Source organism: Virgibacillus sp. JSM 102003 (assembly GCF_041949995.1).
Classification (GTDB): Bacteria; Bacillota; Bacilli; order Bacillales; family Amphibacillaceae; genus Lentibacillus.
This window is the reverse complement of the sequence record NZ_JBHFQH010000013.1, coordinates 1-57,671: the sequence shown is the minus strand read 5'-3', so window position 1 is coordinate 57,671 and position 57,671 is coordinate 1. Positions and strand designations below refer to the sequence as shown.

At 36.6% G+C, this 57,671-nt stretch carries 58 protein-coding genes (1 of these 58 running past the window's edge); 20 read left to right on the top strand and 38 right to left on the bottom strand.

Features of this window, described 5'->3' with window-relative positions; all coding sequences use genetic code 11:
* From msrA to ACE1TG_RS14420, 3 genes are all read left to right on the top strand, one after another.
* A protein-coding gene (gene msrA, locus ACE1TG_RS14430) for a peptide-methionine (S)-S-oxide reductase MsrA (RefSeq protein WP_375053107.1) crosses the window boundary here: on the top strand, nucleotides 1-91 show its end. Its footprint begins 869 nt before the window's first position; 91 of the gene's 960 nt are visible here — the last part of the coding sequence; its start codon lies off the left edge, out of view; it ends in the stop codon at nucleotides 89-91.
* A gap of 49 nt (nucleotides 92-140) precedes the next feature.
* A complete protein-coding gene (locus tag ACE1TG_RS14425; protein WP_375053106.1) occupies nucleotides 141-347 on the top strand; it encodes a DUF6501 family protein in 207 nt (68 codons plus the stop codon).
* Between the two features lie 123 nt (nucleotides 348-470).
* On the top strand, nucleotides 471-1,022 hold the full coding sequence (locus tag ACE1TG_RS14420; protein WP_375053105.1) for a histidine phosphatase family protein: 552 nt from the start codon (nucleotides 471-473) through the stop codon (nucleotides 1,020-1,022).
* A gap of 8 nt (nucleotides 1,023-1,030) precedes the next feature.
* On the opposite strand, the gene ACE1TG_RS14415 is transcribed toward ACE1TG_RS14420, so the two are convergent.
* Entirely contained in the window at nucleotides 1,031-2,221 is a 1,191-nt protein-coding gene (locus ACE1TG_RS14415) for a M14 family metallopeptidase (RefSeq protein WP_375053104.1), read from the bottom strand.
* A 147-nt stretch (nucleotides 2,222-2,368) separates the two neighbouring features.
* On the opposite strand from ACE1TG_RS14415, the gene ACE1TG_RS14410 reads away from it, so the two are divergent.
* Nucleotides 2,369-2,611, top strand: a complete 243-nt coding sequence (locus ACE1TG_RS14410; RefSeq protein ID WP_375053103.1) for a DUF362 domain-containing protein — start codon at nucleotides 2,369-2,371, stop codon at nucleotides 2,609-2,611.
* 31 nt (nucleotides 2,612-2,642) lie between these two features.
* On the opposite strand, the gene ACE1TG_RS14405 is transcribed toward ACE1TG_RS14410, so the two are convergent.
* Entirely contained in the window at nucleotides 2,643-2,912 is a 270-nt protein-coding gene (locus tag ACE1TG_RS14405; protein WP_375053102.1) for an acylphosphatase, read from the bottom strand.
* A gap of 378 nt (nucleotides 2,913-3,290) precedes the next feature.
* Here ACE1TG_RS14405 and ACE1TG_RS14400 point away from each other — a divergent pair, with 378 nt between their 5' ends.
* From ACE1TG_RS14400 to ACE1TG_RS14365, 8 genes are all read left to right on the top strand, one after another.
* Complete coding sequence (locus ACE1TG_RS14400; RefSeq protein WP_375053101.1) at nucleotides 3,291-3,707, top strand: hemerythrin domain-containing protein; 417 nt, start codon at nucleotides 3,291-3,293, stop codon at nucleotides 3,705-3,707.
* A gap of 36 nt (nucleotides 3,708-3,743) precedes the next feature.
* On the top strand, nucleotides 3,744-4,064 hold the full coding sequence (locus tag ACE1TG_RS14395; protein ID WP_375053100.1) for a hypothetical protein: 321 nt from the start codon (nucleotides 3,744-3,746) through the stop codon (nucleotides 4,062-4,064).
* Nucleotides 4,065-4,092: 28 nt separating this feature from the next.
* Complete coding sequence (locus tag ACE1TG_RS14390; RefSeq protein WP_375053099.1) at nucleotides 4,093-4,368, top strand: hypothetical protein; 276 nt, start codon at nucleotides 4,093-4,095, stop codon at nucleotides 4,366-4,368.
* Nucleotides 4,365-8,045, top strand: a complete 3,681-nt coding sequence (locus tag ACE1TG_RS14385; protein ID WP_375053098.1) for a nitrate reductase subunit alpha — start codon at nucleotides 4,365-4,367, stop codon at nucleotides 8,043-8,045. Before ACE1TG_RS14390 ends, ACE1TG_RS14385 begins: the two co-directional genes overlap by 4 nt.
* A complete protein-coding gene (gene narH, locus ACE1TG_RS14380) occupies nucleotides 8,035-9,537 on the top strand; it encodes a nitrate reductase subunit beta (protein WP_375053097.1) in 1,503 nt (500 codons plus the stop codon). Before ACE1TG_RS14385 ends, narH begins: the two co-directional genes overlap by 11 nt.
* A 4-nt stretch (nucleotides 9,538-9,541) precedes the next feature.
* Complete coding sequence (narJ, locus tag ACE1TG_RS14375) at nucleotides 9,542-10,144, top strand: nitrate reductase molybdenum cofactor assembly chaperone (RefSeq protein ID WP_375053096.1); 603 nt, start codon at nucleotides 9,542-9,544, stop codon at nucleotides 10,142-10,144.
* A gap of 29 nt (nucleotides 10,145-10,173) precedes the next feature.
* A complete protein-coding gene (gene narI, locus ACE1TG_RS14370) occupies nucleotides 10,174-10,869 on the top strand; it encodes a respiratory nitrate reductase subunit gamma (RefSeq protein WP_375053095.1) in 696 nt (231 codons plus the stop codon).
* 178 nt (nucleotides 10,870-11,047) lie between these two features.
* Nucleotides 11,048-12,571, top strand: coding sequence for an FAD-dependent oxidoreductase (locus tag ACE1TG_RS14365; protein WP_375053094.1), 1,524 nt, complete (start codon nucleotides 11,048-11,050; stop codon nucleotides 12,569-12,571).
* Nucleotides 12,572-12,608: 37 nt separating this feature from the next.
* Here ACE1TG_RS14365 and ACE1TG_RS14360 read toward each other — a convergent pair whose 3' ends face one another.
* Nucleotides 12,609-13,496 carry a LysR family transcriptional regulator gene (locus ACE1TG_RS14360; RefSeq protein ID WP_375053093.1) on the bottom strand — a complete coding sequence of 296 codons (888 nt, stop codon included), beginning with the start codon at nucleotides 13,494-13,496 and terminating at the stop codon, nucleotides 12,609-12,611.
* A 106-nt stretch (nucleotides 13,497-13,602) separates the two neighbouring features.
* On the opposite strand from ACE1TG_RS14360, the gene ACE1TG_RS14355 reads away from it, so the two are divergent.
* Nucleotides 13,603-14,658 (top strand): citrate/2-methylcitrate synthase, encoded by a 1,056-nt coding sequence (locus tag ACE1TG_RS14355; RefSeq protein ID WP_375053092.1) that lies wholly within the window; start codon nucleotides 13,603-13,605, stop codon nucleotides 14,656-14,658.
* A 187-nt stretch (nucleotides 14,659-14,845) separates the two neighbouring features.
* On the opposite strand, the gene ACE1TG_RS14350 is transcribed toward ACE1TG_RS14355, so the two are convergent.
* The 4 genes from ACE1TG_RS14350 to ACE1TG_RS14335 all read right to left on the bottom strand — a co-directional run bounded on the left by ACE1TG_RS14350 (nucleotide 14,846) and on the right by ACE1TG_RS14335 (nucleotide 18,685).
* Nucleotides 14,846-15,697 (bottom strand): LAGLIDADG family homing endonuclease, encoded by an 852-nt coding sequence (locus ACE1TG_RS14350; protein WP_375053091.1) that lies wholly within the window; start codon nucleotides 15,695-15,697, stop codon nucleotides 14,846-14,848.
* 138 nt (nucleotides 15,698-15,835) lie between these two features.
* On the bottom strand, nucleotides 15,836-17,083 hold the full coding sequence (locus ACE1TG_RS14345) for a glutamate-5-semialdehyde dehydrogenase (protein ID WP_375053090.1): 1,248 nt from the start codon (nucleotides 17,081-17,083) through the stop codon (nucleotides 15,836-15,838).
* On the bottom strand, nucleotides 17,080-18,204 hold the full coding sequence (gene proB / locus ACE1TG_RS14340) for a glutamate 5-kinase (RefSeq protein ID WP_375053089.1): 1,125 nt from the start codon (nucleotides 18,202-18,204) through the stop codon (nucleotides 17,080-17,082). Before proB ends, ACE1TG_RS14345 begins: the two co-directional genes overlap by 4 nt.
* Before the next feature lie 268 nt (nucleotides 18,205-18,472).
* Nucleotides 18,473-18,685, bottom strand: coding sequence for a hypothetical protein (locus ACE1TG_RS14335; protein WP_375053088.1), 213 nt, complete (start codon nucleotides 18,683-18,685; stop codon nucleotides 18,473-18,475).
* Between the two features lie 145 nt (nucleotides 18,686-18,830).
* Here ACE1TG_RS14335 and ACE1TG_RS14330 point away from each other — a divergent pair, with 145 nt between their 5' ends.
* A complete protein-coding gene (locus ACE1TG_RS14330) occupies nucleotides 18,831-19,022 on the top strand; it encodes a hypothetical protein (protein ID WP_375053087.1) in 192 nt (63 codons plus the stop codon).
* Between the two features lie 116 nt (nucleotides 19,023-19,138).
* Here ACE1TG_RS14330 and ACE1TG_RS14325 read toward each other — a convergent pair whose 3' ends face one another.
* Nucleotides 19,139-19,792, bottom strand: a complete 654-nt coding sequence (locus ACE1TG_RS14325; RefSeq protein ID WP_375053086.1) for a DUF3889 domain-containing protein — start codon at nucleotides 19,790-19,792, stop codon at nucleotides 19,139-19,141.
* Between the two features lie 143 nt (nucleotides 19,793-19,935).
* Here ACE1TG_RS14325 and ACE1TG_RS14320 point away from each other — a divergent pair, with 143 nt between their 5' ends.
* Complete coding sequence (locus ACE1TG_RS14320) at nucleotides 19,936-20,091, top strand: hypothetical protein (protein WP_375053085.1); 156 nt, start codon at nucleotides 19,936-19,938, stop codon at nucleotides 20,089-20,091.
* Here the strand turns inward: ACE1TG_RS14320 and ACE1TG_RS14315 are convergent.
* The 5 genes from ACE1TG_RS14315 to ACE1TG_RS14295 all read right to left on the bottom strand — a co-directional run bounded on the left by ACE1TG_RS14315 (nucleotide 20,088) and on the right by ACE1TG_RS14295 (nucleotide 23,882).
* Complete coding sequence (locus tag ACE1TG_RS14315; protein ID WP_375053084.1) at nucleotides 20,088-20,240, bottom strand: DNA alkylation repair protein; 153 nt, start codon at nucleotides 20,238-20,240, stop codon at nucleotides 20,088-20,090. The genes ACE1TG_RS14320 and ACE1TG_RS14315 overlap by 4 nt on opposite strands.
* An 18-nt stretch (nucleotides 20,241-20,258) precedes the next feature.
* Nucleotides 20,259-20,393 (bottom strand): hypothetical protein, encoded by a 135-nt coding sequence (locus ACE1TG_RS14310; RefSeq protein ID WP_375053083.1) that lies wholly within the window; start codon nucleotides 20,391-20,393, stop codon nucleotides 20,259-20,261.
* A 330-nt stretch (nucleotides 20,394-20,723) separates the two neighbouring features.
* A complete protein-coding gene (cysK, locus tag ACE1TG_RS14305; protein ID WP_375053082.1) occupies nucleotides 20,724-21,647 on the bottom strand; it encodes a cysteine synthase A in 924 nt (307 codons plus the stop codon).
* Between the two features lie 20 nt (nucleotides 21,648-21,667).
* Nucleotides 21,668-22,975, bottom strand: coding sequence for a D-serine ammonia-lyase (locus ACE1TG_RS14300; protein WP_375053180.1), 1,308 nt, complete (start codon nucleotides 22,973-22,975; stop codon nucleotides 21,668-21,670).
* A gap of 64 nt (nucleotides 22,976-23,039) precedes the next feature.
* Complete coding sequence (locus tag ACE1TG_RS14295) at nucleotides 23,040-23,882, bottom strand: gamma-glutamylcyclotransferase family protein (RefSeq protein WP_375053081.1); 843 nt, start codon at nucleotides 23,880-23,882, stop codon at nucleotides 23,040-23,042.
* 209 nt (nucleotides 23,883-24,091) lie between these two features.
* Here ACE1TG_RS14295 and ACE1TG_RS14290 point away from each other — a divergent pair, with 209 nt between their 5' ends.
* The gene (locus ACE1TG_RS14290; protein WP_375053080.1) at nucleotides 24,092-24,931 is read left to right on the top strand and encodes a COX15/CtaA family protein; all 840 of its coding nucleotides are present in this window, start codon (nucleotides 24,092-24,094) and stop codon (nucleotides 24,929-24,931) included.
* Between the two features lie 47 nt (nucleotides 24,932-24,978).
* Here ACE1TG_RS14290 and ACE1TG_RS14285 read toward each other — a convergent pair whose 3' ends face one another.
* From ACE1TG_RS14285 to ACE1TG_RS14200, 18 genes are all read right to left on the bottom strand, one after another.
* Nucleotides 24,979-25,362 (bottom strand): DUF302 domain-containing protein, encoded by a 384-nt coding sequence (locus ACE1TG_RS14285; protein ID WP_375053079.1) that lies wholly within the window; start codon nucleotides 25,360-25,362, stop codon nucleotides 24,979-24,981.
* Nucleotides 25,363-25,684: 322 nt separating this feature from the next.
* On the bottom strand, nucleotides 25,685-26,554 hold the full coding sequence (locus ACE1TG_RS14280) for a 5'-3' exonuclease (RefSeq protein ID WP_375053077.1): 870 nt from the start codon (nucleotides 26,552-26,554) through the stop codon (nucleotides 25,685-25,687).
* Nucleotides 26,555-26,558: 4 nt separating this feature from the next.
* Nucleotides 26,559-30,194, bottom strand: coding sequence for a dynamin family protein (locus ACE1TG_RS14275; protein WP_375053076.1), 3,636 nt, complete (start codon nucleotides 30,192-30,194; stop codon nucleotides 26,559-26,561).
* Nucleotides 30,195-30,328: 134 nt separating this feature from the next.
* Complete coding sequence (locus tag ACE1TG_RS14270) at nucleotides 30,329-30,808, bottom strand: CBS domain-containing protein (RefSeq protein WP_375053075.1); 480 nt, start codon at nucleotides 30,806-30,808, stop codon at nucleotides 30,329-30,331.
* A gap of 17 nt (nucleotides 30,809-30,825) precedes the next feature.
* Nucleotides 30,826-31,284, bottom strand: coding sequence for a flavin reductase family protein (locus tag ACE1TG_RS14265; RefSeq protein ID WP_375053074.1), 459 nt, complete (start codon nucleotides 31,282-31,284; stop codon nucleotides 30,826-30,828).
* A gap of 365 nt (nucleotides 31,285-31,649) precedes the next feature.
* A complete protein-coding gene (locus ACE1TG_RS14260; RefSeq protein ID WP_375053073.1) occupies nucleotides 31,650-33,179 on the bottom strand; it encodes an acyl-CoA carboxylase subunit beta in 1,530 nt (509 codons plus the stop codon).
* Nucleotides 33,180-33,197: 18 nt separating this feature from the next.
* Nucleotides 33,198-33,980 carry an enoyl-CoA hydratase gene (locus tag ACE1TG_RS14255; protein WP_375053072.1) on the bottom strand — a complete coding sequence of 261 codons (783 nt, stop codon included), beginning with the start codon at nucleotides 33,978-33,980 and terminating at the stop codon, nucleotides 33,198-33,200.
* 19 nt (nucleotides 33,981-33,999) lie between these two features.
* A complete protein-coding gene (locus ACE1TG_RS14250; RefSeq protein WP_375053071.1) occupies nucleotides 34,000-34,899 on the bottom strand; it encodes a hydroxymethylglutaryl-CoA lyase in 900 nt (299 codons plus the stop codon).
* Between the two features lie 36 nt (nucleotides 34,900-34,935).
* Nucleotides 34,936-35,148, bottom strand: coding sequence for an acetyl-CoA carboxylase biotin carboxyl carrier protein subunit (locus tag ACE1TG_RS14245; protein WP_375053070.1), 213 nt, complete (start codon nucleotides 35,146-35,148; stop codon nucleotides 34,936-34,938).
* A 13-nt stretch (nucleotides 35,149-35,161) separates the two neighbouring features.
* Nucleotides 35,162-36,517 carry an acetyl-CoA carboxylase biotin carboxylase subunit gene (locus tag ACE1TG_RS14240; protein WP_375053069.1) on the bottom strand — a complete coding sequence of 452 codons (1,356 nt, stop codon included), beginning with the start codon at nucleotides 36,515-36,517 and terminating at the stop codon, nucleotides 35,162-35,164.
* Between the two features lie 9 nt (nucleotides 36,518-36,526).
* Nucleotides 36,527-38,161, bottom strand: a complete 1,635-nt coding sequence (locus ACE1TG_RS14235) for an AMP-binding protein (protein ID WP_375053068.1) — start codon at nucleotides 38,159-38,161, stop codon at nucleotides 36,527-36,529.
* Between the two features lie 25 nt (nucleotides 38,162-38,186).
* Nucleotides 38,187-39,329, bottom strand: a complete 1,143-nt coding sequence (locus tag ACE1TG_RS14230) for an acyl-CoA dehydrogenase family protein (RefSeq protein ID WP_375053066.1) — start codon at nucleotides 39,327-39,329, stop codon at nucleotides 38,187-38,189.
* Between the two features lie 78 nt (nucleotides 39,330-39,407).
* Nucleotides 39,408-40,055: a TetR/AcrR family transcriptional regulator gene (locus ACE1TG_RS14225; protein WP_375053065.1), complete on the bottom strand. Its 648-nt coding sequence runs from the start codon at nucleotides 40,053-40,055 to the stop codon at nucleotides 39,408-39,410.
* 997 nt (nucleotides 40,056-41,052) lie between these two features.
* Complete coding sequence (gene parC, locus ACE1TG_RS14220; protein ID WP_375053064.1) at nucleotides 41,053-43,503, bottom strand: DNA topoisomerase IV subunit A; 2,451 nt, start codon at nucleotides 43,501-43,503, stop codon at nucleotides 41,053-41,055.
* Between the two features lie 60 nt (nucleotides 43,504-43,563).
* Nucleotides 43,564-45,516, bottom strand: a complete 1,953-nt coding sequence (parE, locus tag ACE1TG_RS14215; protein WP_375053063.1) for a DNA topoisomerase IV subunit B — start codon at nucleotides 45,514-45,516, stop codon at nucleotides 43,564-43,566.
* A gap of 199 nt (nucleotides 45,517-45,715) precedes the next feature.
* Nucleotides 45,716-46,129 (bottom strand): CoA-binding protein, encoded by a 414-nt coding sequence (locus ACE1TG_RS14210; protein WP_375053062.1) that lies wholly within the window; start codon nucleotides 46,127-46,129, stop codon nucleotides 45,716-45,718.
* Between the two features lie 14 nt (nucleotides 46,130-46,143).
* Nucleotides 46,144-47,670: an ABC transporter permease/substrate-binding protein gene (locus ACE1TG_RS14205; RefSeq protein ID WP_375053061.1), complete on the bottom strand. Its 1,527-nt coding sequence runs from the start codon at nucleotides 47,668-47,670 to the stop codon at nucleotides 46,144-46,146.
* The gene (locus ACE1TG_RS14200; protein ID WP_375053060.1) at nucleotides 47,670-48,734 is read right to left on the bottom strand and encodes an ABC transporter ATP-binding protein; all 1,065 of its coding nucleotides are present in this window, start codon (nucleotides 48,732-48,734) and stop codon (nucleotides 47,670-47,672) included. The genes ACE1TG_RS14205 and ACE1TG_RS14200 overlap by 1 nt, the downstream gene beginning before the upstream one ends.
* Nucleotides 48,735-48,910: 176 nt before the next feature.
* Between ACE1TG_RS14200 and plsY the strand changes: the two genes are divergently transcribed.
* The 4 genes from plsY (at nucleotide 48,911) to ACE1TG_RS14180 (ending at nucleotide 51,058) form a co-directional block, all read left to right on the top strand.
* Nucleotides 48,911-49,492, top strand: coding sequence for a glycerol-3-phosphate 1-O-acyltransferase PlsY (gene plsY / locus ACE1TG_RS14195; protein WP_375053059.1), 582 nt, complete (start codon nucleotides 48,911-48,913; stop codon nucleotides 49,490-49,492).
* Nucleotides 49,493-49,575: 83 nt separating this feature from the next.
* On the top strand, nucleotides 49,576-50,517 hold the full coding sequence (gene folE2, locus ACE1TG_RS14190) for a GTP cyclohydrolase FolE2 (RefSeq protein ID WP_375053058.1): 942 nt from the start codon (nucleotides 49,576-49,578) through the stop codon (nucleotides 50,515-50,517).
* A 3-nt stretch (nucleotides 50,518-50,520) separates the two neighbouring features.
* Entirely contained in the window at nucleotides 50,521-50,745 is a 225-nt protein-coding gene (yidD, locus tag ACE1TG_RS14185) for a membrane protein insertion efficiency factor YidD (protein ID WP_375053057.1), read from the top strand.
* Between the two features lie 28 nt (nucleotides 50,746-50,773).
* Nucleotides 50,774-51,058, top strand: a complete 285-nt coding sequence (locus ACE1TG_RS14180; RefSeq protein WP_375053056.1) for a HesB/YadR/YfhF family protein — start codon at nucleotides 50,774-50,776, stop codon at nucleotides 51,056-51,058.
* 30 nt (nucleotides 51,059-51,088) lie between these two features.
* On the opposite strand, the gene ACE1TG_RS14175 is transcribed toward ACE1TG_RS14180, so the two are convergent.
* The 7 genes from ACE1TG_RS14175 to ACE1TG_RS14145 all read right to left on the bottom strand — a co-directional run bounded on the left by ACE1TG_RS14175 (nucleotide 51,089) and on the right by ACE1TG_RS14145 (nucleotide 57,534).
* Nucleotides 51,089-51,388, bottom strand: coding sequence for a hypothetical protein (locus ACE1TG_RS14175; protein WP_375053055.1), 300 nt, complete (start codon nucleotides 51,386-51,388; stop codon nucleotides 51,089-51,091).
* Nucleotides 51,388-51,813, bottom strand: coding sequence for an acyl-CoA thioesterase (locus ACE1TG_RS14170; RefSeq protein WP_375053054.1), 426 nt, complete (start codon nucleotides 51,811-51,813; stop codon nucleotides 51,388-51,390). Before ACE1TG_RS14170 ends, ACE1TG_RS14175 begins: the two co-directional genes overlap by 1 nt.
* Nucleotides 51,814-51,963: 150 nt before the next feature.
* Nucleotides 51,964-52,188, bottom strand: a complete 225-nt coding sequence (tlp, locus tag ACE1TG_RS14165) for a small acid-soluble spore protein Tlp (protein ID WP_375053053.1) — start codon at nucleotides 52,186-52,188, stop codon at nucleotides 51,964-51,966.
* A gap of 343 nt (nucleotides 52,189-52,531) precedes the next feature.
* The gene (locus ACE1TG_RS14160) at nucleotides 52,532-52,660 is read right to left on the bottom strand and encodes an FbpB family small basic protein (protein ID WP_375053179.1); all 129 of its coding nucleotides are present in this window, start codon (nucleotides 52,658-52,660) and stop codon (nucleotides 52,532-52,534) included.
* A gap of 72 nt (nucleotides 52,661-52,732) precedes the next feature.
* Nucleotides 52,733-53,314, bottom strand: coding sequence for a TlpA family protein disulfide reductase (locus ACE1TG_RS14155; RefSeq protein WP_375053052.1), 582 nt, complete (start codon nucleotides 53,312-53,314; stop codon nucleotides 52,733-52,735).
* Nucleotides 53,315-53,486: 172 nt separating this feature from the next.
* Nucleotides 53,487-56,183, bottom strand: coding sequence for an aconitate hydratase AcnA (gene acnA / locus ACE1TG_RS14150; RefSeq protein ID WP_375053051.1), 2,697 nt, complete (start codon nucleotides 56,181-56,183; stop codon nucleotides 53,487-53,489).
* 208 nt (nucleotides 56,184-56,391) lie between these two features.
* Entirely contained in the window at nucleotides 56,392-57,534 is a 1,143-nt protein-coding gene (locus ACE1TG_RS14145; RefSeq protein WP_375053050.1) for an ATP-binding protein, read from the bottom strand.
* Between the last annotated feature and the right edge of the window lie 137 nt (nucleotides 57,535-57,671).

Here is a 57,671-nt window from a genome sequence, read left to right as displayed (position 1 = left end):
CTATTGCATGAATTCGGCAGCTATGCGGTTTATTCCAAAAGAAGAAATGGATGAAAAAGGCTACAGTAATTATCTGTATCTATTTAAATAAGTCAACGGTAATTTGATTATGTAAACTAACTGGATAAGGAGAAATAACTATGATTCACTTAAATTGGGAAGAACGCGATACAGAGAAAACAATTGAATGCGTGCACGCAGATGCCCAAAAATTTATTGTTAATAATAAATTAACTCCCGGGAAACAGTATGAGGTAAAGAATGAAACAGAAGCGTTTTATTTTATTATGGATAACAGCAATCGTATCGGCGGATTTTATAAAAACTACTTTAAAGAACTAAAATAACAGGTTTCGACCTGTTATTTTTATATTATATTTTCTATTTTAATCTATTAATGCTATAATTGATGTACTATTTAGAAATATTTTGAACTTGCATTAATTCTTGCAAAGAAGGGGTTGAGTTATTTGAGAAATTTATATTTAATTCGTCATTGTGCGGCCGATGGGCAACACTCAGATTCACCACTAACAAATGAAGGCATACGACAGGCGCATTTGCTTTCAGCTTTTTTTACAGAACAGAATATAAATATAGACAAAATCATCTCAAGCCCTTACTTAAGAGCAGTTGAAAGCATTAAACCTTATGCTGAACAAAATAATATAGAGGTTAAGGTGGATGGTCGTTTAAAAGAACGGATATTAAGCGAGGACCCGATAGATGACTGGATTGATGTATTAGAACAGTCATTTACTGATTTAGACTTCAGTTTGCCAGGTGGTGAATCAAGTAATGATGCTGTGAAACGAGTGACATCAGTAATTGAAAATATCCATTCAGAAGACAATGCAACAAACGTAATTCTTGTAAGCCACGGAAATCTGATAGCTTTGTTATTAAATCAATATGAACCCAATTTTGGCTTTGAGGCGTGGAAAAACCTTCGAAATCCAGATGTTTATCTAATTAAAATTGATGACAATAACCATTCAATAGAATGCTTGTGGGATGGTTAGACTCTAGGCTATAAATATAAATTCGCTAACAGAATACCCAGACTTTCCTGGTATATTTCCTCAAACAGAGCGAACGGTAACGGGTTAACTCCGCTTCCTAATTCTATTGTAAATCCTGGACGTCTAAAGTCCTGAATAAACCAATCTTTATAACCTGCATAGTTATCTATATATCGTACTGGCTGATAACCGCTGACTCGAGCGTACTCATTAACGATGTCCTCAGAAACAGCTGGTTCAAGCCCTTCGAATCCCCAATAAATCACTTCCCCTTGCGTATGAAAAGCATTAAGACGTAAAAAATTTCTTTCCCTTACTAGATTGGCCATTGCAATAGCCTCTGGATCTGAAAGTGGGTAAGGTCCTGGATAATCACGCGGTTGTGGTGAAACTGGCTTACGTTCTGCTTCTAGTTCCCACAGAGCTGAATATTGATTATTCAAATCAACCCCCGATATATTTGCCTTCCAATTTGAAAAATCCTCATTCTGTTTGTTAATGTCCAATACCTCCTGCTGATGCTCACCTGCAGCAGACGATCCGTTCAATACAAGGTTAACACCATCTGGGTTCACCATTGGAACAATTGACAGTAATGAATCATTGTATAATGGAAGCATATTAATCCCACGGATAGGTCTTTCATTTGTCAGGGACAGAACATATTCATTTACAAAACGCATAATTGTAGAAGTTGTTATCCATTCATTAGCGTGAAAAGATCCATTTATATGAACTTGTTTACCACCATTTCCTATTTGCAGCTCCACTAAAACTTTACCCATCACGGAGTTTCCAATATTTTGTCTCGAAATAAAAGGATAAATTGTCAGTAAATTATTAATATCACCTATCATTTTGTCGAACGTATAATTATCGAAATCAGATATAATCAAACTGTTAACTCGCTGTGGAATTACAATAGTTTGACCAATTTGAAGATTGGCTGGATCGATTGACTGATTCATTAAGAATAGCAAATCTATCGGAATATTATTTTCCATTGCAATTTTCCATATCAAATCATTTTTCTTTATTTGATGCTTGATTGGTGTGTATCCTGGCATTTTAATACTTTGTCCCACCAATAATTGATTTGCATTGACCTGTGGATTCGATTGTTTAATTAATATGAGTGGAATATCGAATAATTGGCTATAATACCATAACGAATCATTTGGTCGGATGAATACTTCCATATACATTCGCTCCTCGATTTATTGAATAATAAATAATATGTATAAAAGCCTAACTATGTGTTTAATTAGCTTGAAAGAATAGATAAGTTTCTGTAATATTATTGTATGAATAAATATTTTTGCCTTTAATTTAAGGAGGAGTTTTACTTGGCATTTATTATTACATCACCTTGTAAGGATGAAAAATCAGGCGAATGTGTCGAAGTTTGCCCTGTTGATTGTATAGAAGAAGGAAAAGATATGTTCTTCATCGACCCGGATATATGTATTGATTGTGGAGCTTGTGAAGCGGTTTGTCCGGTTGAAGCTATATATATGGAAGATGAAGTTCCAGAAGAGGAAAATGAATACATCGCTTTAAATCGTAAATTCTTTGAAGATCAACAATAAATTATTAGCCGCTACTCATAAGAGAGCGGCTTTATTTTATAATGAAGCTTTTATAATCCTTATTATCCTTTAATGTTTCTACATTCATATCATCAATACGAATGAATTGATTATTACTATCTTCCAACGCTTTCAAGAATGTATCTACACTACTCTTATTACCCTCAACCTCCAATTCAACAGTACCATCAGGCTGATTTTGAACCCATCCAGTTAAATTATATTTTATCGCTATTTGCTGTGTAGTATATCTGAAACCAACTCCCTGAACTCGTCCACTCACAGTCACATGTACAAGCATTATAGTCCCTCCTTTACATTAAATTCCCTTTTTGCATATTTTTTACATAACTGTAACAACATAATGGAATATATTCATTCGCAACTATCTATTCACAACTTATTACTAACAACTAGACGAATTTTGGAAAAATTGATTCATCGCCATACCCTAATGGTGGAATTCTTAGTTGCGCTCATGCAGTCAGAAAGTATTATATTATTATTATCTGCAAAAACAATATTTATGTGACAATTATCACATAAATCCAAATTTTCGACACAATTTATTGTCCAGCTAATTGATACATGATATGCTGATTTTAATAGATGGAATAAGTTTCTATCTGAAATTATAAACGATAAAATAATAAATTTCACGCAAAGAGGTGATTATTTTATGTCTGGTCCAGCATTAAAACATGTCGATAGTCATAAAGCCATTCATGAAGCAGCATTAAACGAAGCAATTGAAATGACGAATTTCCTTGATAAGCTGGTTAACGATAATCATACAAAAAAGGCGTTGGAACTTGCTTATGTGATTGTCGAACAATGGGAAACAAGAACACTTCGACATGCTGAAGCTGAAGAAGAAGGATTGTATAAGGAATTAGTAGAAGAGAAGCCTGAACTAAATGAGGATATTGTTGCATTAACCAGGGATCATAATTTGTTAAGGATCATAATCAATGATATTAAGTCCATCCTCAAAAATGATGGAATAAACGATGAGGTGGTCCAAAAATTTCAATCATTAATTATCGTTGATGAACTTCATAACCAAAAGGAAATGGAAGTACTTCCAGAACATTAATCATAGATCATATAAAATCTTTAGAGGTGAGTTGATATGGAATCAGAACAGATCCAGAACGAACACGAACAATTCTTAAGAGTTGCTTTACCGGATGTATACAGTTTTTTAATGGAAGAAGTGGAAAAGCATTATAATATACACCCTTATGATATCCAGGCACACGTCATCAAAGATACAGAACAATACCAACTCATTTTTTATTATGGAGAAGGCTTCGCTCACCAAAAATCGAAATCTTTTTCACATGATGCTGTTGAAAAAATGGATGAAGAAATAACAGACTTTTCAAAAGAACTTGGAGAAGCCTGCAAAGAAGTTATGATAGCAGATTATTTTAAAATGATGAAGATGTAATAACTTCAGCGAGAAAAGGGGAATTTAGATGTTGTTTGAAGACGGTGCTAGTTATGTTCAGGATCGAGAAGACTTAATTGCAATACTTAAGATGCGATTTGGCGAAATACCACCAAAAGTTATCGAAGAGATTTATGCAATTGAGAAATATGACACCTTAGAACGTTTAATAGTTGTTTCCTCAAATGTTCCAAGTTTAAAAATCTTCCTTGAAGAATTAAAAGAAGGTGCAGGCAGTTTTAAAATTCTTGGTGAACGATTTAACCCTATCCAATCATTAAATGAAGAAGGTGAAAATAAATGAGGAGAAGTAATAAACTATTTGAAACACTCAAACATATTCGTCACGGTGAACGGATTAATGAGGGCTTTACAGAAGAAAGTCCCCGTCCGCGTGATTCAGAAGATATATATCGGAGACGCTGGCAGCATGACAAAATAGTTCGATCAACCCATGGGGTAAACTGTACCGGTTCATGTAGCTGGAAAATTTATGTTAAAGATGGAATTATCACTTCCGAAACCCAGCAGACGGACTACCCAAGCACCGGAGATGATTTTCCAGAGTATGAACCTAGAGGCTGTCCAAGAGGTGCAAGTTTTTCCTGGTATACATACAGCCCTATTCGCGTTAAATATCCATACATCCGCAGTGACTTGTATGAATTGTGGAAACAAGAACGAGAACAAGCAGGTGATCCTGTAAAGGCTTGGGAGAATATTACAGAAAATCCTGATAAGCGTTCCAAGTATGTCAGTGCTCGAGGTAAGGGTGGTTTTGTTCGAGCATCATGGAGAGATATGTGCGAAATCATTGCCAGTTCAAGCATCCATACAATTAAAAAGTATGGTCCTGATCGTATCGCAGGCTTCAGCCCTATTCCAGCTATGTCTATGATCAGTTATTCTGCTGGAACACGTTTCTTATCATTAATCGGGGGTACCATTTTAAGTTTTTACGATTGGTATGCTGATTTACCACCAGCATCACCTCAAGTGTGGGGGGAACAGACTGACGTACCCGAAAGTGCTGACTGGTATAATTCAAAGTATTTCATTATTTGGGGTACCAATTTACCACAAACCCGTACACCTGATGCTCACTTTATGGTGGAAGCAAGATATAACGGCACTAAAGTTGTTGGTGTAAGTCCTGATTATGCTGAATATGAAAAGTTTGCTGACATTTGGCTCCCCGCTCGGGCAGGAACCGATGGTGCTTTAGCAATGGCAATGACACATGTTATCTTAAAGGAATTCTATGTTAACAAAGAAACACCATACTTTACTTCGTATGCAAAGAAATTTACCGACTTGCCATTTTTAGTAACTTTGAGTGAAGAGAATGGATCATACCGCAGTAACCGTTTTCTTCGCGCATCAGACCTAGATGATCAGCAAAAGTTAAGTGAGTGGAAAACAACCGTTTGGGATGAAGTAACAGGTAATTTGGAAACACCAAATGGTAGCATGGGATTTCGTTGGGATGACGACAATAAATGGAACCTGGAACTGGAAAAAGAAGACGGAAGTTCTATTAATCCATTATTAAGCTTCATTGATAATCCGGATGAAACTCCGTTAGTACAGTTTCCTTATTTTGCAGAAAAAAACGGAAATATTGTAGAACGAGGTGTGCCAGTTAAACATATTCAAAATAACAAAGGTGAAACACTTAAAGTAACCACTGTTTATGATCTGATGATGGCTCATACAGGGGTTAGCCGTAATCTTCCGGGTGATTATCCGGCTGATTATGACGATCCAAAACCTTATACTCCTGCATGGCAGGAAAGCATCACTGGAGTTAACAAAACACATGTTATTAAAGTAGCAAAGGAATTTGCAGATAACGCTGAACGCACAAAGGGAAAATCTATGATTGCAATGGGCGGCGGAACAAATCACTGGTACCATAGTGATCAAATATACAGAAGCATCCTTAATCTTGTGCTGCTAACAGGTTCACAGGGCGTAAACGGCGGAGGCTGGGCACATTATGTTGGCCAGGAAAAAGTACGACCTCAAGAAGGGTGGCAGCAAGTTGCTTTTGCAAATGATTGGGAAAAAGCACCACGACTGCAGAACGGAACATCTTATTTTTATTTTCATACAGATCAATTCAGATATGAAACTGTTCCGGTTGAGGAAGAAGAAACCGACTGGGGTAACAAATATGATTCAATCCACCCTGCGGACATAAACGCTCTGTCAGCCAGACTAGGCTGGTTACCGTCATATCCGCAATTTACAAAGAATTCAATTGATATTGTTAAGGAAAGCCGGGAAAGAGGAGCACAGTCTGAACAAGAGATAATTGACGATGTTGTAAGTCAACTGAAGGATGACAAGCTTGAGTGGGCAATTGAAAACCCGGATGATCCGAGAAACTTCCCCAGAGTATTCTTTAATTGGCGATCAAACCTGCTGGGCGATAGTGGAAAAGGTCACGAATTCTTTGTGAAGCACTTAGTAGGGGGAGATAATCAGGTACTTGCAGAACCTGAAAATTCATGGCAGCCTTCAGCTGTTAAAACCGAGGGTGAAGCACCTACAGGTAAAGCTGATCTATTAGTCAGTGTCGATTTCCGTATGACAAGTCCAGGTCTCTTTTCAGATATTGTGTTACCGGCTGCAACCTGGTATGAGAAATTTGATATTAGCAGTACCGACATGCATCCGTTTGTACACCCTTTTAATGCGGCTATTTCACCGCCTTGGGAAGCTAAGAGTGATTGGAATACATTCCGGGAAATCAGTAAAGTATTCTCAGAACTTGCAGAAAAACACCTTCCAGCTACTGAGGAACTGCATACTTCACCTCTTGCGCACGACTCCAAGAGTGAAATTTCGCAGCCATTTGGTAAGGTGAAAGATTGGCGCAAAGGTGAAGTAGAAGCGATTCCTGGAAAAACAATGCCGAACATGAAGGTTGTTACACGTGACTATCCCAATGTTTTTCGAAAAATGACTTCCATCGGTCCGTTGGTAAAAAATGGTTATGGTGGCAAAGGTGTGACAATACCAGGGGAAGAAGTATATGAGGAACTTGGTTCACGACTTGGCAAATCAAGACGAGAAGGTGTCGGAAAAGGAAATCCAGACTTGTATACTGACAAACAAGCAATTAATGCAATTCTGCTTATGTCTGGCGCAACAAATGGGAAACGGGCAGTTGCAGGATGGAAATCACTCGAGGCAAAAACAGGACAGAAGCTTGGTGATATTTCCCGTGCACGGGAAGAAGAAGATCATACATTATATGATTTAAGTATTCAGCCACGTACCGCTATCTCAACACCTGTTTGGAGTGGACTTGAAAAAGACCATCGACGTTATTCGCCATTTACTGTTAATACGGAATATAATATTCCATGGCGAACACTGACAGGACGGCAAAGCTTTTATATGGATCATGAAATGATGCTCGACTTTGGTGAAGGGCTACCACTATATTTACCACCATTGAACTACGGTCCTTTTCTGAAGAGCGAACAAGGCGTTGAAGAAAACGGGAAATCAATTACTGTCAGATATCTGACACCACACCAAAAATGGGGAATTCATACAATGTTTACAGATACCACACATATGTCAACATTGTTCAGAGGCTGGCAGACGATTTGGATGAACGAAGAAGATGGCGCGTCGATTGATCTAAATGATAATGATTTTGTTGAGGTTTATAACCGAAATGGAGCGATTGCTGCGAGGGTTGTTCTTACGTATCGTATACCTAGAGGTATGGCCTATATGTATCATGCGCAGGACCGTACAATGGGTGTACCAGCAACTTCAATCAGCAAAAAACGCGGCGGAACTCATAACAGTGTAACTCGTATAACACTGAAACCAACACATATGATTGGCGGTTATTCACAATTAAGTTATGGGTTTAATTATTATGGTCCAACAGGACATCAAAGAGATACAATTGCTGTTATTAGAGCACTTAAGGAGGTTGATTGGCTTGAGAATTAAGGCACAGGTAGCAATGGTTATGCACTTGGATAAATGTATTGGTTGCCATACTTGTTCAGTGACATGTAAAAATACATGGACAAACCGTCCCGGAACAGAATATATGTGGTTTAACAATGTGGAAACTCGTCCAGGCCCTGGTTATCCAAAAAAATGGGAGGATTCTGATCACTATAAAGGGGGTTGGGTTCTAAAAAACGGTAAGCTGCAGCTTAAAGCAGGTGGACCTATTTCCAAACTAATGAATATTTTTTACAATCCCGATATGGCTACTATGGATGACTATTACGAGCCATGGACTTATGATTATCAAAACTTGATAAATAGTCCTAAAGGTGAAAATCTGCCTGTCGCTAGACCACAATCTCAGATTACTGGCGAATTCATTGACAAGCCTGAATGGGGACCAAACTGGGACGACGATCTTGCAGGTGGAACAGAAATTGTATCGACGGATCCAACAGTTGAAAAATTACAAGAGCATATTTCAATGCAGTATGAGAAAACCTTTATGATGTATTTACCAAGAATTTGTGAACATTGCTTGAATCCATCATGTGTCGCTTCATGTCCTTCAGGCGCACTATATAAACGTGATGAAGATGGAATCGTTTTGGTCGATCAGGAGGCATGTCGTGGATGGCGCTTTTGTATGAGTGGATGTCCATATCACAAAGTTTATTATAACTGGAATACACATAAAGCTGAGAAATGTAACTTCTGCTATCCAAGAACTGAAGCTGGAATGCCAACCATTTGTTCTGAAACATGTGTGGGAAGAATCCGCTATATTGGTGTAGTTTTGTATGATGCGGATAAAGTGAAAGATGCTGCATCTGTTGAAGACCCACAAGACCTTTATGAAGCACAGCTTTCTGTATTTTTAGATCCATTTGATCCAGAAGTAATCGAGGAAGCTAGAAAAGCTGGTATTAATGATGAGTGGATTGATGGGGCACAAAATTCTCCAGTATACAAGATGGCAATAAAGTGGAAAATTGCATTACCACTACATCCGGAGTACCGTACATTACCAATGGTTTGGTATGTACCACCACTTAGCCCAATAATGAACCATATTACAAATGAAGACGAATTGGACACTGATGGGTATATTCCTGCTGTTGATCAGATGCGTATTCCCGTTCAATACCTAGCTTCCATACTTGCTGCCGATGACACAAAGGTAATACGTAAAGTACTTCTTAAATTAATAGCTATGCGAGTTCATATGCGAGGTAAAACAGTGGGTGGAATCGATGAATTTAGAGAAAGTGAGCTTTTAAATGAGGCTGACACAGATCCGGAAGAGATAGAGGATATGGCAAGGTTACTAGGTATTGCAAAGTATAATGAAAGATTTGTTATTCCGACTGGCCGGAGAGAAATGGATGGCGAGGACGAACTTTACTATGAGCAGGGTGCTTGCAGTCTGGAAGATTTAGCACCACCAGAGGGTGTAGTAACAACAGCTTTTGGAAAGGGTAGATAAACATATGGAAGAGCAGGAGCGTACTATACTCATTATTGGTTCCCGTCTGTTAGCCTATCCTGACGATAATTTCATTAATGAACAAATTGATATAAGCAATTGTATCAACGATAATATAAAATCACCAGAATTACAGAAAGAATTAGACAAGGCATTAAAATCGTTTCATCGATTATCACCAGAGGAACTAAAAAAGTTGTATGTATCAACATTTGACTTAAAAGCTAAACATGGCTTATATTTAACTGCGCATGAATTAGGTGATAGCAGTAAAAGAGGTGCTGCATTCATCCGGCTGCAAAAAATTATCAGTGATGCAGGATTTGAAAGGGTAGATGATGAATTAGCTGATTACATTCCAATGTTGTTTGAGTTCCTGGCAGTCGCTCCAGACAGTCAGGACAATGATCGATTGATAAGACGTCTCGCAGTTGCATTAAAGCGAATTATCAGCAGTCTTCCGCTTGATAATCCTTATTACAATATATTGTACATTTTAAGAAAAAATGTGTTCCCTGAACCAACAAAAGAAGAAATTGCCAAATTGGAATTTGAAAGAGAAGACGCGGATCTGGAAGAATTACCATATCCTATCATGTACAAGTAATTAATATCACCACAAAGGAGGGATAATGTGTGAGTGAAATTTTCTGGTGGGTTATTTTCCCATATATAACCTTAGTTATTATGATAGTTGGTTTATTAAATCGCTTTGCATTTCGACAATTGACATGGGCAGCACCATCAACGGAATTTTTTGAAAAAAAATGGCTTCGAATTGGTTCACCCTTGTTTCACTTTGGGATTATTTTTGCGTTTATTGGACATGTCATGGGAGTTGTTATCCCAATGGAGTTTTATCATGCAATAGGGGTATCAGACCATTTGTACCATATTGGAGCAGTTTATGGGGGTTCTCTTGCAGGTATAATGGTAGTTGCAGGATTGATCATCTTACTGATTCGAAAAATGACTATTGATCCAGTCAGGATACATGCAACGTTTGCAGACTTCTATTCGGTCATAGCTCTTCTGATTGTTTCGGTTATTGGAACATATATGACCGTTTTTCAAAATGCAACACCTCAGGAATTTGATTATCGAACATCTATTGGTCCATGGTTTAGAAGTTTATTTTACTTGGATCCGCAATATCACTTAATGGGAAATATCCCGTTCATCTTTAAATTACACACACTGACAGCTTTCGGGTTATTCGCATCAATTCCGTTTACACGTTTAGTTCATTTTTATACTATTCCTGTAACATATCCAGCGAGGTCACCCCAGCAATATCGCTCAAGATCTCAATATAAAAACAAAGTAAAATAATATCAATGATGCAGTAAAGATGTAGTTATACTTTTTTAACTGCCAAAAAAGAACTGAGTAACTTCAGTTCTTTTTTGTTATGTAGAAGCGTTATTCCTTAACATTAATGTATAATTATCGAATTACTGATAAAAATAAAAAAGAGATTACAGTCACACCATAAAGGAGTTCGGTATCGATGTCACATAACATGAAATCACCAGAGAATCCTGAGCCGTATTGGCGGGATTCTGTAGAATTACCTTCATATCCGTCACTGGATAAATCCATAAAAACTGATGTTGGTATTGTAGGTGGTGGTATAACAGGAATCACAGCTGCTTATTTACTGGCAAGTGAAGGTGTGAAGGTTACTTTAATTGACGCCAACAAAATACTGAATGGAACAACTGGTCATACCACAGCAAAAATCACTGCACAACATGGACTGATCTATAATGAACTCATCGAGCATTTTGGTTCCAAAAAAGCTTCCTTATATTACAAAGGTGCATCAGAAGCTAAAAAACTAATTAGGGACATCGTTAAAGAGCATAAGATAGACTGTAATTTTAAAGAGGAGGATGCCTATGTTTTCACGAATGATGACTCTTACATATCCCAATTAGAGAACGAAAAGAAAGCATATGACCAATTGGAAATACCCAGTGAACTAGTTAAAAACATGCCACTTGATATACCGATGAAATCAGCATTATTAATGAAGCGACAGGCACAATTCCATCCATTAAAATACCTTAAGGCATTGTTGAAAGAAGGCGTCAGAAACGGGCTTGAAATTTATGAAAATACTATTGCAGCAGATATTGAATATAACAAACATCCTTCAATTATATTGAAAGATGGAAATCGTATAACATGCCGTTATGTAATTGAGGCTTCTCATTATCCATTTTACGATGGACAAGGATTCTATCCAACTCGAATGTATGCTGATCGATCTTATGTAGTAGCCGGTAAATCCAGCAAAAAATATCCCGGAGGAATGTATATCAATGCAGAAAATCCAACCAGATCAATCCGTATTGCAGAGGATGATTTATGGCTGATAGGGGGAGAAAGCCATAAAACAGGTCAGGGCAAATCGACAATGGATCATTATAACGCACTACAGGAGTATGCCGGAGAGCATTTTGGGATATCAGAGTTTGTTAATCGTTGGTCAGCACAGGACTTAATAACATTGGACAAGGTCCCATATATTGGTCCCATTACTAAGGCACAACAATCCGTTTTTATTGCAACAGGATTCCGAAAATGGGGCATGACAAATGGTACGTTGGCAGCAAAAATGATTAGCGATATGATTCTTCAAGAAGATACACTTTACAAAGATTTATTTACACCTTCTCGTTTTCAGGGGGATCCTGCGCTGCGCCAGTTCACAGGCATTAATGCAGATGTAGCAAAACATATGGTAAAAGGAAAAATGGATAGAAGAGATGAAAATTTAGACGATTTATCCCCTGATGATGCTACGGTTACACGAATTAATGGACAAAGGACCGGAGTTTACAAAGATAAGGAAGAGAATCTTTATGCAATAGATACTACGTGTACCCATTTAAGATGCGAAGTCGAATGGAATTCAGGAGACCGAACCTGGGATTGTCCCTGCCATGGATCAAGATTTTCCTATACTGGCGAAGTTATCGAGGGACCCGCTAAAAAACCATTACCGAAAATTGAAATCGACAAGTAATGAGTTTTGAGAAGCAGCCAAATTGGCTGCTTCTGCTTTAACTAAAATGAAAATCAGATATAAATTTTACAAACTCACTTTCAATTTCATGTTCATATTTATAAATTATATACATACTAGCTGTTGGCAATTCCATGAAGAAAACAGGTATTTCCATCAACCTGCCCTCGATTATTTCACGGTTTACTATTGATTTTGGCAGAAAACTTACACCAATGCCTTCCAGCACAAAACGTTTCGCTATGTGAGATTGTGTAACGCTCATAAACTGGTATGAAGATAATGTGTATTTCAGTTGCTCCTTAAGATTGTTCCAATACGAGGGATGATTATCTGTTAAAACAATATTACTCTCCAATACCTCTTTTGCGTCAACTATAGGGCCAGATTCTTCATCATAGCCGTCATGATTACATACAAGACCAACAGACTCCTCGTGAAGTTTTATCCAGCTCACGTTTGATTCACCAGGTAAACAGGATAATCCTACGTCCACAATTCCTTCTTCTACCACAGAAGCTATCTCCATTGACTCCAACACTTTTATTGATAATTCAACATGAGGAAATTCCTTTGTATACTCTCTTAAGATACTTGGCAGGATCGTATCTGCTAGCAAAGGTGAAATAGCAATACGCAGTGTCTTATTAAAGCCTTGTTGGAATTTGCTGATTTGACTTAAACTTCTTTCGCTTTGTGCAACAATTTCTTTTGCTTCAGTATGAAATAATCGACCTAATTCAGTCAATTTTATATGCCTGCCACATTTATTGAATAGCTTGCCACCAATTTCCTTTTCCAATTGCCTTATCTGAGAACTTACAGCTGGCTGAGTAATAAACAGTTTCTCAGAAACAATCCTAAAATTCTCCTGTTCTGCAGCTAAAATAAAGGTTTTTAATGTTCGTGTATCGATAACTAACACCTCATTAATAAAATATATTTATTATTATACTAAAAATAATTAAATTTTAATAATGACTGAATTGATATACACTTGAATTACCAATAAGAGGGAGGGGGAGTGTATAATGTACCACCCAGGATTAAAAGGAATAATTGTTACGGAAACAAAGTTAAGTCACATCGATGGCAAAAATGGAACATTGATTTATCGAGGTACATCCATTCAACACCTTGTAAAAAATAACACATTTGAAGAGGTCGCGTACTTTTTGCTGTATGGTAAATTACCAACTAATAAAGAACTCGCTGTTTTTAATTCAACGTTAAAGGATTATCGCAAATTGCCTAACCACGTTAAAACGATAATTGATAGCTTACCAAAACATTTATCTATGATGGATGTTCTGAGAACTGCAATATCGTCATTAGCTAGTGATACTGATGCTATCCAGCTTATAGCAATCATGCCAACAATAATCGCTTACCGTTATCGCAGTTTAAGTTCTATGAGAGTAATTGAACCTGACTCATACCTAAATCATGTTGAAAACTTTCTTACTATGCTTGTTGGCAGTGTAAATAAATCGGACGTTAAGATGCTTGAATCCTATATGATTATGACTATGGAACATGGTATGAATGCATCGACATTTTCCGCGAGAGTAACTATATCTACACAAAGTGATCTGATTGCTGCGGTAACAAGTGCTTTAGGAACGATGAAGGGACCATTACATGGCGGTGCACCATCTGGAGTTATCGAATTACTCGAGGAAATAGGTACTGAAAATAATATAAGTGAAGTTATTACCAAGAAGCTAGAAAATAATAAAAGAATTATGGGATTTGGCCATAGAGTGTATAAAACGTTTGATCCACGTGCTGAAGCTCTAAAAGATAAAATAATCGAGTTAGCAGATATTCCGGATTGGATTGATTTAGCATTCAAAACGGAACAAGAAACAATCAGAATATTGAAGGCATATAAACCAGATCAGAAACTTTACACAAACGTAGAATATTATGCTGCTGCAATTATGAAGTCGTTAGAGTTAGATTCATCATTATTTACAGCAATATTCAGTTCCAGCAGAATTGTTGGCTGGTGTGCGCACGCAACAGAACAAATAAACAATAATACGATTTTCAGACCAGCTGCTAAGTATATTGGCGAAAAATAAGATCAAGAAATCACGTTATAAATATATAGCGTGATTTTTAATTTTATCTCACTATCAAAAGTATACTTAGTTATTGAGATGTATTTTATTAAATTTGATACAACTTCCTATAAGATATGTTATGTCTACTCGAGAATTTTTAAAAAGAAATAAGATGTTTTCACATCTTAATGGTTACTATTCCCTTTTAATTCTTTTGTTTAAGTCTTCTTTCCCTTATTGCATTTTTATGTACCTTAATACCTCTATCTTTTAATTTTTCTATTGGTAATGTCTCTAACAGTGACTCGTTATATTTTCTTTTTAAAAATAAGCCTTTATCCTTGTACATCCAATCAGTGAAGAGCTTAATTGTTTTTCTGCCACTCACATATACTCGAAAATAAGTATCGTGCATTGTTAAATTAGTTTCAAATCCTAAGTTGTTAATTTCGTTTCTGAGTGAAACCATGAAGGTTTCTGATCCTCCAACAAAACTAATAAAATACTTATGATAATTTATATATCCATCTCCATCAAAATAACCTCTAATAAAATGACTCATATACTCCTTTGGAACTTTTGGAAATATAATTTGACTGGATTTATTCGGCATAACCCCGTGGATTGTCATCATGTCTTCTTTCATTATTTTACTGTTTAATGTAAGAAAATGAACACCTGTCTTCACATTTTTATAAATAGGCTGTTCAGATCCAATTTCCTTCCTTATATCCTCTAGAATATACTTTTCCTTTTGTGCAAAACTAATAGACTGCATATCACGGGCAACTGTGCCGTCCGCAACGAAAAAACCCAATATATAAGCCATATTATTAGACCACGTCTTAAAATAATCTTCGTTCATGGAATACTTTCGCTTCCAACTGCCAAATGAACGCATTTCTACATTATGCTTATGCAGCACCATTCTTACATACCTGGAAGATACATTAGCGCATTTTCCAATTTCAGTTGTACTTTTACCTTTTTTATATAACTTAATTACTTCCTGGTCCGTTAGTGTCCTTTTTCGTAACTTCTTAGTCCTCTCACCCATTAATTACGCCTCCCCCTATATACAATCACAAGAACATGTGTTCTGTTTAATTATATACCGGAGATAGAATAAACACAAATTTCACCCATTAAAACTTGGATTATTGTGCAAATTTATGAGTAAAGGCCATAGTAGCTCTTAACCTTTTATTTGACCTGATCCCCGAACAATATATTTCGTTGATGTAAGGGCGGGTAATCCCATTGGACCACGGGCATGTAATTTCTGCGTACTAATACCAATCTCTGCACCAAAACCGAACTCAAAACCATCTGTAAACCGTGTAGAAGCGTTATGATAGAGTGCAGCGGCATCTATTTTGTTAAAAAAAGTTTCCACACTATATTTGTTTTCTGTAATAATTGCTTCTGAATGTTTTGACCCGAAGGTTTGAATATGTCCAATCGCCTCATCCAAACTATCCACAATACGTAGCGCGACTGTCAAGTTAAGGTATTCAGTTTCAAAATCTTCTTGAGTAGCGGGGAGCAAACTACTATCTAGTTGTCTAGCTTTTTCATCAGCCCGAATTTCCACATTCTTTTCATTTAATGCTTGAGTCAGCTTCCCAAAGTGCTGGTCAGCCCAATTCTGATGAACAAGAATTGTCTCTGCTGCATTACAAACCGATGGACGCTGTGTTTTGGCATTTACTGCAATTTCTACGGCCATATTTTTGTCGGCACTTTCATCAATAAAGACGTGGCAGTTTCCTACACCAGTTTCAAGCACTGGTACTGAAGCATTATTAACCACTGTTTGAATTAAGTTTGCACCACCCCGAGGTATGAGTACATCTAAGTATTCTGTGAGCTTGAACATTTTTGCAGCTGTTTCTCTACTCGTATCTTCTAACAGTTGAACAGATTCAGTTGGTAATTCACTTTTCTCAAGCGCCCTGTGAATAACACTTACAATAGCTTTATTTGAAGTAATCGCCGATGAACTGCCACGTAATAAGACTGCGTTACCAGTTTTTAAACAAAGGCTTGACGCATCTACAGTTACATTAGGTCTCGCTTCAAAAATCATCCCGACAACGCCAAGCGGGACACGTACTTTTTCAAAGTGAAGCCCATTTGGATTATCCCATCCTTCTAGTACCTCTCCAATTGGATCAGATAAGGCTGCTACTTGCTGGACTCCTTCCGCCATATCCTGAATGCGTTCTTCGGTCAGTTTTAGGCGATCAAGTAAATTATCATTCATATCATTATTTTTTCCTGCTTCTAAATCCTTGCTATTCTCTGATAAAATAAACGCTGTCTCATCCAGCAGTTGTTTGGCTATCAGTTTAAGCGCATCGTTTTTTTGCTTTGTGGTGCACTGTGCAATAGTTGTTGCGAGATTACTAGCTTTCTGTCCTTTATCAATAAGCTCACTCATTTTATCCCACTCTCCTTTGTAAATGATACCCAATTATTTCGATGAATTACTTCCGGACGGTTCTGCATTGTTATTTCTTTAGCCTCCTTACTAGAAAGACCCTTTATTTGGATAAGCTCATCAACCGAATAATTTGTTTGCCCTTTTCCGATAAGTTCTCCATTTTCATTTAATACCTCAACTACATCACCTGATTTAAATGATCCTTTTAATGTTTTCACACCTGCAGGCAGTAAACTTTTACCATGGTAAACGATTGCAGACTCAGCACCTGAGTCGATTCCAATTTGTCCAGCAATGTTCGAATGAATACCTATCCATTGCTTTTTATTTTTCAATAATGTATTTGGAATATAACCTACATATGTTCCGTCACCCTCACCAGAAATAATATCCAGCAGCTTATTGATTCCTTCGCCTTTTCCAATGAAAACCTTAACTCCAACTAATAGTGCTGTTTTTGCAGCTTCCAATTTGGAGCGCATCCCTCCTGTTCCTACTTTTGAACCTGTATTACCAGCAATAGCAAGTAGATCGTCTGTAATTTTTGGTAAAAAGTTATACTTTTTTGCTCTTGTATTCTGACGTGGATCTCCATCATAAAGACCATTAATATCAGTTAAAATTATCAGTAAATCTGCATGAATAAGACCGCTGACTAAAGCTGAAAGTACATCATTATCTCCAAAAGTTAATTCATCAACAATAACTGAATCGTTTTCATTAATAATTGGTAGTATGCCACGCTTTAAAAGCTCAGAAAGTGTCGAATAGGCATTATTGTATTGTTCCTCTTGTGAGAAAACATGACGTGTCAGTAAAAGTTGTGCGGATACGATATCTTCTTTCTGAAATTGTTCAAAGTAGCTCTGCATAAGCAGCCCCTGACCGACAGCTGCCGCAGCTTGTTTCCCAGCGATTGTCACTGGCCTGGTTTGATATCCTAAAACAGTAAACCCCGCTGCAACAGCTCCTGATGTAATGAAGATTACTTCATTGCCTTCTCTTTTAAGTTTAGATAGTGCTGCAACGTGCTCAGCAATTTTCTCTTTTGAAAGACCACCGTACGAATTAGTTAATGAGCTGCTTCCGATTTTGACGACAATGCGCTCTTTTGCCAAATAAATCCCCCCTTCTTATATATTTAAAACAGTGGGAAAATTTAGTGTTTTATTTTGGGTATTAAAAAACCTCCCATCCTTCAAAGGACGGAAGAAAACTTTCCGTTCGATCTGATTTAAAGCTAACCATACCATATACGAAATGCTTTTCCACCAATTAATTCGCCTTTTATTTCTTTTAAAGTATTATAAGTTCATACTCTCAATCCGTCAAGGTATGGCTAGGATGATTTTTTATGTTTCAAGTTCTAATAAACGTTCAAAATTTCTATTCATCGTCCGTAGTAATCCACGTTTTCCCATCAATGTTATGTTGGACAGCCTCTTCTATAGGTGAAAGCAGACTATCTTCCTGTTGCCTTTCATTCTGTCCTGGAAATTGTTCGAATTCACTATCCACTACATCATTTAGTACAGCAGGACTGTCTGTTTCCTCTTCCACATTTTTAATTTGCTTTACAAGCTGATTACGCTTCTTCATTTTTTACCTCCATTAATAATCCATTTTACTGGTTATTCTGCCTAGATTTTCTCTTTATATGAGCAATTCTATAAAAAGATTCATAATTGGTCATTTTGAATTTTTCCTATTTTTTTATGCAGGATAATCATAGGAGGTGATTATTATGCCAGATAATAGAGATTTAACTAATGGTAATCAGAACCCGCACTTTGATGGGGCAAAAGAAAGCATCATATCTGACCCAGCCGGAAAACAAATTGGTATCCAAACAGGTAAAAACAACCAATACGCTAATCCTAATGACGCGCATTCTTTAAAGGAAACACGTGATCAAGAGAAATTAAACAAACACTAATAATACAGTATGCTTGGTCTTGCCCGGTACCAAGCATATTTTTTATGTGCAAAGTTTGTCAACAATAAAGCGAACAGATTCAATACTGTTCGCTGCATAGAATTAATAAATTATTATCACACTTCACTTATATCAAAAGAAATAATTCTATCTGTATTTGGATTATAGACAACATTGCCCCGAACAGTTATTCTTTCTTGTTGAGATTGTAAAACATATTCATACGTCTCCTGTGTTTGTGTAGGAGATACTTGAGTTCTTCGTATGAAATTGTATTCGCTCACGTTGTAATCAGGATAGGCTGATTGCGCAAGCTCTAGTAGATATTTACCCCACTTTTGCTGCTCTAACTCCGGATTGGCAATAATTTCAACATCAATTACACCTTGAGCTGTATTTGCTCCTAGTGCTTCAAAAGCCCTTCGATGAAGGTTAATCCGGTTTTGCGGATAACCTGCTACTTCATCCACTACTGTTACCAGAAGTTCTCTTCCTGTTTGCTGATTACTTACTTTTATGGTTTGCCCACATTGATATGGAGAATTTTGCCCAACGGCGACAGTCATATAACGATTTTCCGACCATGGAATGCCGCATTGCGTTACTTGTCCTCCCTCTGTCCAAGTAGCTTGCCCTCTAACTGGCTGTTGACGATTGTCATAATAATAATTTTGGTAACTTTGGTTATAAGTATTGTACGGATGCTGCCTATAGTAGGGATTATTTACGTACTGGAATCCATTTGTATTATAGGAATATTTAAAATTCATAGTTTTCCTCCTATCTAAACTAAAACATTCCAGATAATATATGCACTGTATATTTGACTTGTTACAGGAGCCTTGTATTAAAAAGTTTGTTCTTAGACAAGTTTATCTGAAAGTATAATGAATTAGGTGGAAAGGAGCATGCCATGAGACATCTTGATTGGCAAATGATGCTATTTATTGGTTCATCTCTCTTACATGATTATTGGGTTTACTTTGGACTACCACGGGTTTACTACTGGGATGTTAAGCGAAGACATTTACATTCACCAAGTAACGTAAACATGACGAAAAAAAGCTAGCAAAGTGCCAGCTTATTTTCCGAAATAAATTGCTTTACTGATTCGGGATTCGTTTTAGAATATTCTCTTAAGCATCCAATTCCTTTTTGAATAAAAAAACTCCTTGCTATCCTTATTTTGTTTGATATTCCGATACAATAATTTGTCACCTGTTTCACTTTTGTACTTTAATTGAAAAGAATTGCTGTACGTCGAAGCCATAAATTATCACCATATGCCCATCCTTCAATCGTCTCAGAAATTACACCGGGATTGTGTTTGGCAAACTCTCCTACAGGTTTATATCTACTGTATCCTACCATGACTTTGTTGTAATTAAATGTTTTAATAAGTAGATATCATCTTTTTCAAGTTTTTTTAACAGGTGTTTTAGAATGCCACTCTCATTATAAAACTTTTTCATTATTGATCTACGCTCGGGAGTTTTAATTCTTAGAAAACTGTGTATTTGCCAGGCCGTAATGGCAAATGCCTTAGTTGCACTTATGCAGTAAGAAAGGATTTTTACTTTCTTAACTGCCGAGAAAAGGAAATTTCCCCTTCATAAACCGCTGCATTGGAATAGCTTTTTCAGTATTCTGGTTCTCCTCAAATAACCGTATTAAATATTCCATAACTTTAATAAAACGGAATTATTCCGAATCAAACAGATTCATACTTAGATATCGTTCCCCTGTGTCTGGTGCCATGCATAATACTTTTTTTCCTTTACCAAGACGTTTTGCTACTTCAATAGCAGAATATACTGCAGCTGCTCCTGATAATCCAATAAATATACCTTCAGATTGCGGTAGTTTTTTAAACATATCAACTGCGTCTTTATCATCAATCAGCATAATATCATCATAAACAGACGTATTTAGGATATCTGGAATAAAACCAGGGCTTGTTCCAACTAATTTGTGTTTACCAGGTTTTCCCCCCGATAAAACTGGCGATCCTTTTGGTTCTGCGACGGTAATTTCTAGGTTAGGGATTTTATCTTTCAACACTTCTCCAGTCCCCGTTACAGTGCCACCTGTTCCTGCTGTTACAACAAACGCATCCAACTCCCCATCCATCTGCTCAAAAATCTCTATTGCAGTGGTCGTACGATGTATATCTGGATTATCACTGTTTTCAAACTGCTGAGGTATAAAACTTCCGGGAATTTCCTTCTGTAATTCTTTTGCCTTCTCAATTGCACCTGGCATTTTGTCCTTGCTTGGTGTTAGCACAACTTTCGCGCCAAATGCCTTTAAAATATTCCGTCTTTCCTGTGTACTATTGTCGGGCATGACTAAAATTGCTTGATAACCCTTTGCAGCTGCATTCATCGCTAGTCCTATTCCAGTGTTTCCGCTTGTAGGTTCAATGATAGTATCACCAGGCTTAATTATTCCTTTGTCTTCTGCAGCTTTTATCATGTTGTAGGCTGCACGATCCTTAACACTTTTGCTGGGGTTTTGTGATTCCAGCTTTACATAAATATCTGCTGCGCCTTCTGGTACAATTTTGTTTAAGTGAACTACAGGTGTTTCTCCAATTAGCTCTGATATGTTTTGTGCTACCCTCATTAGCTAAGACAACCTTTCTATCATATTCTTTTTCCCTTTTCATAAAAATCCTTCATATCTTCTGCCGGCACAAGTGCGCCACCTGTTGCCCAAGAGATATGTGTTGCATTCTGTACATTTAGCTTCTTTTCCTTGGCATAACTATAAATTCTGTCTGGTCCAACAAGTCCAGCTGTTGCAGAAGGTTCTAAATAAATGTCTTCAGAATCAGCTAGAAGTGTAAGCAATCTATAAAGATCATTGTCTTCAATTGTAAATATACCACTTACCAATCGATCACTAATGGCAGTCGCAAAACTGGATGGACGGCCCACTGCTAAACCATCTGCTTCTGTGCGATTATCAATACCAAAATCCTGAACACTTACATCACTCATTTTTTTGGTTAGTAAACCAATCAAAACGGATGGTGAATGCGTCGGTTCAGCAAAGAAACAATGAACATGATCCCCAAAAACTTGTTTTAATCCAAATGTAATACCACCTGGTGCACCGCCGACACCACATGGGAGGTATACGAATAATGGATGGTCTTCATCAACTTTTATATTTCTTGCCTTCAATTGTTCCTCAAGCCTTAGTGCCGCAACACTATACCCTAGAAACAAATGCTTTGAATCTTCATCATCAACAAAATAAGCTTTTGGGTCTGTAATTGTCTTCTGTCTTCCTGCACTTATTGCTTCACTAAAATCACCGGTAAACTCGTGAACTGTTGCGCCTTTTTGGCGAAGCAAGTTCTTTTTCCATTGCTTTGCGTCAGCAGACATATAAACAGACACATTGAATCCAAGCTTTGCACTTATTATACCAATACTTAATCCTAAATTCCCTGTAGATCCGACTCCAATAGAATGCTGACTAAAAAACTTTTTAAATTTCTGTGATGATAATATTTCATAGTTCTCAACACCAGTTAACAATCCTGCATCATAAGCCAGTGATTCTGCATGCTGTAATACTTCATATATCCCACCTCTTGCTTTAATTGAACCGGCAATAGGCAGTTCATTATCACATTTTAAGTAGAGCTCTCCTTGAAAAGATTCCGAAAGTTTTCCTTCCATATCAGCTATTCTTTGTAAAGGTGATTCAAGAATTCCTTTTGACTGTTTCGTTTCAGGGAACTCATTCTCTATAAACGGAGCAAAACGTTGCCATAACAGTTCTGCTTTATCCATATCATCTCTTGTTATGGAGAATACACTTGTACTTCCACTGTTTTGTAAATTTGGATTGATCCAAAATACTGGTTTTAAATTGATTATATCTTTTAGTATAGGGTACTTATTTTTCCATTCGTTTAGTTCCTGCTGTGAATAGACTATTTGAATCACCCTTCCTACTATTACTATCTCCTATTCAAATTTTATCATGACATTGAATCCAATTCTAATTAAAACGATCGATTTTCTGCTGGATTTTTTGGAGATATTCATTGCTTAACAGACTTTGCCCGCCTCGAATAATTTCAGTTGCATACAACTCAGTTGGCTTCGTTTCAGCTGATTTTTCCGTACCGATAAAAGTAATGGCAGGGTATATCAATTTGTTAATTGTAACTGATACTATAGCAGGGCGATAGGCATTTGCATAAACCCCTTCCCGTTTATACAAATATTCAAGTGCCCCATGTGGTATTTGATAGACTTTTCCCTCCACTTTTTCTTGACTATTTTCAACTAAATCAGCCTTACCACCATCATGTGAACTTCTTGAGAATCTAAATTCAAAGCCATTTAAGGTTCCTTTACCCTTTAAATTTACAAAGTATTGATCTACACCCGCCAATTTAAATCGCTCGTCATCCATACAGGACCCATAAGCAAAATATAATATGTCATTCTGTTTTAAATAGTTATACACGAGCCAATCTCCTGAAGGAATTCGTTTTGTGGACTTATGTAATAGTTGACCAGCAGTGTAAATGTTTGCACTTATTTCTCCCCCTGAATCGTTGTATACAGGGGCAGTGGTTCGGTTGTACAGATTATCATGATGGCCTTCCTCAAAACCTTCTAATCTATCAATAGATCTTAACTGTGCTTCTGTTACCTCGTATAATTCACCATATACCCAGCTTGATTTACTTTCTTTCATGGTCGGATACCTATTGTTTGTATCATATAGAGATCCATTAGTTCGGCATTGCTCAAATATGCATGCAGCACCATCTAAAAAATGGTGATTTCGCTCTCCCTTTCTTAATGTTCCATACACAAATACAATCGGCATCACGACCCTCCTAAAATTATACTTTTCTTTATTTTATTAGAAAACTCAGCTTATCGCCAATCCTTAGTATAGATGCACTTATTCAGTAAGAACTTTCTTAAACTGCCTGGAAATTTAACAAAACGTCCTTTAAGTGATACAGAGCACAATCAATTTATCCCGTTTCTGCTAAACTATGATTGTTTTCGTATAAATGAAGGGGTGTTGTAATGTCTAAACAGAAGTTTGTATTTATCACAGTGTTACTAACGTATCTGTTAATTGTTTTTGGCGGCTATGTAGCTTCATCAGAATCCGGGATGGGCTGCGGACCCGAGTGGCCATTATGTAACGGCCAACTAATTCCAGGGTTACAAGGGGATACATTGATAGAATTTGGTCATCGTGTTATTGGAGCTATTTTATTCTTCATGACTGTCATTTTATTTATCAAAATAAGAAAAGAAAACGAGAGCATAATCAAAGTTAATGTTGCCAATTGGATGCTCGGCTTATTAATTCTTCAATTAATTATGGGAGCAATCGTTGTTTTTTATCATCTTCCGTCAATCATTATTACAATCCATTTACTCATCGCTATGATATTTATGGCAATATTAATCTGGTTCTGGCGAAGTGATCAACCAAAGGATAAAATAGGAAGCTCTGTGATAAAACATCTAGATTTACTCAGTGTATTATTATTTATCACGGTCGGATTAGGAGCATATATAAAGCACCAGCATTACGGTCTTGCATGTGGATGGCTTGGATGTGATGACAGTGTACTACCTGCCTCACTACCCGAGATATTACAAACATCCCACCGTGCTCTAGCCTTTATTGTAACAGGTTACATAATAGTTTTAGCTGTTCAGATATCCAAAGAATATAACCACCCATTAAAGAATCGGATGGTGCTTGCTCTTGTCGTAGTAATTTTACAAATAACTGCAGGTATTGCAACGATACTTTCTTTTGTATCACTTTCCATGGCAGTGTTACACCTTGCCGTAGGAACTCTACTCTTTGCAGTAATAGTAGAAGCAAGAATTATGTCCACGAGATAAAAAAAGGAACTCATATGACCTTATATATGAGTTCCTTTATAAATACTCTACTTTGCAGCGTCCATAACCTTTATCAGTGTGTTCTCAATATCATAGGCGAAATCATAAAGTGAATTATCTTCAGTAAGTTTAATTAACTCTGATGGTCGAGGCATACCTATAAAAGTCTTACCTTTAGCTTCATAAACCGTAATTTTGCAAGGAAGAAAATAGCCAACCATGTGATTTTTTTCAAGTACTTCTTTTGCAGCTTTAGGATTACACACTTCCAAAATACGATAATTCGGTTCATAATCTAGCCCCTTATTTTCTAAGGTCTTTTTTACATCAAAATCCCAAAGCACCCCAAAACTATTCTCTTTCAACTTTAATTCAAGTGATTCCACAGCTTGGTCAATATTCTTCGATGTCTCAACAGTATAGTCAAACATTTAAATGCCTCCTTCTAAGCATATTTTTTCTCTTTCATCCATTATTTTAACATACCTATACACCTATCAGTATATACCCTGCAACCATTAAACCTAAACTATCTTGCAGGTATATACCAATACACCTATAGGTATGTTATTTGAATATAAATTATACCCTTGCACCTATCCGTATATACTGTCTTATTATATTAATAGTAATGCCTTACGCCAAAAGATTAGGAACCTTGCTTATCGGCAAGCCTTAATGTAGATACCTTCGTTGCACTTATGCAGTAAGAGCAGTAAAAAAATGCAAAGCATGCTTTGCATTTTTATTGCGTTAATTAACCAATTTCAATAAATTATTAAATTCCAAATCCATAAATTTTTCTTCTACTTTTTTCTTATCATAACCCCATTTTGCTTGCTCTAAGGAACATTCAATAGGTACATCACACCTTATTTCAGCTAAATCCCTAGATAGATGAAGCATATCTAAATTCTCTTTTATTTTTGTTTGTACCCCTCTTGGCAACCTATCAATATTATCCAGTAAATTTTCAATGGTTTCATATTCTTGTATCAATTTTAAGGCAGTTTTTTCTCCAATACCTTTAACACCAGGATAATTATCAGACGTATCACCCATTAATCCTTTAAGATCAATCATTTGCTTCGGTCGAATACCTTTTTTCTCGTAAAATGTCTCTTGACTGAATACATCATAGTTTCCTTGCCCTTTTTTCATAATCGCTACACTGATACCTTCATCAACAAGCTGGAGTATATCCTGATCGCCAGTAAGAATTAATACCTCATTCTCGGACGCATATTGGTTTGCCAACGTTCCAATACAATCATCCGCTTCGAAGTTTTCCACCCCGATATTCGGCAAATTAAATGCCTCTGCTACTTCTTTGATAAGATCGAACTGCGGAATTAATTCTTCTGGTGGAGCCGATCTGTTCGCCTTATATCCATCAAATAATTCTGTTCGAAATGTTTTACTGCCCATATCCCAGCAGCAAACTACGTGTGTCGGTTCAAATTTATCTACTGCGTCCAAAAAATAACGTAAAAATTGATAGATGCCATTGGTTGGAACACCTTTACTGTTTTTCATGAAATTTCCCCGAAATGATGTGGCAAAAAATCCACGAAATAGTAACGCCATTCCGTCAACCAGCAATACATTACTTTGTTTTGACATAGTGTCACGCCTCCATTTTCTCCTGTTCAGCTACTATTGAATTGATAATACGATTCTTATCTTTCAATGTATCTATATCAACAGGCTGATCTATTACCATTGATAAGTAATTATCAATGTGTGTTCTTACGATCCGTTTTATTTCCTCTTTCATATCATCCAGTATAACATTCCATTGTTCAGTATAAACATCGCTCATTCTTTGATGGCTTTCTTCAATATATTTTTTTGCAAATGGGGATAAGCGATTAAATATTTCTTCCTTCATTTTTTCCTTTTCATTTTTTACAAAGAATGCTTTGGTCCCATTAAATCTTTTCAATTCTTTATGAAACGTCTGTACATCGAGTTCTGCAAAAGCCTGATAATATACAGGTGTTTTAAGTTCAGCATCATCAAAATCAGGAAGCAGGAAGTTCTTATCTATCAGATTGCTTTTAGTAGAATATTCAAGCTGAATATCTTTTTTCATCTCTGCAATAAACGATTCTACTCGAAGGGATACTGCTCGTAATTCCTGCATTAACTCATACCCAGCATAATCCAGCAGATTCCTTAGACATTGTTCCAATTGTGCTTGAGCTTTTCTGCCAGATTCTGTAATCGTTGTAGGGTTAAACGTTTCTTTAAACATATCATGAAAACGAATTGATTCACGTTCCAGAATATAATATAACTGTTTGTCCAATTTCTGTTTAATTTTTTGTACGTAGACATCATTATTAATTTGATCTACCAATTGCTCTAAGGATGATTGTTTCTTATATAAATCTTCACGATAATTTTCTTTTTCAGCTGCATTTAATTGTAACGAGTCTATATAATTTTTAATAGATTGTGAGGCACGATTAATATCCCTGCCGACTGACTGTATCGTAAGTGCTGCTAATTCATAGTGGATAAAGTTGTTAAACGTTTCCTCAAAATTTCTCATTTGATGATTTGGCACTTCATTATTTAGCTTTTCCCGAAGTGATTGTTTACTTGAAATTGGATATAACCTTGGGAAACGAATTCCTAATTGTGTTAGTTGATCTTCAATGTAATTCATTACCATCTTAAGTTCCGAGTTATCTTCAGCAAGGTCAGCAGCATTCATGATAAAGAACATTTTATCAAGCTGGAAGGTATCCTTCACTCTTCCTAATTGCATTAAAAAGTCTTTATCTGCCCTTGCTAACGCATGATTGTAATACGTAACATATAAAATGGCATCTGCATGCTTAATATAATCGAATGATACGTTTGTATGACGTGCATTTACCGAATCTGCTCCAGGGGTGTCAACCAAGGTGATACCATCTCTCGTTAATGAGCAATCATAATAAAGGTCAACCGATTCAATATAGCATGCTTTAGTTTCATCCGTTACATAGCTTGAAAACTCACCTATACCAATAATTACTTCTTGTGCTATAACATCCTTATTGTGAGTGAATCCATCAATAATCGCATTAAGATAAGTCTGATGTGTTTGATAAAGCTGGTCACTCTGATTAATATTATCCTTCACAATCCAATCAACCAGCTCTTCAAACTTAAGCGCTTTTGGAGAAAAATGCCTGGTTACTGATCTTATATCTTCAACAAGTGTCTTCTCATCTTTAAATTTAACAACAACAGTTCCATGGCTAAATGCCTCGTTTACTGGGTTAATACGATTAATCACTGCTGTGGTTGGATTAGGAGAAACCGGTAAGATATTTTCACCTACTAATGCATTCGCAAATGATGACTTACCTGCACTAAACGCACCAAATAGAGCAATCGTATACGAGCGGTTTTTTAACCGAGTTTGTTTTCTGTTCAAATCGTCAATGACAGATTGAAAGCCCGGCAACGTTTCAATTGTCTCAATTGTCTTTTCAATATTATCTAGTACATTATCTATCGAAACAGTTTTCTGTGTCTGTTCCTCGGTTTCAATGTCAACTTCTTTTTTCGGTGGATTCTTGGTATTAAAAATTTCAGTTTCTGGTTTAACCGTTTTATATCTAGATTCGATTTCATCATTTATTTGGTCCCATATTTGATCACTTGGATTTGGATTATCAATTGCAGCATCTATCATTTTATATTTCTCACAATGATTATTTTCCAGTTCTTCCTGTTTTTGCTGTTGCCAGAAAGCTTGGTTAAGCTGCTGCTGTTCCTTTTCATACTTAGAAACTTCATCATTTAATTCATCTATAAAACTATTGTAAATTGAATCCCATAATTTCCATGCTTCCATTTTATATTTCTTTTTTACATCAGCGCTGACATCATTTGTATAATTTATAATATAATCGCCATTAACTGTTGCACCAGACTTTTGTAATGATATAAGTGCTCCAGAATCATAATCAACCGAAAATTGCTGAATTTCCTGTTCAAGCTTTTGGTCATGGATATTGTACTGCTTCAACAGATTCAGGAACTTGTCACGAAGTTTCCACTGAATGGTAGCTTCGATATGTTCCAATAAGTGATTATAGAACTTGTTTAGACGTATTTCTCTCTCTTCTTCCGTTTTCTTCTTTGAAGCAAACAATCCGACCTTAAAATCTTTTGCTTGTGATTGTAAGAATAGTTCTGCTTTATCACGTAAATCCGAGGGCATCAAGTACGCATTTTTTAGAGTTGTATTTAAATTAGCTAAGAAATCTCTTTCCATTTCCTTGGGTTTGGCTTTGAGGTTTGAAACAATTCTATTAATATCTTCTAATTGCATGGATACATTTTCATACATGTCACTTTCACTAGATGAAAATTCTGCTAGTTTTTCCTCATAGACGCTATCTAAATACCGTTTGTGTTCATCGATAACCTGTGAAACAGATCGTTCTGTATTTAAGGTGGATTGCTTATCAGATGTCATTAGTGCAGTAAGTTTATCTTTGATTACTGGGAATTCATTGCAGGTTGCATCACTATCTATTAGTGATGAATAAAAGACATCTTTTGGTAATATATTCCATTGATCAAACGTTTGTTTAATTTTTTGTTTGAATGTTTCAAAGGTTAATTCACTTTCATCATGTTTATCTATCTGGTTTATAATAATATAAAACGGAATATTATTAACTTGCACTTTTTTTAAAAATTGCAAATTAACTTCTGACTGCACATGATTATAATCCATAACATAGAACAACACATCCACAAGGTGTAATGATGATTCTGTCATAATTCGATCTGCATCATCAGCAGCATCTATACCTGGTGTATCAATAATAACGCATTCATCTGGAAGAATTTCTTCCTTTCTATTAATCTCTATTTCCTTTATGCTTGCCTTATCCTTGGCATAATCTTTAATCATGTCAATATCATAAGGTTCTTTATATTCTACTGGGGCACTATCATGAAAATAAACACGCGCAAATCCTTTTCCTGATTTTATTTTAACGACATTTGCACTTGTTGGGATAGGACTTTTCGGCAAAATAGACTTCCCTAATAGACTATTGATCATTGAAGATTTTCCAGCAGAAAAATGACCAGCAAAGCTGATCATTAATTCTTGTCTGTTAAGTTTTTCATAGACATCCAGAATTTTATTAGCATGTTTTAAATCATCATTTTCAATCATTGCCTGATATAGTGCAGCTATGTGCTGAAGGCTAGTTTGAGTTTGTTTTTGTTCTGTTATGATCATGAGGAAAATCCCTTCTAATTAACAATTCTTTCAACTATTATACTGAATTCCTGACTTCATTTCCACCCTCTATCATTAAATCACCTATACGAGTAGACTTTTGATATGCAAATATGTAGTGTTTTATCTCGTTTCTAAGAATTTTCTCCGTCTTTACTTGAAAGAATTTTTGTAGAAATAGAACGAATTATATCCCCTCGACTGATAACCCCTACTACTTTTGAATTTTCATCTACAACAGGGATTTTCTTAAAATGATATTTAGATAAAATAGTTAAGGCTTCTTCCAGATTATCATCGGGGTGCACTGTATGGGTGTGTCTTTTATTCATAATCGTGCCGACTTTATTGTTAATACTATATTTGATCTTTTGGCTCAAATCTTCCTCCTGGCTTACAAGAACAATTGTGAACATGTCATATACTGTTCTGCCTTTAGGCTGAAGACAACGAATAACATCCCCATCACTTATCATACCAATTAAATGATTTTGTTCATCTACTACAGGTACCCCGCCAATTTTATTCTTTACTAATGTCTCTAACAATTGTTTTATCGTTTTATCCTTCGTTATACTGATTATGTCAGTTATCATAAAATCTTTTATTTTCATATGGGCACCCCTTTACTTTATTTAAGAGTACGGTATTGACCACTATAAAACAGAATAGGCTCTCCGCCATTCATTTTTACGTCTGTTACTTCAGCAATGAATATTTTATGGTCACCGGCATCAGCTGTTTTCTTTACACGGCATGAAAGCGTTGCAATAGAATCTTTTAGAACAGGTATATTATCCTGTTTTAAGTATGAAATATCACTGTCACTATCCTTTTGTTTAGCAAATATCATAGATAAATCTTTTTGTTCTTCTGTTAATATACTTAATCCAAAACACTTCGTTTCTTGTAATTTATCATACATTCGTGCTTTTTCATCAATTGATATTGCGATTAATTTTGGATCCAATGAAACGGACATAAATGCATTTACGGTCATCCCCATGATATCCCCATTATATTCAGTTGTTACTATAGTGATACCTGTTGAAAATTTACCCATAGCATCACGAAAAAGTCTATTATCCATTACGAAGTATCCCCTCTTTCCTTCTAAAACATTCTAGTTTAGAATATCATTTATACAGTAAAACTGAAATAAATAGGTTTTTTTGTCATTTAGTTTACATAATTAAATTATAGTTAATTAAAATTAACTCTGAGTATTTCAGTATAATGTGACAAAATTGTTATTTTGCTATAAATAACTTGGTTTATCGTTAAATGGATTCTATAAAACCAGAAACCTAATACTCTATTATTATTGTTAGTTCCTGTAGAAATAAACTATAAAAAGCAGCTTTTCATATAATGGTTGAGCCCCCCGGCACCCATATTGGTTTCATTAATCATAGAAAAAGGCTTTGGTATCTCTACCAAAGCCTTTTAACTTATTTATACTGGATAAACACCGTGTTTTCTTTCGGTAAAGGTAGCATTCTTTTTCTCATATATGTTGTAGCGGCTTATAAGTTCATCTCTTAACTTCTCCGGTTCCACGATCGCATCAACAACCATTTCCGAGGCTAATCGATAAATATCAATATTGTCTTTATATTCTTCCTGCTTTTCTTTTATAAATGCAGGTCTATCTTCCTCTGGCAATTCAGCAATTTTATTCGCATATACAGCATTCACGGCTGCTTCAGGACCCATAACTGCAATCTGAGCAGTTGGTAATGCTATGCAGCAATCTGGTTCAAACGCAGGACCAGCCATTGCGTATAACCCTGCACCATAAGCTTTACGTACAACTACTGATATTTTCGGCACAGTTGCTTCACTCATTGCTGCTAACATTTTTGCACCATGTCGAATAATACCTGCACGTTCCACTTTTGTACCAATCATAAAGCCAGGAATATCCATCAGGAATAATAGTGGAATATTAAATGCATCGCACAATTGAATAAATTTAGCAGCTTTATCTGCTGAATCCGGGAATAAAACGCCACCTTTCATCCGTGGCTGATTTGCAATAATTCCTACTGATTTCCCATTAACTCTCGCAAGTCCAGTAATCAATTCTGGTGCGAATTTCTTTTTAACTTCACAAAAGCTATCTTCGTCAATTATCCGGTCGATAAAATCATACATGTTGAATGGAGCGTTTTGATTTTCCGGAATTAAATCTGTAATCGACTTTTCAAATGCTTTTATCTCCTTAGAATCAACAACGTTAGGCTTGTTTCTGAAGTTAGCAGGGAAATAGCCAATATATTTTTTTGTGTATTCAATTGCTTCTTCTTCAGATTTTACCAGTACATCACCACAGCCAGAAACAGAACAATGCATTTGTGCACCACCCATTTCTTCAAGGCTAACCTTTTCACCAATGACTTTTTCTGCCATACGTGGTGAACCTAAATACATTGATGCGTTTCCTTCGACCATAACTACAATATCACAAAACGCCGGAATGTAAGCTCCGCCTGCTGCAGAAGGTCCGAATAGTAGACAAACCTGTGGTACGCGGCCTGACAGTTTTATTTGGTTATGAAAGATTCGACCTGCGCCACGACGTCCAGGGAACATTTCTATTTGGTCCGTTATTCTTGCACCAGCAGAATCTACAAGATAAAGCATTGGTATTTCCAGTTTTTCTGCTGTTTCCTGTATGCGGATTATCTTTTCAACAGTTCGTTTGCCCCATGAACCAGCTTTTACTGTCGAGTCGTTTGCCATAACACACACGGATTGACCGCCAATTTGACCAATTCCAGTCACAACCCCATCTGATGGCAAAGAATCGTCCATACAGTTTGCAAAAAATGCATCTTCAACATCTATTTCATCATCGAACAATAACTCCAGACGTTTGCGAACGAATAACTTACCTTTTTCTTCATTTTTCTGGTGGTACTTTTCCTGTCCGCCTTTTTTTATTTCTTCAACCCTCTGTTTGAATTCTTCAATATATGACATTTAGTGCCCTCCCTGCTTCTATTTACCTTGATAGACAGGTTTGCGTTTTTCCTTAAATGCTTGTAAACCTTCTATTCGATCTTCGGTAGGTATTGTTTCTTTATAACATAGATGTTCAATAGCCAAACCAGTAGTTATATCTGTTTGAATACCTTTGTTGATTGCCGTTTTTGCTTGCCTGAGCGCAATAGGTCCATTCTTAGTAATTTGTTTTGCCATTTCTATAGCTTCATCTAGTAATGCACCTGGTTCCGCAACTTGTTCTACCAATCCGAGTTCTAGTGCTTCATTAGCTGTTAACGGCTTAGCACTAAAAATAAGTCGTTTTGCCTGACCTAAGCCTACTAACCGTGTAAGTCGTTGTGTTCCACCTGCACCTGGTATAATGGCTAGCGATGTCTCTGTTAGCCCTAACTTCGAATGATCAGCTGCAATACGAATATCACAGCCTAATGCTAGTTCAAGTCCGCCTCCGAAAGCAACTCCATTAATAGCAGCTATAACCGGCAGTTTCATATTTTCAATGTTTGTTACAGTTTCACCAATATAATTAACGGCATCAATTACCTGATCTTCAGACATTCCTTTTCGTTCTTTAAGATCAGCTCCGGCACAAAAAGACTTCTCATTAGATCCAGTTATAATGGTGCACCGTATTTCATTGTTCATGTTTATTTGATGGACATATTCGTTCAATTCATCGAGTAGTGCCTTTGACATCGCATTCATAGCTTCAGGTCTATTAAGTGTTAATAATGCAACATGATCCTCTACTATTTTATATTCTACAAGCGCTGCCACGATTTACTGTTCTCCTTTCCTATCGTTCGCTATTTATTATTTTCATTTGATGACTGGAAAGATTTGAAACATAATTTTCAATATATAATGCTGATTCAATCACTTTATCAATATCCATTCCTGTTTCAATCCCCATCCGATGTAACATATATAATAAATCATCAGTAGCAAGGTTTCCAGATGCACCTTTAGCATATGGACAGCCTCCAAGACCTCCAACTGCACTATCAAAGTTTGTTATACCATGATTTAACGATACCAGGACATTCGCAAGTGCAGTTCCTCTCGTATCATGGAAATGCATTGTAAGTTTTTCTTTAGGAAAGTATTTTAATAGTTCTGTAAGCACTCTATCCACTTGAACTGGATCTGCTACACCAATCGTATCCCCAATAGAAATCTCATCTGCACCCATTGTGAATAACTTGTCGCAAATGGAAATAACTTTTTCAATATCAATATCACCTTCATAAGGACAGCCAAAAACCGTAGAAACGTAGCCTCTAACTTGTTTATTAGACTGCTTAGCCTTTCTGGATACATTTTCTATAATTGGTAAAGTTTGATTAATCGTTTTATTTATATTGTTTTTGTTATGTGTCTCACTGGCTGAAAGAAACAGACAAATCTCATCAATGTCTACTTCTAAAGCTCGATCAAGTCCTTTATTATTAGGAACTAAAGCAGCATAGGTGACATCAGGATTCCGTTTAATCTTTTTTGCGACTTCAGTTGCATCTCTCAGCTGTGGAATCCAGTCAGGATGTACAAAGGATGAAATCTCAATATAATGAGCCCCGGTGTCAGAAAGCATATTTATCCATTCAACTTTTGCATCTGCCGGAACTAATTCAGCCTCGTTCTGCAGTCCATCACGTGGTCCTACCTCTTTTATGTTAACTTGATTTGGAAAGTTCAATCGCAACCCTCCTATCTGTTCACTCAAAATTAATTTCTACTCTATAATGGCAATTACGTCACCTTCATTGACGAAATCACCCTCTGAAACTTTCAATTCTTTTATAGTTCCACCTGTTTCAGCAGCGATTGGAATCTCCATTTTCATTGATTCCAGAATAACCACATCCTGACCTTCTTCTACAGATTCACCAGCGCTAACTGTTATTTTCCATACACTTCCTGCCATTGACGCTTTTACTTCGTTCATGATAAATTCCTCCTTATTTATTATTAACTTGTGGTAAATAAAAATCTTGTACAAAGCCTGTCGTCGTATTTCCTTTTTTAAATTCTTCATTATCAACAATAGCCAGCAGCATCGGTATATTTGTTTTTATACCTTCTACTTTGTATGTTAATAATGCTTCCTTTAATAATGAGATAGCTTCATCTCTAGTTGATCCTTTAACAATTAATTTACCAATCATCGGATCATAGTATGGTGTTACATCATAATTGTCTGCTACAGCAACTTCATTACGGCAATACTTCCCATCTGGCACCTGAAATACGGATATATGTCCTGGTGATGGAAAAAATGTAACTGGATCCTCTGCATAGATTCGTACTTCAATTGCGTGACCATCTATTTGTAAATCAGATTGTTTAATTGATAGTTCTTCACCATTAGCTATAGCAATTTGGTGTTCAACAATATCCTGACCAGTTATTTCTTCTGTTACCGGATGCTCAACCTGAATTCTCGTATTCATTTCCAGAAAATAAAAGTTCTCCTCTTCATCTACTAAAAATTCAATTGTACCAGCATTGGTATATCCTAAGGACTTTGCAGCTTTTACGGCTGCTTCCCCCATTAATTGACGAGTTCTGTCAGATATAAACGATGAAGGAGCTTCTTCCAGTACTTTTTGATTCCTGCGCTGAATGGAACATTCTCTTTCAAATAAATGGATTGCATTTCCATGGTTATCTGCTAGAAGTTGTATTTCTATATGTCTGGCATTATCCAGTTTCTTCTCTAAGAACATTGCCCCATCACCAAAAAATGTTTGGGCACGTTTTGAGTTACTTTCAAATGCTTTCATAAGCTCTTCATCTGTTTGTACAACCTGCATGCCGATACCACCACCGCCTGCAGAAGCCTTTAGCATAATGGGATAGCCGATATCCTTTGCAATTTTTATAGCTTCTTCCGCAGATGCTATAGCACCATCAGTTCCTGGAACAACAGGAACACCGGCCTTTTTCATGGCATTTCTTGCTTCTATCTTACTGCCCATCTTTTCCATAACTTTACTAGTAGGTCCGATAAATTGAATTCCAGCATGTTGGGTTTTCTCTGCAAACTCTCCACTCTCACTCAGAAATCCATACCCTGGATGGATTGCATCAACATTAGTTTCTTTTGCGATTGAAATAATTTTATCGATGTTTAAGTAACTCTCATTAACACGTGGAGGTCCAAGTAAGAAACTCTCATCAGCCATCGATACAAAAGGTGCTTTTTGATCTGCTTCTGAGTAAACAGCTACTGTTTGTATATCCAGATTCTTACAAGACCTAATAATTCGAGCTGCTATCTCCCCGCGGTTTGCTATAAGTACTTTTTTTATCATAAGCTCCTCCTATTGCCCGATTTGTTCAACTGCATATTCTTTTAGTTTAAATTTTTGGATTTTACCGCTCGCAGTCATTGGATATTCATTTACAAATGCTATGTGCCTTGGTATTTTGTGCCTCGAAATATTGCCTTCGCAAAATGCTCTAATATCATCTTGAGTTGTATTTGCATCATCTTTTAAAATTACCCAAGCCATTACCTCTTCACCATACTTTTTATCTGGTATACCAACAACCTGAACATCAAGTACATCTGGATGCTGATAAAGAAATTCCTCAATTTCACGTGGATATATATTTTCTCCGCCACGGATAATCATATCTTTCATGCGGCCGGTAATTTCCAAATACCCATTTTCATCCATGACTGCAAGATCACCAGTGTGTAACCAGCCATCATGATCGATTGCATTGTTTGTTGCTTCCTCGTTGTTATAATAACCCTTCATCACATGATAGCCTCTCGTACATAGTTCACCGGGGACTCCTTGAACCTGTTCTTCATTTGTACCTGGAGCTATAATTTTCACCTCTACATTTGGATGAACCTTTCCGACAGTACTTGCTTTAAGTTCGGCAGGATCATCTGTTTTTGTTTGGGTGATCACAGGAGATGATTCAGTTTGTCCGTAAGCGATTGTGATTTCCTTCGCGCCCATCTTATTCATAACATCGTTCATTACTTCTATTGGGCAAGTTGAACCCGCCATAATACCCGTACGTAAATGAGAAAAATCGTACTTTGAAAAATTAGGATGATTCAATTCTGCAATAAACATAGTTGGCACTCCATGCAATCCGGTGCATTTTTCTTCTGAAACAGCTTTCATAACCTTTTCGGGTTCAAATTGCTCCAATATCACCATTGTTGTACCCTTGGATACAGCTGCCAGAACGCCTAACACACATCCGAAGCAATGGAAAAACGGAACTGGGATACATAGCCGATCTTTATTCGTTAGTTTCATGCAGTCAGCAATTTGATTTCCGTTATTAACGATATTGGAATGAGTAAGCATGACACCTTTTGGGAATCCAGTTGTACCTGATGTGTATTGCATATTGATAACATCGTGATGGTGTAAGGTCTTTTTTCGTTCATCAAGTTTTACGTCGGAAATTTTACTTCCATTTTCGATCATTTCATCCCACGTATAGGCATTGGAATAATTTTCATCGCTGATTATGACGACATTCTTTAAAAACGGAACATTCTTAGAATGTAACTCTCCCTTTTTTGCATCCTCAAACTCAGGACATACCTGCTTCAACACATCGACGTAAGATGTTCCTTTATATGATTCTGCTAAAATAAGTGTTGTTGACTCAGATTGTTTTAATAGATATTCAAGCTCTTTCGCCTGATAGCTTGTATTCACTGTAACGAGAACCGCACCCATTTTTCCTGTAGCAAATTGGCTGGTAAGCCATTCCGGTTTATTATCGGACCAAATAGCTACATTTTCTCCTTTTTCAATCCCCAACGACATTAAGCCTTTTGCAGCTTTATTGGCCATTTCATCAAATTCTTTATACGTTTTTCTTAAGTTTAGCTCCGGGTAGACAACTGCTTCCTGATCTGGATATAAATTCACTTGCTTTTCCAGTAACTCTCCAACTGTAAAGTTTAGTAAAGACATGAATTTTCTCCCCTCATCGGTATTTCTAGTATCCTAACTGTCTAGCAATTACCATACGTTGTATTTCAGATGTTCCTTCCCCGATTTCCAGTAATTTTGCATCACGCAAGTATCTTTCAACTTCATATTCGCGCATATAGCCATAGCCACCGTGAATTTGTATAGCCTGGTTAGCGTTTTTGAATGCTGTTTCGGTAGCATAAAGTTTTGCATATGCTGCTTCTTTAGAGAATGGTTTATTATTATCCTTCAGCCATGCGGCCTTGTGTACCATATTCCGAGCCAGTTCCGTTTCCATTGCCATGTCGGCAAGCTTGAATTGTATTGCCTGAAAACTGGATATTGATTTACCGAATTGTGTTCTTTCTTTGGCATACTCTAGTGCCTTATCTAAAGATGCTTGAGCTATGCCTAATCCTAGTGCAGCTATCGAAATTCGTCCACCATCTAAGGTGTGCAAAAACTGCTTAAACCCTTTATCGGGATCTCCCAGTAAATTTTTCTGTGGTACACGTACATTATCCAATACAATTTCAGCAGTATCCGAACCACGGACCCCCATTTTGTCATAATTACTGTTAATTGTTACACCTTCAGTATTCGTCGGTACAATTATTGCGCTAATAATATTTTTACCTCTGTCATCTTTACCAGTAACGGCTGTAACAGTTATTGTATTTGAATAATTAGCATTCGTAATAAAGCATTTCTCTCCATTAATTACAAAATCATCGCCATCTACAACCGCAGTAGTTTTTGTTCCACCGGCATCAGAACCAGCATTTGGTTCTGTTAACCCAAATGCTGCAAGTGTTTTTCCCTGGGCAATTGGTGTTAAATATTTCTCTTTTTGTTCCTCTGTTCCAAAATTATAAATAGGACTTGCACCCAGTGATACTGTTGCTGCATAGCTCAGTCCAGTACTGCCACATACCTTACCAATTTCTTCAACAGCTAATGCATAAGATAATGTATCCCCATCTGAACCTCCATACTCTTCAGGAAATGGAATTCCCATCAAACCAAGCTCTCCCATTTGTTTAAATATATCTTCCGGGAATTTTGCTTGTTTATCAATTTCGACTGCCCTAGGTCTTATTACATTATCAGCGAAATCCTGAACCATTTTTTTGATCATCGTTTGTTCTTTTGTTAATTCAAAATTCATGTCAAACCTCCTATTAATCTAACAACAAGACCGACTGGTTGGTCTGCCCACTTCAATAAAAAAAGAAAGCGGTTTCTTTCAATTGGTAAAAAAAGGCTTTTCTATTAATTGATCTAAGTAGTTACTTCCCGATAAAGAATCGATAGTTAGTACTGCATGTAAGATTAAATCAACGAAAATATCGCCAATCTCGTCAATCGATTTTGGGCCGGATTGTTTATACCACTTATATGCCCAATTCACCATCCCGAGTATCGCCATTCCGGTAATTTCTACAGGTAAATCCTTGCGAAATTCACCGCATTCCTTACCTTCCCTTATCGCTCTAATAATTATTTGCTTAAACTGATCACGTTTTTTCTTAATAAGTATTTCATATTCTGGTTTTAAGTAAATATTTTCCTGGTAGAAAACAGAGATGTGTGGTTTATAAAGATCGAATACTTTCACAAAATCCTTTATTATTGCTTGCAGCTTTTTCGTTGGTGATTTATACGTTTCATTCGCAATTGTAGCTTTTTCCAAAACATAAGTTATGAATGTATCGTGAATCACAAACAATAATTCATCTTTTGATGTAAAGTGATGATAGAAACCACCTTTAGAAGTACCTACGTTCTCCACAATTTGATTGACTGTAACACCATGATAGCCATGTCTTTCAAACATTAATAATGCTTCTTGGATTATTTTACTTCTTAAATCCGTTATAAACCCTCCTTCCACAATTTAAGTTTACCTTATCATATTTTTCTGAATATAGGAAGGGGGATTAGAATTATTTAGAAACAGAAGGTATTTTCAGCCAGGAAAGAACCCTATTAGGGAGACTAGAAAGAATAACTACCTTCTTACTTCATAAGTGTAACTAAAAGCTTTCGCCACTAAGGTTTAGCGATTTCCCGAGTTTTCTTAGGATTGTGTACCTTAATTTAGCCAACAGATCATAAAACCCATCCATTTCAGTGATTGACTCAGTATTATTAAAATTCCACGAAATTGTCGATATTTTGTTGCCACTTTTTCGTCCTCTGAATCGAATGTAGTTACACAAAGTATTATTTTTGAAAAAAATAATACAAACAACATAAAATATCGTATGACCATATGATAAAAATGTCTGCGCTTTCTGTTTTCTATTGATATATAAAGGATTTAACCGTTATTAGCAGTTAGGTCGCTTGAAAAAACCCCAATTGTTGTTGCTGTATAAAAGCAAAATAATATACCGAGGAAATACCTGGAACAACTTCAGGGACATGAAGGACTTTTTGTTATGAAAAACAAGCATCATGAAGTTTTAAGGAGACACCAGATTCCTTATTTGCTGGAACTATCCCTATTTCATTTGGATATACGTTAAATAAGTGCTCCTGTGTCCGCTAAACAGATGAAAAATGGCTTTTAGTTTATCAAAAGCTGTTAGAAGAACTAAAGCGCAAGTATCTGTTAAGCGCCGTATGGACTGTGCTCAGCGCTGCGGATGGGTCGACGTTGCCACAGGATGTGGTGGTTTTAGTCGAACATCCTTTATTTCATAATTGTAGACACGGGGAGGGAAGTCCACTAGGCGCTAGGCGATGGCCGGTGAGAACGCGACGTCCTGTACATCGGAGCTGGACGTCGCTGATTCTGATGTCCAATTAACCACAGCACTTAAATTTTATAAGTTCCTATAGAATGAAAAAGAGGCTTGTAGAAATACCAAGCCTCTTCTAATAAATTATTCGGTTGTTTCATCAAATGGTTTTCTGTAAAAAGCTTCCTTCCAGACTTCACTTACCTCACCTTCGTTATCGCTATCTATTACGAATGATCCGTTGCTGTAGCGATCACTAGTAGATAATTCTAATGGGTATATGCTATGTGTATTGCCATTAGTGGTTCTTATGCTTATCGTATCATTTTCATCGACCATAAATAGCCCTTTTACACGGTGAGGTTTACTTTTCAATTCACGTAGCATGATGAGTCCCCGTTTAGCACGGCTGGACTTTTCAAATTCCCGAAGCCTCATTCGCTTGCATGCACCACGTTGGGTTACGACCACAATCGATGGCTCTGATAGGTCATCAAATACTTGACCATTTACAACATATTCATCATCTTTTAGCTTCATTGCTTTAACACCTGCAGCACGCTGACCAACTACAGATATTTCAGACTCGTGATACCATAAACCATATCCTTTATTTGAAGCAACAAACACGTCAGAATTCCCATCTGTCTGAAACACATTTACTACTTCATCATCACCTTTAAGGTTTAAAGCAATAAGTGCTTTGGAGTACCGCTGTGCATTATATAGTGATAATTCACTTCGTTTAACCATACCATTTTTTGTGAAGAAAACAAGATAATTTTCATCGTTAAATTCGCGTACCGGTATACCCTGTATAATTCGTTCATCTTTGTCGATACTCACGATATTGGAGATATGCTGTCCAAGATCCTTCCACCTGATATCTGGTAAAGCATGTACAGGGATGTAAATATATTTACCTTTATTAGTGAATAAAAGTAAATTATCTGTAGTGTTTAACTCCGTTAAACCAACAAGGTAATCCTCATCCTTCATGGCAAAATCTTCTCCATTCGAAGCGCCATAGGAGCGGATGCTTGTCCGTTTAACATAACCATCCCTTGTAGTTGATACTAATACATCTTCACTTGCAACAGTAACTTCAATATTAAAAGTTAACTCTTCAATTTTTTCTTCAATTACTGTTTTCCTGCTATCAGCAAACGATTTCTTTAACTGTTTTAAGTCCTTCTTGATTGTTTGGAAGAGTTTCTTATCACTTGACAAAATTGACTCAAGTTCATCAATTGCTTTCCTTAATTCATCCGCTTCTTTTTCAAGAGACGTTATATCAGTATTTGTTAAACGATACAATTGCAGCATAACAATTGCTTCAGCTTGTGCCTCAGAGAAGTCATATGCTGATATAATGCGTTTTTTAGCATCTGATTTATCTTTTGATGCACGAATTGTTGCGATAAGTTTGTCTAGAATCGATATTGCTTTGATTAAGCCTTCAACGATATGTGAACGGTCATTTGCTTTTTTCAGATCAAAAATAGTTTGTCTAGTTACTACTTCTTTTTGATGTGCAATATAAGCGTCCAGAATCTGGGGCAGTGATAATAATTTAGGAGTTTTATCCTGTATTGCTACCATGTTGAAATGATAGGTTACCTGCAAATCTGTATTTTTATATAAATAATTCAACACACCTTGACTATTAGTACCTTTTTTCAATTCAATAACTACACGCAGTCCCGTTCGGTCTGTCTCATCACGTACTTCAGCAATACCTTCCACTTTTCGGTCAATTCGTAATTCATCCATCTTTTTAACCATATTAGCTTTATTAACCTCAAAAGGAATTTCGTCAATTACAATCTGCTGGCGGTTACCACGAACATCTTCTACCTTCGCTTTCCCCCGCACAATGACTTTACCTTTTCCTGTTTCGTATGCTTTTTTAATTCCATCAATACCTTGAATAATCCCGCCAGTCGGAAAATCAGGTCCTTTTATAACAGTCATTAAATCTTCTAAATCAGCAGACGGTTTATCTATTTTCATAATAACTGCATCAATGACCTCTGAAAGGTTATGTGGCGGGATATCTGTTGCATAACCTGAAGAAATACCTGTGGAGCCATTCACAAGTAAATTCGGAAACTTGGCTGGTAACACAACTGGTTCTGTAATTGTGTCATCAAAGTTTGGAATAAAATCAACTGTGTCTTTGCCTATATCCCGGAGAAGCTCTGAGGCAATACTGGAAAGCCTTGCCTCGGTATAACGCATGGCAGCAGGTGGGTCGCCATCGATACTACCGTTATTACCATGCATTTCAACTAAATCATTTCTAACTTTCCATTCCTGACTTAGGCGAACCATTGCTTCATAAACGGAAGAATCGCCATGTGGATGATAATTCCCGATAACGGTACCAACCGTTTTAGCTGCCTTACGAAAATTCTTATCATGCGTATTTTTCTCTTCATACATTGCATACAATATTCTGCGCTGAACAGGTTTTAATCCGTCACGCGCGTCTGGTAGTGCACGATCTTGAATTATATATTTACTATACCTTCCAAATCTATCACCAATTACTTCCTCGAGTGGAAGGTCTAAATATTTTTCAGGTTGTGACAAACCAATCCCCCCTTGTTAATCTCTTTCAAATTCTCTCTTATATCTTTTTTAAAATGATATTTACGTGTGAATTTTATCGTTCTCTAAAATACTAGCGTCTTCTGCCATACCAAATTGAACATTTCCTTCAATCCATTTTCTTCTTGGGTCAACTTTATCGCCCATTAAGGTAGTGACTCGTCTTTCTGCACGAGCTAAATCTTCAATCGTTACACGGATGAAAGTTCTGCTCTCTGGGTTCATCGTCGTTTCCCATAACTGGTCCGCATTCATTTCACCAAGACCTTTATATCTCTGAATAATATAGCCATTCTTAAATTCCTTTATCGCTTCTTTCATTTCATCGTCATCCCAAGCATATACAACTCTTTCCTTTTTGCCTTTACCTTTAGAAATTTTATAAAGTGGTGGTAGAGCAATATAAATCTTTCCTGCCTCAACCAGAGAACGCATATACCGATAGAAGAATGTTAATAGCAATACTTGAATATGAGCGCCATCTGTATCGGCGTCTGTCATAATAATAATCTTATCGTATTGAACATCCTCTAAATCGAAATCTCCTCCAACACCCGCACCGATGGTATGAATGATTGTGGAAATTTCTTCGTTTTTAAATACATCTTCTAATTTAGCCTTTTCTGTATTAATAACTTTACCACGTAATGGCAATACGGCTTGGAACTTGCGGTCCCGACCTTGTTTTGCAGAACCTCCAGCAGAATCACCCTCAACTAAATAGAGCTCATTCTGTTTTGGATTCCTGGATTGAGCAGGAGTAAGCTTCCCGCTTAACAATGTATCTTTACGCTTTTTCTTTTTACCAGATCTTGCATCTTCCCTGGCTTTTCTTGCGGCTTCACGTGCTTCCTTTGCTTTAACAGCCTTTCGAACTAACATGCTCGCAACGTCAGGGTTTTCTTCCAAAAAATAAGATAATTTTTCGGAGACGACTGAATCTACCGCTGAGCGTGCCTCTGTAGTTCCGAGTTTGCTTTTTGTCTGACCTTCAAATTGTAATTTTTCTTCTGGTATACGTACCGAAACAATAGCTGTAAATCCTTCACGAATGTCTGTACCTTCTAAGTTTTTATCTTTCTCCTTAAGGAGAGCATTTTTTCTGGCATAATCATTAAATATCCGTGTTATTCCAGTTCGTGCACCGGATTCATGTGTCCCACCATCTTGTGTTCGTACATGATTCACAAAAGATAGCATGCTTTCTGCAAATCCATCATTGAATTGGAATGCAAAATCAACCTCAAGCCCTTGTTGTTCCCCTTCAAACGATACAACGGGATGTAGTGTATCCTTTTCTTCATTCAAATAAGAAACAAAAGATTCAAGCCCGTCTGGAAACTGATATTCTTCTTTAACCTGGTATCGTTCATCTGATAACTCGATTTTCAATCCTTTTAATAAAAATGCAGCCTCACGTAAACGTTCAGTTAATGTTTCAAAATTGTAAACTGTTACTGAAAAAATACTTGGGTCCGGCTTAAAATGAATTATGGTACCTTTCTTTTTGGTTTTTCCTATTTTCTCAAGTGAACCGGATGGCTTTCCACCGTTTTCAAATCGCTGAATGTATTTATTCCCATCACGGAAAATGGTTACTTCCAGCCATTCAGAAAGCGCATTTACTACGGATGCCCCAACACCATGCAAGCCACCGCTTGTTTTGTAGCCACCTTGTCCAAATTTACCTCCAGCATGCAACACTGTGAAGATTACTTCTGGTGTTGGCTTACCTGTGCTATGGGTACCGGTTGGTATGCCTCTCCCGGTATCTTCGACGGATATGCTGTTATCCCTATGTACTGTCACTTTAATTACATCGCCATAACCTGCTAATGCTTCATCCACAGCATTATCAACTATCTCAAAAACCAAATGATGTAATCCCCGTTGATCTGTACTGCCTATATACATTCCAGGTCTTTTCCTTACAGCCTCAAGTCCTTCTAATACTTGAATTGAATCATCTGTGTATTGTAATGATTGCTTTACCATTCAGCTGCAGACTCCTCTCCGAACTTTATAATTTGTTTTTTATAATATTTTTATATTAGAACAAGCGTTTGTAAATGTAAAATAATTCTTCAATAGTATATTAACCATACTAACCTAAGGCACGTTAATAAGTATACTATAATTTAAGTAGAGCGCAAAAAAAGAATGACCAATCAAGGCCATTCTCAAAACAATTTTCTTAAACGAGAATGGAATGTGCTACCTTTATGCACATATCCATTATAACCATAAAGTCACGTTCTTTTAAATAATCATATGCTTCCTGGTTTATGAGACCTTGCTGGGCCCAGAACACTTTACAGTCTGTTTTTGCAGCTTCTTCTGCAATTGCTGGTAAAAATTCTGATCGCCTGAACACATTAATAATATCAATCGGCTCTTTTACATCAGTTAGCGAATTATAAGCTTTCTCCCCGAGTACATTATCTATTGTAGGGTTAACCGGAATAATTTTATAACCTTTATCCTGCATTATTTTTGAAATTTGATAAGATGTCCTGGCAGGTTTATCGGAGAGACCCACAACTGCTATATTTCTTGAAGAGTCTAAGACATCTTTAATTGAATCATTAGATGGGTTTTCCCACTTCATTCATTGTACCTCCCTTATTTTTCAATCAGACCTTGCTCCACTAAATATTCACGAGCAACCGTTTCTGGCGGTCTATCTTCATAATCAACTTGGTAATTCATTTGACGCATTTGGTTATCTGTTATTTTACCCCCGAGTTTATTTAATATTTTTTCTAACTCCGGATATTTCTCAAGTGTGTCTTGGCGCATCAAAGGTGCACCTTGATAAGGCGGAAACAAGTTCTTGGGATCGTTCAGGGTTACTAAGTTTTGTTCTATCATATAACTGCTTGTTGCATATGCGTCAATAACATCTACTTCTCCATTCGCTAATGCATCCTGGCGAATTCCTGGTTCCATTGTTTTCACATTTGCAATATCCAGGTTATAAACCTCTTGCATTCCAACATATCCGTCATATCGGTCTTTAAATTCCAGTGTGAAGCCAGCAGTAATATCATTTTCTATTTTGTTCAAGTCACCTATTGATTTCAGGTTATGCTTATTGGCCATCTCTTCTGTCGTTGCAACAGCATATGTGTTGTTAAACTTCATAGGTTCCAGCATAACCATACCGAACTCCTCCATCATTCCTTGTCTTGCTTGCTCATATACTTCCTGTTTGTTATTACTGTTCGCTTTTTGTTCTAGGTGAGTTACGATAGCAGTTCCAGTAAATTCAGGATATATATCTATGCTGCCATTTTTCAATGCACTAAATACAAATGAGGTTTTACCTAATCCTGGCTTAAGATTAACATTTAAATTCGTTTCTTCTTCAATTAGAAGTTTGTACATGTTTATTAGGATCGCTGGCTCAGAACCAAGTTTCCCTCCAATAGTCAAGTCTGCTTTCTTTGCAGAAGTAAAGAAAAGTGGTGAGGAAACCACTAATACAGCTATAATTAACATGGCAATAAAAGATTTAAAACCTGTACGTCTGGAGACACGTTCAAAGCCTCGTAATATAATGTCAAGTACAATTGCCAATAAGGCAGCTGGAATTGCACCTAACAGAATGAGGTTTAAATCTGCTCCACGATCAATCCCCAGCAGGATAAGTTCACCTAACCCACCGGCCCCGATTAAAGCAGCAATTGTTGTTGTCCCAACAATCAGTACCATGGATGTACGGACTCCTGCCATGATAACTGGCATCGCAATTGGCAGTTCTACTTTTGTTAATCGTTTCAATGAGTTCATACCCATACCAGTTGCAGCCTCTTTTAGAGCAGGGTTTACTTCTTTAATACCCGTATATGTGTTTCGTAAAATGGGCAGTAAACCATATGCTGTTAAGGCAATAATAGCAGGGGTTGTTCCAATACCAAAGAATGGAATGAGAAATGCCAGAACAGCTAAACTTGGTATCGTCTGCATAACAGCAGATATACCAATTATTGGTTCTTCCACGCGTTGATACCTAGTCAGAACTAGCCCTAATGGAACGGCAATAACGATGGCAATGACTAATGACATTAATGAGATTTGTAAGTGTTCCCAAATTGTCTCTAGTAATATATCCTGTCTTCTTTGAAAAACGGAAATAAATTCCTCCATTAGTGAATCACCCCGTTTTCCATTTTAGTTTTGCTTTTTAGAAATGAAACAATATCCTTATAGCTAAGTGTAGCAACTAGCTTTCCTTGTTTTAATACCGGAAAAACATGTTGCTCGCTATCTTCTAAAGTCTCTGCTGCTTTATAAAGTGGCATATCGTTATCCAGATATTGAACAGATTGTTCTTGACCATCCTTCACAGCCCCAACAAACATATCATGCTCATCCTTTATCATATACAATCCATGGTTGAGAAAGCTTCCATTATTAAATTCTGTTTTTGATATAACAAATGATTGGGATTGATCTGCTATAACATCAATCGCAGTTTGCCATGGGGACTTTCTTTTCCCGATAAAGTCTTTTACATATTGATTTGCTGGTCTTAAAATAAGTTGCTGAGGCGTGTCTACCTGAACAATCCCGCCATCTTTCATAAGACAAACTTTATCACCAAGAGCCATGGCCTCATCAATATCATGCGTGACAAAAACAATTGTCTTTTTTATTTCTTTTTGCAGTTTTCTGATATCGCTTTGTAATTGTTCGCGACTGATTGGATCAAGCGCACTGAAGGGCTCATCCATTAGAATTATATCCGGATCAGCAGCTAGTGCACGGATAACACCAATTCGCTGTTGTTCACCTCCGGAAAGTTCACTAGGCATTCTTCTCTGGTATGTGGACGGATCAAGTCCAACCATATTAAGCAAATTTTTGTTTCTTTCCTGAATATTTTTGCGTTTCCACTTTTTCATTTCCGGAACTAGGGCTATATTTTCCTCAATAGTCAAATGTGGAAATAAGGCAATTTCCTGAAGTACATATCCTATATTCCATCGTAGCTCATGAATTTTGTAAGTATTAATATTCTGACCATTTATGTATATATTTCCCACTGTCGGTTCAATAAGTCGATTAATCATCTTCATAGTTGTCGTCTTTCCACACCCACTTGGCCCTATTAATGTAACAAGCTCACCTTCATTTACTTTCAATGAGAAGTCTTTGATAGCTTCGGTACCATCTGGATATACTTTTTTTACATTCTTAAATTCAATCATATACCTCTTCCTTTATATTTTAATTCTTAATAATATAACAATAACTTATACCCCATACCAGTAAATTGCAAACATGAAATGGAATATTTTTAAAACAATAAAGGTTCTTTGATTAACTGCTTCATGGTAAAATAAGAGATAGCTTAATTTATTTTTACTGGAAGGAAGGAAACAGTGTGGAATATTTAGTATTTGCAATTATTGCTTATTTATTGGGATCCATCCCATCAGGACTTATTGTTGGGAAACTTGGCTACAAAATTGATATTCGAGAACACGGTAGTGGTAACCTTGGTGCAACAAATACATTTCGCATTCTAGGGATAAAGGCTGGTATCATTGTGACGATATCAGATATTCTAAAAGGAACAGTTGCGACACTTGTCCCGTTATTTTTTGATGCTGAGGTGTACCGGCTGGCAATTGGATTATTCGCTGTTTTAGGACATACTTATCCCTTATTTGCTAAATTAAAGGGGGGAAAAGCAGTTGCAACATCCGGGGGGATATTACTTGGTATCAGCCCCATTTTATTCACGATTATAGTCATATCTTTTATCGTAACATTATACGTTTCAAAGTACGTGTCCTTATCTTCAATGATTACAGGCATTGTCGCAGTTATTATCTCCATTATTCTGCAAGATATAGGTCTTATTATTGTTACTGCTGGTTTAGCTGCTTTTGTATTTTACCGTCATAGTGAAAATATTAAACGAATTAAGAATAAAACAGAACCAAAGATAAAATGGATGTAGACTATCTATTAAGCCAATAAATTGAATATTAATTTTTGCTTAAGTATACTATGGTTATGTAAGTTTAGAAAGGGGTCACCGATATGGATAAAATAAAACCATTCCCAAAAAAGCAGTTACCGGACAAAGATCAACGACATAAACTATTTGGTTCTGTACAGCCCGGCCCAAGAACGAAGCCTAGTGAAAAAAGAGAGATGGCTGATCTGCAGAATACAAAAAAAGATTTCTTATTTGACCTCGATGAAGTAGGTATTAAAAACGTAAAACATCCTATAACCGTAACAAGTACTTTAGAACCAAATGTACAATCAACAATTGGAACATTTAAATTTTCTTCCAGTATAGATAAAGCAAGTAAAGGTACTAATATGAGCAGATTCACAGAACAGCTTCAATCATACTATCAAAAGGGACTTACAATTGACCTTCTAACACTTAAAACATTCACAAAAGATTTGGCAGGTCGTTTAAACCAATCGGATGCAGAAGTTGAGGTCAGCTTCCCTTGGTTTTATGAAAGAAGAGGACCTCACTCGAATCTCCCAGGTATGAATCATGCTGATATTACGATCAATGTGAAATATGATAATGTTAAAGGATATACTATACAAGCTTCACTGTCATCACTTATTACAACACTCTGTCCTTGCTCTAAAGAAATAAGTGAGTATAGCGCCCACAATCAGCGTGGTCTTGTAAAGATGACTGTTTCACTAGCTGATGATTTTGACGAAAGTTTATTAGATTGGAAAGAATCATTGCTGGAAGCAGCGGAAAGTAATGCGAGCGCAAGGTTACATCCAGTATTAAAACGACCTGATGAAAAAATGGTCACTGAGCAGGCTTACGAGAATCCACGATTTGTAGAAGATATGGTGCGTTTGGTTGCAGCTGATATATATGAAATGCCTTTTGTCACTAAATTCAGTGTACAATGCCGTAATGAGGAATCCATCCACATGCACGATGCCATTGCATCTGTGACATATGATAAGTTCCAAGACGAATTGAATGAAGGCTAAGCTATGAAATATATCTTTATCGGACTAATAAAATTTTATCAAAAAGCCATTAGCCCATTTAAGCCTCCTACATGTCGTTTTCTTCCAACATGTTCTGAGTATGGGTTATTAGCTTTTAAACGATTTGGCTTTTTTAAAGGTGGCTTTTTAACTATTAAGCGCATTAGTAAATGCCATCCTTTTCATCCAGGCGGGATTGATGGTGTACCCGAGAAAAAAAGTAAGTAATCCTTACACTTCAAGGGGGTTGACTGGATTGAATCTACAAATAACCAAAGAAGCTGCAAAGTGGTATAAGAAGGAATTCGAAATTGACCATCGAAGCCTATTACGATTCTATGTTCGATATGGATTTGGTGGGGTTATACCAGGATTCTCGTTGGGTGTTAGCTATGATACCCCGAAAGATGTGCACGCTTCATGTAACGCAGAGGGTATAACTTTTTTTATAGAAAGTAAAGATGCCTGGTATTTCGATGATAAAGATATAAAAATACAATTAGATGAACAATCGCAGGAACCTGAGTTCATATATTTTTAAGAGGCGTTAGCTAACGCCTCTTAATTTATGTTATAAATTAAATTTCCTCAAATGACTCCATTGTTGTTCACTCATTAATATCGATTTTTGTTTCTCTCCGAATAAGTCGAAGTGTGGATAATTGTCGTCCATATGAATCCAATTCGGTTGAAGATCGTATGTCTCGCCCCAGGCAATTAATTTCTCTACATCATTGCAGCCAACTTTTGTGACAGTATAGCATCCTGGAAATCGTTCATCCATCCAGTAATGTGTCAAAAACGCTATACGCCCACTACTAACTTCTGATTTCCAGTGTGTTAACTCTTTCCTTAGTAAACCAAATGCCATTAGGATTCCCCATTTATTTGCTTCATATATGCTTGATGCCAATCAGGAAATGCTTTTCTTAAGGATAAGGGGCGAAATGTGTCCTTATGCACAATTACATGTTTAGTTGTCCCGCTAACAGCAATATCATTATTCTTATTTATAATATTATAGGCATAAACTGTACGAATTCCATCATATGTTTCAACCCATGTTTCTACAGTTGTATCCTCACCATAACGAATTGGTTTCTTGAATGAAATTTGCACATCAACTACAGGAGACACAATACCATATTTTTCCATATCTGTATATGTAAAACCCAAATTTTCTATAAATTTTGTACGGCCAATTTCAAACCATACTAAGTAATTCGCATGATAGACAACCCCCATTTGGTCAGTTTCCTGATATCTTACTTCTATTGGTGTACGTACCTTATTCAACAACTATTCACCCTTTCATTACTATTACACTACACATTTTATCACAAAAAGTTATTGAAATAAGATACTAAGCACTTATGCTGTTACACTGCTATTGCCAGAGAAAACCTCAAACCAGAAAATCTGGTTTGAGGTTTGAGGTTTGATTTGTTATGATTTTGATTCGTCACTGATTTCTTGTCGCATTCCTTCAACCGCTTGTTCTCGTCTCTCATTTTTTGCTTTAATATTTTCTTTTTCTTTACCAGATGAGAATTCCATTGTTTCATCGGCCTCTTCCATATTTTCAAGCGTATCCTGTACCATGTGCTGAAGTTTCTCTACGTTATCACTGCGGTCATCAGGTTTCGGTTTGTTGTTATATTTATCAGTCATTCAACTACTCCTTTTTGAAATTTATATTCCACCTTCCAAGGTGATCTATCCTTAATTTTTACCTTAAACCTGATATTATACAAAAATAAAAGCCTGTCCTATTTAAAGGACAAGGCAATTATTTATTAACGAGTTCAGTAATAGAGCAAAATACTATTTATACGCTTAACTTTATTAAGGAGCCGAATCCAATCAAGAATTTAAAGGAAAGGATCCGCCAAATCAGTAAACCGAATCCTCGTTCCGTTAAAAAATTGAATTTCAACATTAAACAATAGCGGCTAAATGTATTCTGATTTATATATGATTAATACTTTTCTCTCCCAAAACTGAAACCGTTACATTATTGCTCAGTTTTCTTTTTATTTAACAACCGGTGTTTCATTTCAAAACCTTGCTCAATTTCTTCTAAACGAGTCCGGTCTTCTAAAATCTGTCTTCTGTTTTCTTTTACCAGCTCATCAAAAGAGATTCTTTTCTTTAATGAAATAGTAATCCACTCCTTTTTATGAGTAGTATTACCAATTCTTAGTAAATATATAATTTATTTTAACTTATCTAACATTTTAGTCATATACTCATATGTCATCGGGCCAGCTTTATGTGGATGTTGAATTTTGCCATCTGTTCCAATAAAATAAGTAGTCGGAATAATCGACACATTATATTTTTTACGAGCATCTAAGTCCTTATCGAGTGGTACTGTGTAGGTATAGTTATGTTTGTTAATATAATCTCTCGCTGCCTTAACCCCAACTTCATTACCTGTAAGATTTACAGCTATAACTTCCACTTCATCTTTATGATCTTCATAAAACTTTTGCATTTCAGGCATTTCTTTCTTACAAGGATTACACCATGATGCCCAAAAGTTTAAAATAACTTTCTTCCCACGTAAATCAGATAATTTAAAAATGTCTCCTGACAGTGTCTGAAGTTCGAAATCAGGAGCCATTTTTCCGGGTTTAATCCCCGTCTGCCCGGGAGCCACTATACCAGCTCCTTCAGCATTGCTCTCAGTTGTACCTGATCCACTTGTTTCATTCGTATTATTATCAACTAAGCCAACTATAACAATGACACTGAGTGTTACTAATACCACTATACCAAGTAACTGTTTTATCATTATGAATCCCCTACCTATATCATCCAATATTCATATGGTATTGCTATTTCATATATATGTAAAGCATATTGGATTATTGTTCATAAATAATTCATATTAATTGCGCTTATACAGTTGGACAGTAAAAAGCCAATGCATCGATAATAACGATACATTGGCTTTAAAGATAAGATTACTTAAGTTTGTTGCGTAGAACCATTTGTAGAATACCACCATGACGGTAGTAATCAATTTCAACATCACTGTCAAAACGAGCTATTACATTAAATTCAGTAGTTTTACCGTCATCAGCAACTGCTTTTACCTTAACAAGGTCATGTGGTTTCACATTCTCATCAATTTCCACATTAAATGTTTCTTTACCAGTCAGGCCAAGCTTTTCGGCGCTTTCGCCATTTTCAAACTGTAGTGGCAGTACCCCCATCATTACAAGGTTTGAACGGTGAATTCGCTCGAAACTTTCAGCAATAACTGTTTTTATACCCAGTAAATCTGTTCCTTTTGCAGCCCAGTCGCGTGAAGAGCCCATACCGTAATCTTTGCCGCCGATTACCAGTAAATCTGTACCGTTTTCCTGATATTTCATGGCTGCATCGTAAATCGGCATAATTTCTTCGGTTGGCCAATAGGTTGTGTAACCACCTTCAGTTCCTTGTGCCAATAAGTTACGAATACGAATATTAGCAAATGTGCCACGCATCATAACTTCATGATTACCACGGCGTGAACCATAGGAATTGAAGTTTCTTGGCGATACATTCTTCTCTTGCAAATACTTTCCTGCTGGCATATCTTTTGCAATAGCACCAGCTGGTGAAATGTGGTCAGTAGTAACAGAGTCGCCAAACTTACCAATTGCACGTAGTTTATTTAATGGCTTCACTGTTCCTTTTTCTTTAGATAGTCCTTCAAAGAATGGTGGATTCTGAATGTATGTTGAGTCACTATCCCATTCGAATAAAGGTTCATCTGTTGTTTGAATTTCATTCCATTTTTCATTTGAATTAAATACGTTTTCATATTCTTTACGGAAAATTTCAGGTTTAACAACACTTTCTACTGTGTCTTTGATTTCATCCATTGACGGCCATATATCAGCTAAGTAAATTGGCTCGCCGTCTGCATCTGTTCCAAGTGCCTCTTTTGTAAGATCAACATCAACAGTTCCTGCAAGTGCATATGCAACAACTAATGGAGGTGATGCTAAATAGTTTGCTTTTACAAGTGGATGGATACGGCCTTCAAAGTTTCTGTTACCTGATAGTACTGAAGAGACAGTCAAATCACTTTTCGAGATAGCTTCCTCAATTTCAGGACGAAGTGGTCCAGAGTTACCAATACAAGTTGTACAGCCATAACCTACTAAGTTAAATCCTAGATTATCAAGATATTCATTTAATCCTGAGTCCTCTAAGTAACGTGTAACAACTTTAGAGCCAGGAGCAAGTGATGTCTTCACATATTCCGGTACAGCTAGACCTTTTTCCACAGCCTTTTTCGCCAATAAGCCTGCACCTAACATTACATATGGATTGGAGGTGTTTGTACATGATGTAATTGCAGCAATAGCAAGTGCACCCGTTTCCATCACAGACTCTTTCCCATTAGGATGTTTTACAATTGCCTCTTTATCAAATTCTGATTTATCCATACCAAAACCTTGGTTGCCTTCTGGAGCTGTAATTGCTTTATTAAACTCTTTTTTCATATTTGATAAAGAAATTAAATCCTGGGGACGTTTTGGCCCTGAAAGATTTGGTTCCAGCTCAGATAAATTGATTTCCACTAGTTCTGAATACTCAGGGTCCTCTTGGTCTGCTGAGTACCAAAGATTATTTTCTTTGCTGTACTTTTCAACTAAGTCGATTTGTTCTTCACTTCGACCTGTTAATCGCATATAACTTAATGATTCTTCATCTACTGGGAAGAAACCACATGTTGCACCATATTCAGGCGCCATGTTTGAAATTGTTGCACGATCTGCAAGTGGCATATCTTTTAGTCCAGGTCCAAAATACTCTACAAATTTCCCAACAACTTTCTTCTCACGCAGAACCTGCGTAACCTTTAATGCTAAGTCAGTAGCAGTTGTTCCTTGTGGAAAGCTTCCAGTAAATTTAACACCTATTACTTCTGGAGCTGGAAAATAAGATGGCTGTCCAAGCATACCTGCTTCTGCTTCAATACCACCTACACCCCAGCCAAGAACTCCTAGCCCATTAATCATGGTTGTATGAGAGTCTGTGCCGAACAATGTATCTGGAAATGCTTCATAAGTACCATCTTCGTTTTCTAGTCCATGAACAACATTTGCAATGTATTCTAGGTTTACTTGGTGTACGATACCTGTTGCTGGTGGAACAGCACGATAATTTTCAAATGCCTTTTGTGCCCAATGTAAAAATTCATAACGTTCACCATTACGTTCAAATTCAAGATCCATATTTGCTTTAAGTGCATTTGGTGTTCCATATTGGTCAACTTGTACAGAGTGATCAATAACTAAATCAACTGGTACCTCTGGGTTAATTTTATTTGGTTCGCCACCCATATCAACCATAGCCTTACGTAGTGAAGCAAGGTCAACAACCGCAGGAACACCAGTGAAGTCCTGCAGGATTACTCGTGATGGCTTGAAAGGAACGTCTACATCCTCTCCGTCTTTTGTTCCCCATTTTGATAGTCCTTCAATGTGATCATCTTTAATTACATGACCATCTCTTTGGCGAATAAGTGATTCAAGAAGAACCCGTATCGAAAATGGCAGGCGTGATACCTTCCCGAAGCCAGCATCTTCTAGTGCTTTTAATTGATAGTAATTATACGTTTTACCATTCAAATCAAACTGCTTTTTCGCATCAATTTGCATATAAGATATACCCCTTTCTGTCATCCTTAATTGTCGTATCCTTCAAGGGATTTTGACAAAAATATTATTCTACTAATATATCTTATATGAAATTATTATATAAAACAAATGATTATTGCCTCATGCCATATATTAATAAATTATTAGAAGTGATAATAATTACTTATACAATAATAAAATTAATCGGAATAATAATTATAATTTCAATTTAATATTCTTTACTTTGTTTCGGTAAAATAATTCTAAAAGTACTTCCTTTATTCTCATTTTGCAGTATCTCGAGTCTTCCATCATGCCTTTCAAGAATTTGTGTTGTAATCATTAACCCAAGTCCTGTCCCGGATTGTTTCGTGGTAAAAAAAGGTTCTCTTAATTTATGTATAATTTCTTCAGGTATTCCCGGTCCTTCGTCAACTATATCCAACAAAATACTATCTTCACCTGTTAGGACATTTAATTGAATATCACCTGGTTCTTCCATCGCTTCTATAGCATTTTTAACGATATTTATGAGTACTTGTTTTATTTGGGAACGGTCGCAATAAACAGATTGACCATCCGTCTGATCAAAGAGAATTTCGATATTCTTGAGTTTGGCTTGGGGTCTTAATAGTGTTACAACATCTTCAGCCATTTCCTGTACAATTTCCATTTTCTTGTTGTCTGTTAGAGGTTTGGAGATGAAAAGTAGCTCTGAGGTGATAGTTTCCATTTTCTCAATTTCATCAATCATGATTTTGTAATATTCTTCTTTTCTGTTCACACCTGCCTGAAGCAGCTGCAGAAACCCTTTCAATGATGTTAGCGGATTTCGAACCTCGTGGGCAATACCGGCAGCAAGTTGCCCGGCTACTGACATCTTTTCAGACCGGATCATCAATTCTTCTGCTTCTTTCTTGTCAGAAATATCTTTTACTGCTGCAGCATAATATACATCATTAGAATCTTTTATCTGTGAGACTAAGTTTTCAGTCCATATATTCTTCCCATGAATGTTCTGAATCATTATGTTGAAAATTTGTGATGACTCTTGGTCAGTGTCGAAATGTTTTTTTATGTATGCCACATCTTCCTTAGAAACCTTTTCAAACCATTGTGTACCAAGCAGATCTGTTACCTGATAACCTAGTAGTCGTTCAACTGATTTAGATATGTAGACAATTCTACCGTTTTTATCCCATATAGCAATAAATCCATTTGTATTTTTGTCTATCCATTGAAGAATGGAAGGCGGTAATGCTGCAATATTATTAAAAAAATCTTTCGGATTAGGATTAGAATTAGTAGTGGTAATTTGTTCTTTTTTGATGTTGTTGTTTTCTGTTTGTTGGTTACTATCTTTATTTTCCAAGGCATTCCCTCCTCGTATAATAAGTTTTGAATCACAGTTGATGTCAATTTCCAGTAAGGTTTTGTTCCTTGACAAATGAATCCTTAGTTTTGTATTCCGGGCTAGCCCGGAATACAAATTTCGGGACTTGGATGCTT

Bases quoted from the DNA above. Each gene is read 5' to 3' on its own strand.
- ACE1TG_RS14425 (WP_375053106.1), top strand. From the start codon at position 141: ATGATTCACTTAAATTGGGAAGAACGCGATACAGAGAAAACAATTGAA.
- ACE1TG_RS14415 (WP_375053104.1), bottom strand. From the start codon at position 2,221: ATGGAAGTATTCATCCGACCAAATGATTCGTTATGGTATTATAGCCAA.
- ACE1TG_RS14405 (WP_375053102.1), bottom strand. From the start codon at position 2,912: ATGCTTGTACATGTGACTGTGAGTGGACGAGTTCAGGGAGTTGGTTTC.
- ACE1TG_RS14400 (WP_375053101.1), top strand. From the start codon at position 3,291: ATGTCTGGTCCAGCATTAAAACATGTCGATAGTCATAAAGCCATTCAT.
- ACE1TG_RS14395 (WP_375053100.1), top strand. From the start codon at position 3,744: ATGGAATCAGAACAGATCCAGAACGAACACGAACAATTCTTAAGAGTT.
- ACE1TG_RS14390 (WP_375053099.1), top strand. From the start codon at position 4,093: ATGTTGTTTGAAGACGGTGCTAGTTATGTTCAGGATCGAGAAGACTTA.
- ACE1TG_RS14385 (WP_375053098.1), top strand. From the start codon at position 4,365: ATGAGGAGAAGTAATAAACTATTTGAAACACTCAAACATATTCGTCAC.
- narJ (WP_375053096.1), top strand. From the start codon at position 9,542: ATGGAAGAGCAGGAGCGTACTATACTCATTATTGGTTCCCGTCTGTTA.
- ACE1TG_RS14365 (WP_375053094.1), top strand. From the start codon at position 11,048: ATGTCACATAACATGAAATCACCAGAGAATCCTGAGCCGTATTGGCGG.
- ACE1TG_RS14355 (WP_375053092.1), top strand. From the start codon at position 13,603: ATGTACCACCCAGGATTAAAAGGAATAATTGTTACGGAAACAAAGTTA.
- ACE1TG_RS14350 (WP_375053091.1), bottom strand. From the start codon at position 15,697: ATGGGTGAGAGGACTAAGAAGTTACGAAAAAGGACACTAACGGACCAG.
- ACE1TG_RS14345 (WP_375053090.1), bottom strand. From the start codon at position 17,083: ATGAGTGAGCTTATTGATAAAGGACAGAAAGCTAGTAATCTCGCAACA.
- ACE1TG_RS14335 (WP_375053088.1), bottom strand. From the start codon at position 18,685: ATGAAGAAGCGTAATCAGCTTGTAAAGCAAATTAAAAATGTGGAAGAG.
- ACE1TG_RS14330 (WP_375053087.1), top strand. From the start codon at position 18,831: ATGCCAGATAATAGAGATTTAACTAATGGTAATCAGAACCCGCACTTT.
- ACE1TG_RS14325 (WP_375053086.1), bottom strand. From the start codon at position 19,792: ATGAATTTTAAATATTCCTATAATACAAATGGATTCCAGTACGTAAAT.
- ACE1TG_RS14320 (WP_375053085.1), top strand. From the start codon at position 19,936: ATGAGACATCTTGATTGGCAAATGATGCTATTTATTGGTTCATCTCTC.
- ACE1TG_RS14310 (WP_375053083.1), bottom strand. From the start codon at position 20,393: ATGGTAGGATACAGTAGATATAAACCTGTAGGAGAGTTTGCCAAACAC.
- cysK (WP_375053082.1), bottom strand. From the start codon at position 21,647: ATGAGGGTAGCACAAAACATATCAGAGCTAATTGGAGAAACACCTGTA.
- ACE1TG_RS14295 (WP_375053081.1), bottom strand. From the start codon at position 23,882: ATGCCGATTGTATTTGTGTATGGAACATTAAGAAAGGGAGAGCGAAAT.
- ACE1TG_RS14290 (WP_375053080.1), top strand. From the start codon at position 24,092: ATGTCTAAACAGAAGTTTGTATTTATCACAGTGTTACTAACGTATCTG.
- ACE1TG_RS14285 (WP_375053079.1), bottom strand. From the start codon at position 25,362: ATGTTTGACTATACTGTTGAGACATCGAAGAATATTGACCAAGCTGTG.
- ACE1TG_RS14280 (WP_375053077.1), bottom strand. From the start codon at position 26,554: ATGTCAAAACAAAGTAATGTATTGCTGGTTGACGGAATGGCGTTACTA.
- ACE1TG_RS14275 (WP_375053076.1), bottom strand. From the start codon at position 30,194: ATGATCATAACAGAACAAAAACAAACTCAAACTAGCCTTCAGCACATA.
- ACE1TG_RS14270 (WP_375053075.1), bottom strand. From the start codon at position 30,808: ATGAAAATAAAAGATTTTATGATAACTGACATAATCAGTATAACGAAG.
- ACE1TG_RS14265 (WP_375053074.1), bottom strand. From the start codon at position 31,284: ATGGATAATAGACTTTTTCGTGATGCTATGGGTAAATTTTCAACAGGT.
- ACE1TG_RS14260 (WP_375053073.1), bottom strand. From the start codon at position 33,179: ATGTCATATATTGAAGAATTCAAACAGAGGGTTGAAGAAATAAAAAAA.
- ACE1TG_RS14245 (WP_375053070.1), bottom strand. From the start codon at position 35,148: ATGAACGAAGTAAAAGCGTCAATGGCAGGAAGTGTATGGAAAATAACA.
- ACE1TG_RS14240 (WP_375053069.1), bottom strand. From the start codon at position 36,517: ATGATAAAAAAAGTACTTATAGCAAACCGCGGGGAGATAGCAGCTCGA.
- ACE1TG_RS14235 (WP_375053068.1), bottom strand. From the start codon at position 38,161: ATGTCTTTACTAAACTTTACAGTTGGAGAGTTACTGGAAAAGCAAGTG.
- ACE1TG_RS14230 (WP_375053066.1), bottom strand. From the start codon at position 39,329: ATGAATTTTGAATTAACAAAAGAACAAACGATGATCAAAAAAATGGTT.
- parE (WP_375053063.1), bottom strand. From the start codon at position 45,516: ATGGTAAAGCAATCATTACAATACACAGATGATTCAATTCAAGTATTA.
- ACE1TG_RS14210 (WP_375053062.1), bottom strand. From the start codon at position 46,129: ATGAAGTGGGAAAACCCATCTAATGATTCAATTAAAGATGTCTTAGAC.
- ACE1TG_RS14205 (WP_375053061.1), bottom strand. From the start codon at position 47,670: ATGGAGGAATTTATTTCCGTTTTTCAAAGAAGACAGGATATATTACTA.
- ACE1TG_RS14200 (WP_375053060.1), bottom strand. From the start codon at position 48,734: ATGATTGAATTTAAGAATGTAAAAAAAGTATATCCAGATGGTACCGAA.
- folE2 (WP_375053058.1), top strand. From the start codon at position 49,576: ATGGATAAAATAAAACCATTCCCAAAAAAGCAGTTACCGGACAAAGAT.
- yidD (WP_375053057.1), top strand. From the start codon at position 50,521: ATGAAATATATCTTTATCGGACTAATAAAATTTTATCAAAAAGCCATT.
- ACE1TG_RS14175 (WP_375053055.1), bottom strand. From the start codon at position 51,388: ATGGCATTTGGTTTACTAAGGAAAGAGTTAACACACTGGAAATCAGAA.
- tlp (WP_375053053.1), bottom strand. From the start codon at position 52,188: ATGACTGATAAATATAACAACAAACCGAAACCTGATGACCGCAGTGAT.
- ACE1TG_RS14155 (WP_375053052.1), bottom strand. From the start codon at position 53,314: ATGATAAAACAGTTACTTGGTATAGTGGTATTAGTAACACTCAGTGTC.
- acnA (WP_375053051.1), bottom strand. From the start codon at position 56,183: ATGCAAATTGATGCGAAAAAGCAGTTTGATTTGAATGGTAAAACGTAT.